24 protein-coding genes and 1 riboswitch (1 of these 25 only partly in view) are annotated in these 45,638 nt (G+C 42.0%); of the genes, 18 read left to right on the top strand and 6 right to left on the bottom strand.

All coding sequences use genetic code 11. From position 1 onward, the window contains the following. Window positions 1-335: 335 nt before the first annotated feature. Both GVJ38_RS05785 and GVJ38_RS05780 read left to right on the top strand, forming a co-directional pair. Window positions 336-1,310, top strand: a complete 975-nt coding sequence (locus GVJ38_RS05785) for a ribose-phosphate diphosphokinase (protein ID WP_159722226.1) — start codon at window positions 336-338, stop codon at window positions 1,308-1,310. A gap of 273 nt (window positions 1,311-1,583) precedes the next feature. Then, the gene (locus GVJ38_RS05780; protein WP_159722225.1) at window positions 1,584-5,024 is read left to right on the top strand and encodes an InlB B-repeat-containing protein; all 3,441 of its coding nucleotides are present in this window, start codon (window positions 1,584-1,586) and stop codon (window positions 5,022-5,024) included. 1,005 nt (window positions 5,025-6,029) lie between these two features. On the opposite strand, the gene ypfJ is transcribed toward GVJ38_RS05780, so the two are convergent. Continuing rightward, window positions 6,030-6,929: a KPN_02809 family neutral zinc metallopeptidase gene (gene ypfJ, locus GVJ38_RS05775; RefSeq protein ID WP_159722224.1), complete on the bottom strand. Its 900-nt coding sequence runs from the start codon at window positions 6,927-6,929 to the stop codon at window positions 6,030-6,032. Window positions 6,930-7,344: 415 nt separating this feature from the next. Here ypfJ and GVJ38_RS05770 point away from each other — a divergent pair, with 415 nt between their 5' ends. Next, window positions 7,345-14,010, top strand: coding sequence for a Cna B-type domain-containing protein (locus GVJ38_RS05770; protein WP_159722223.1), 6,666 nt, complete (start codon window positions 7,345-7,347; stop codon window positions 14,008-14,010). A gap of 465 nt (window positions 14,011-14,475) precedes the next feature. Further along, window positions 14,476-23,343, top strand: coding sequence for a Cna B-type domain-containing protein (locus GVJ38_RS05765; protein ID WP_159722222.1), 8,868 nt, complete (start codon window positions 14,476-14,478; stop codon window positions 23,341-23,343). Window positions 23,344-23,471: 128 nt separating this feature from the next. On the opposite strand, the gene GVJ38_RS05760 is transcribed toward GVJ38_RS05765, so the two are convergent. Continuing rightward, on the bottom strand, window positions 23,472-24,983 hold the full coding sequence (locus GVJ38_RS05760; protein WP_159722221.1) for a helix-turn-helix domain-containing protein: 1,512 nt from the start codon (window positions 24,981-24,983) through the stop codon (window positions 23,472-23,474). A gap of 166 nt (window positions 24,984-25,149) precedes the next feature. Here GVJ38_RS05760 and GVJ38_RS05755 point away from each other — a divergent pair, with 166 nt between their 5' ends. Further along, the gene (locus GVJ38_RS05755; RefSeq protein WP_159722220.1) at window positions 25,150-25,740 is read left to right on the top strand and encodes a TMEM175 family protein; all 591 of its coding nucleotides are present in this window, start codon (window positions 25,150-25,152) and stop codon (window positions 25,738-25,740) included. A gap of 55 nt (window positions 25,741-25,795) precedes the next feature. On the opposite strand, the gene GVJ38_RS05750 is transcribed toward GVJ38_RS05755, so the two are convergent. Next, complete coding sequence (locus GVJ38_RS05750; RefSeq protein ID WP_159722232.1) at window positions 25,796-26,539, bottom strand: amino acid ABC transporter ATP-binding protein; 744 nt, start codon at window positions 26,537-26,539, stop codon at window positions 25,796-25,798. A gap of 8 nt (window positions 26,540-26,547) precedes the next feature. Beyond that, the gene (locus tag GVJ38_RS05745) at window positions 26,548-28,146 is read right to left on the bottom strand and encodes an ABC transporter permease subunit (RefSeq protein ID WP_159722219.1); all 1,599 of its coding nucleotides are present in this window, start codon (window positions 28,144-28,146) and stop codon (window positions 26,548-26,550) included. 109 nt (window positions 28,147-28,255) lie between these two features. Continuing rightward, a riboswitch (Lysine riboswitch) is annotated at window positions 28,256-28,430 on the bottom strand. A gap of 420 nt (window positions 28,431-28,850) precedes the next feature. Between GVJ38_RS05745 and GVJ38_RS05740 the strand changes: the two genes are divergently transcribed. The 9 genes from GVJ38_RS05740 to GVJ38_RS14150 all read left to right on the top strand — a co-directional run bounded on the left by GVJ38_RS05740 (window position 28,851) and on the right by GVJ38_RS14150 (window position 37,088). Then, window positions 28,851-30,887, top strand: coding sequence for a BglG family transcription antiterminator (locus GVJ38_RS05740; RefSeq protein WP_159722218.1), 2,037 nt, complete (start codon window positions 28,851-28,853; stop codon window positions 30,885-30,887). Beyond that, on the top strand, window positions 30,884-31,165 hold the full coding sequence (locus GVJ38_RS05735) for a PTS sugar transporter subunit IIB (protein WP_159722217.1): 282 nt from the start codon (window positions 30,884-30,886) through the stop codon (window positions 31,163-31,165). Before GVJ38_RS05740 ends, GVJ38_RS05735 begins: the two co-directional genes overlap by 4 nt. A gap of 97 nt (window positions 31,166-31,262) precedes the next feature. After that, a complete protein-coding gene (locus GVJ38_RS05730; protein ID WP_159722216.1) occupies window positions 31,263-32,624 on the top strand; it encodes a PTS ascorbate transporter subunit IIC in 1,362 nt (453 codons plus the stop codon). 67 nt (window positions 32,625-32,691) lie between these two features. Continuing rightward, window positions 32,692-33,543, top strand: a complete 852-nt coding sequence (locus GVJ38_RS05725) for a transketolase (protein ID WP_159722215.1) — start codon at window positions 32,692-32,694, stop codon at window positions 33,541-33,543. A gap of 1 nt (window position 33,544) precedes the next feature. Then, entirely contained in the window at window positions 33,545-34,504 is a 960-nt protein-coding gene (locus GVJ38_RS05720) for a transketolase family protein (RefSeq protein ID WP_159722214.1), read from the top strand. 173 nt (window positions 34,505-34,677) lie between these two features. Beyond that, window positions 34,678-35,379, top strand: a complete 702-nt coding sequence (locus GVJ38_RS05715; RefSeq protein WP_159722213.1) for an NAD-dependent protein deacylase — start codon at window positions 34,678-34,680, stop codon at window positions 35,377-35,379. A 24-nt stretch (window positions 35,380-35,403) separates the two neighbouring features. Further along, entirely contained in the window at window positions 35,404-36,243 is an 840-nt protein-coding gene (locus GVJ38_RS05710) for a chorismate mutase (protein ID WP_235032827.1), read from the top strand. A gap of 3 nt (window positions 36,244-36,246) precedes the next feature. Continuing rightward, window positions 36,247-36,756 carry a transcription repressor NadR gene (locus GVJ38_RS05705; RefSeq protein WP_159722212.1) on the top strand — a complete coding sequence of 170 codons (510 nt, stop codon included), beginning with the start codon at window positions 36,247-36,249 and terminating at the stop codon, window positions 36,754-36,756. Window positions 36,757-36,926: 170 nt separating this feature from the next. Further along, window positions 36,927-37,088, top strand: a complete 162-nt coding sequence (locus GVJ38_RS14150; RefSeq protein ID WP_200849461.1) for a hypothetical protein — start codon at window positions 36,927-36,929, stop codon at window positions 37,086-37,088. A 138-nt stretch (window positions 37,089-37,226) separates the two neighbouring features. Here GVJ38_RS14150 and def read toward each other — a convergent pair whose 3' ends face one another. Beyond that, window positions 37,227-37,790, bottom strand: a complete 564-nt coding sequence (gene def, locus GVJ38_RS05700; RefSeq protein WP_159722211.1) for a peptide deformylase — start codon at window positions 37,788-37,790, stop codon at window positions 37,227-37,229. 278 nt (window positions 37,791-38,068) lie between these two features. Here def and rpsO point away from each other — a divergent pair, with 278 nt between their 5' ends. From rpsO to GVJ38_RS05685, 3 genes are all read left to right on the top strand, one after another. Continuing rightward, a complete protein-coding gene (gene rpsO / locus GVJ38_RS05695) occupies window positions 38,069-38,338 on the top strand; it encodes a 30S ribosomal protein S15 (RefSeq protein WP_159722210.1) in 270 nt (89 codons plus the stop codon). 233 nt (window positions 38,339-38,571) lie between these two features. After that, entirely contained in the window at window positions 38,572-40,698 is a 2,127-nt protein-coding gene (gene pnp / locus GVJ38_RS05690) for a polyribonucleotide nucleotidyltransferase (protein WP_159722209.1), read from the top strand. 174 nt (window positions 40,699-40,872) lie between these two features. Beyond that, window positions 40,873-42,870, top strand: a complete 1,998-nt coding sequence (locus tag GVJ38_RS05685; protein ID WP_159722208.1) for a KUP/HAK/KT family potassium transporter — start codon at window positions 40,873-40,875, stop codon at window positions 42,868-42,870. A 134-nt stretch (window positions 42,871-43,004) separates the two neighbouring features. Here the strand turns inward: GVJ38_RS05685 and GVJ38_RS05680 are convergent, their stop codons facing one another. Next, window positions 43,005-44,384: an MATE family efflux transporter gene (locus GVJ38_RS05680; protein WP_159722207.1), complete on the bottom strand. Its 1,380-nt coding sequence runs from the start codon at window positions 44,382-44,384 to the stop codon at window positions 43,005-43,007. A 190-nt stretch (window positions 44,385-44,574) separates the two neighbouring features. On the opposite strand from GVJ38_RS05680, the gene GVJ38_RS05675 reads away from it, so the two are divergent. Then, window positions 44,575-45,638: the 5' portion of a hypothetical protein gene (locus GVJ38_RS05675; RefSeq protein WP_159722206.1), read on the top strand. The gene runs 25 nt beyond the window's last position; 1,064 of the gene's 1,089 nt are visible here — the first part of the coding sequence; the start codon lies at window positions 44,575-44,577; its stop codon lies off the right edge, out of view.

Here is a 45,638-nt window from a genome sequence, read left to right as displayed (position 1 = left end):
CCATCTAACGGATGTTTTGACATCATCGCTCTCATTCCTTTCAATAGCATTGAATTCGTTTTCAATTCTATTATAAAAGAAAAGACTGTAAACATCATCCAAAAAGGGACTTTGTCTACAGTCTGAATCACAGACAGCTGTCTGTGATTTTTTTATGGTCTGCTGAAAAGGGTGCTTGTGCTCTCAGTTTATTTAATCTTCGGCTTTTGCGGATCACAGGCCATTTTTTCACCACTTTTAGTAGAATTACTTGATTTCTCAAAAAGAAATGACTAGTATTTTAATTGAAATAGTATATAATCGTAGCGTATGTAAAAAAGAAAGTGGAGGTTCCCATGTCAAAACATTATTTTGATCCAAGATTGAAGATTTTTGCCTTGAATTCAAATCGTCCGTTAGCGGAAAAAATTGCGAACGCAGTTGGAGTCGAACTGGGAAAAAGTTCTGTTACTCAATTTAGCGATGGCGAGATCCAAGTTAACATTGAAGAAAGTATCCGCGGCTCGCATGTCTATGTTGTACAATCAACGAGTAGCCCAGTCAATGACAACTTGATGGAGCTTCTGATCATGATTGACGCATTGAAGCGAGCAAGTGCAAAAACGATCAATGTGGTGATGCCTTATTACGGCTATGCTCGTCAAGACCGTAAAGCTCGGGCGCGTGAACCGATTACAGCAAAACTAGTTGCGAATATGATTGAAAAAGCAGGAGCGACTCGTCTTTTGACATTAGACTTGCATGCAGCTCAGATCCAAGGCTTCTTTGATATTCCAGTGGATCACTTGATGGGAGCACCATTGATTGCAGATTATTTCTTAGACAAAGGTGTTTACGGTGATGATGTCGTCGTTGTTTCACCAGATCATGGCGGTGTGACGCGGGCGCGTAAATTAGCTGAATTTTTGAAAGCGCCGATTGCGATCATTGACAAACGTCGACCAAAAGCTAACGTAGCGGAAGTGATGAATATCATTGGAAAAGTCGAAGGTAAGACTTGTGTCATTATCGATGATATGATCGATACAGCGGGAACTATCACACTAGCTGCTAATGCGTTAAAAGAAGCTGGCGCAACAAAAGTGTATGCTTCTTGTACGCATCCGGTCTTGTCTGGACCCGCGATGCAACGGATCCAAGATTCAGCGATCGAACATTTAGTTGTAACAGATTCGATTTATTTATCTACTGAGCGCAAGATCGATAAAATCGATGAAGTCAGTGTAGGAGATTTGATGGGAGATGCCATCAAACGGATTCATGAAAATAAACCAGTTAGTCCACTTTTTGAAACGCACAAACATAAATAAAATAGCTCCGACAATGAAATGCGCTAAGAACTATCCGTCTGTTCAGATGGATAGTTTTTTTATTTAGGTATCAAGTGGAGCTAGTGTTTGTTTTAATGTGCGAGTTCGTACCGATCGCTTAGAATTACGACTCACTTTACAAAATCGTCAGCTTTTATAAATATTTTGCAGGTATAAAGTTCAGCAATTTTTTAATTCGTCTATAAATTTAATCGCTTTCACGTTACAATGGATACGTTTGAATATCGCATGTTTTTTTAGGGGGATAAAAAGATGGATAAAAAAGTTCATTACAAGATGCGGAAAAGAAAAAAGCAATGGATCGTGATCGGGATTTCGATCATGAGTGGGGTCGTGTTAGTGTTCCAGACAAATACTAGCTCAGCTTCAGCTGCTGAAACGTCGGCTGATTCAGGAACATTGGTGATGTCAACTGAACCAGCGAGTGCGACCGCGACGTCTACAGAAAAATCATCACTAACAACTGAAGTTAGTGCCGACACGTCAGTTAGCGCTGAGTCACCACAATCAACGGAAGTAACTCAGCCGAACCAAACTGAAGTAGCACAACCCGAGTTAGCAGCAACGGCAGCAAGCAGTGCACCGTCTGAGTCGCCAGCAACACCGGCTACTCAAACTCCAACAGTTCGTGATACTACCGATGTGAAAGAAAATCAAAACATAGCTGTTTCAAATGGGCAAAGCGGATCTGATGTGAAAAATACCGCGCCGACTTCGAGTGATACGTCAACTAACTCAACAAACGCTACTACCGATTCGTCGGTGATTGCTGACTCGTCTGGCACTACGTCAACTCAAGCCCAAAATGAAACGGTTGCAACCACGACGACAACTGAAACAAAAGAAGCTACAACTGAAACGTCAACCACCTTGCCGACTCAACCAGCAACTGGGGCAAGTGAAAGTAAAGCGCCAACTGAGACTGCTGAATCAACGAGTGATCAGGAGCAAGCAGCCACTGCAACTACAGCTGCTGATACACAAAAAACTTCGACTGATCGTAACGAGTCAACGAGTCCAGCGGTCGAGAAAAATACGTCGGCTAGCTCAACTACCGTTACGGAAACGAAAGCTGCTGACGCTAATGCAGCAACTCAACCAACGAAAACTGATTTAGCCTCAACCAGTCCAGTACCTGCAGGCGATTCAACGTCGACTGATCCAGCACCGAAGTGGGATAAACCTTATTTTGATCCAGCTGATTTAGCAAAAATCAAAGATCCTAATTTGCAACTCTTGCTCCGTGATTATTTGGTGCATAATCAATTTCATGTAACGTATGGCTATGATAATGACAACATGCAAGCCACTTTTCAAAATGGCTACACACTAGCAGATCTACAATGGATTTGGATTGATCCGCAATGGCACTTGCCAGAGGGTTTTACGATCCATTCATTAGAAGGATTGGAGAATGCGCAAAATCTTCAATACATTTCACTACCGGGACAAGAAATCTCAAGTATCGAGCCGCTTGCCGAGCTGAGCCACTTAAAAGTAATCGATCTCAGCAATAACCAAGCGACGGGAACGCTACCGAATGCGTGGGGCAATCCCGATTTAGCTTTCGTCAATATTCGGGGCAATAAAATCACCGGTGAGTTTGGTCCGAATTGGCAAAACTTACCGAACTTGTTGGAATTGAACGCGTTGGGTAATGGGCTTTTGAATGGACAACCCATCGGAAATTATCTCACGGGTGAGCTACCAAGCAATTGGCCTAAGATTTATACGTTGAACTTAGCAAATAATGGGTTGACCGGCGATATTCCTGCTAGCTGGGTCAATCAAAAATTTGTTCATTTTGGAGATCAAAAAGGTCTTTTCATTTTAGATCTGTCGAGAAACAAATTGCATAGTGGCTACCAAAATGAAACGACGGGCACCATTTTGCCAAGCGATGATCCTGCAGTCAGTGATGGTATCGCTAGTTCTTCAATTATTGTCAATCAAGATCTAGGAACTGTGACGTGGCAAATTTCTGCGGATCACAAGACTGCTACATTAGATTTGAATTCGTTTTATCATGGCATTTTGCAAAGTGATGGGACTTTTTCACTACCGACCACCGGTGTCAATGAAGCGCCGGATATTTATAAAAAGAATTTTTATTACACTGTGAAGGAGTGGAATGATCCGACATTATTGAATCAGCGTTTAAAATTTGAAAATGGGAAATTTATTTTAGATCTAGTCGGCTTGACGCCTAATCAAAAACTCTCGATGGATGTAACGATCGGCGATGTGCGCGTTCCGTATGACTATGTAGAGTTGAAGTATGGCGACATTACCAAAGCATATAATTTAGGTATTGTGTATCACGGGATCGCAACTTCTGAATTGACGGTGCCAGAACCATTCACGTCCGTCAACGTTCATTTTGTGAGTGCAAAAGACACCGGAAAAGAGCTGAAGCCAGCCGTTACTTTAGGCAATCAACTGGTCGCTTCTACCATCGACTTATCAAAAGCCGGTCTTGATCCGACGATCAACGGCTACACATTAGCCAGCAAATTGAATCCGAATTATGTAGTTAGAGCGGATGGGAATAACATCTACTTACTGTATTTAGCCAATGACTATGCGATCACCTTCGATTCAGCAGGCGGCAGTAAAGTCCCTGATCAAAATTATACGATCGAAACGGGCGCTGATCATTTCACGCATCCTACTAAGGCAGGTTATCAGTTTGTCAATTGGTTAGATGAAAATGGCAATCCAATCACTGCAATCAAAGTAGGTGCCACAGGAGATCGTCATTTGACAGCATCTTGGCAAGCCAATGATTATACGATCACGTTTGATTCAGCGGGTGGGAGTAAAGTCCCCGATGAAACCTATACGATTAAAACCGGTGCCGATCAATTTGCGACCCCAACCAAAGCAGGTTATCAGTTTGTCAATTGGTTAGATGAAAGTGGCAATCCAATCACTGCAATTAAAGTAGGCACCACAGGAGATCGTCATTTGACAGCGACTTGGCAAGCGATCGATTACGTCGTACATTTTGATTCCGCTGGTGGCAGTGAGGTGCCTGATCAAAATTATACGATCGAAACCGGTATCCCTGATTTTACGAAACCTACGAAATCCGGCTTTGATTTTGTCGGTTGGAAAGATTCAACGGGTAAATTGTTCACTAAAATCGCAATTGGCACGACAGGGGATCTCACGTTGACCGCTGATTGGGCGAAACACGAAGGTGGCAAGGATGAGCCTGTTCCACCGGAAAATCCAGATCAGCCAACGCCGGAAAACCCAGTACCCGATCAACCAGTACCGGAAAATCCAGTACCAGGAAATCCTGAACCAGATCAACCGGTGCCAACTCAGCCGATACCGGATCAAGCGGGAACAACAATAACGGAACCGACCACTGCTACATCAGATGGAGCAGCGACTGGTCAAACTGAATCGGCAGCTCAATCATCTACTGATTTTGGCGATCAAAACCTTAGTCTGACTAATTCACAAGTAGCACAACCACTTGTGATGAAAAAAGCGGCAGAAGTAGCCGTTCCAACAGCTCCTAAAGAAACCCAGACTGCCTCGCCTAGCCAATTATCAACAGCACCAACCCATGCTAACTATCCACAAACTGGTGAGCAAACAAATCACTTAAGTTTACTAGGTTGGCTCATCGCTGGCATCGTGGGGACACTGGGCACGAGTTTATTTAAAAAAAGAAATTAATGATTCGGCACGTAGCTGAACTAACGCCTTAGCAAAATTAAAAGCTAAGGCGTTTTTTGTAGTAGTCGACTTCAAATTGCGCAAAAAAATAGTCTGCCGATTACTCGACAGACAAGGGGAGGTAAAAATGAAAAAGTGTTTAGGGTTTGTTGGTTGGTATGTTTATATAATACCGGATAAATGTGAATGAATCGTGAACGAAGTCGTGTAAAAGTTAGAAATTTTTATTGCGAAAAACTAAATTTTGCTTTTGAGTGACAAAATTCAGTTATAAACTTAGGACTTGAATTGTTTTTTACAGTTTAAATAGAGGTAGTTGTTCTTAAAGTCAGTTGTCACACGACCTGTTTTTAGTTAAAGCTGAAGCGATAATCGAAATAAAAAAAGAGCCTGTCAGTGGGTAGCTGACAGGCAAAGGAGTTAAAAAATGAAAAAGTGTTAGGGTTGTTTGTTGGTATGCTTATATAATAGCGATTAATTGTGAATTTTTTATGAATGAACTCTTGAGAAATGGGAAAAATTTTTTTACAACGTTTTAATAAATGGAAAATGGAATTTTGAATCCTCTGGCTAGAGGAGAGGGTGATCATCGAAAACAAAAAAAAGAGTCTGCCAGTGGGTAGCTGACAGACAAAGGAGTTAAAAATGAAAAAGTGTTAGGGTTATTTGTTGGTATGGGTATATAATAGCGCCTAATTGTGAAAACATTGTGAACAAACCATTAGAATAAACGAAAAAACAATCGTTATCATGCAAAAAATCAGAAAAATTGAAACAAACAATCATTTTCCGTCAAGGATCACTTGGCAAGCTGAGCTTAAAACTTTATCGATCGTATTTATTATCGACAAGGCGCGAGACCTAAAAAAATCTGCCGGCAGCACTGCCGACAGAAAAGAAGGAGTAGAAATGAAAAAGTGTTTAGGGTTGTTAGTTGGTATGCTTATATAGTAGTCGCTAGGTTTGAATTATTTGTGACGAAAAACCAGTGAATCTAGGAAAGAATCAATAAGCAAATGCTAAGTCTAGATTTTTTTCGTTGAAGGTATCGCCGTGTTCTAAATCACCATAGCGATAGCCACGTTTGAACCAATTGATCCGCTGCTGAGAAGTTCCGTGAGTGAAACTATCAGGGACCACATAACCTTGATATTCTTTTTGCAACGTATCATCACCGATCGCATTAGCAGCAGTAACTGCTTCATCGATATCGCCAACTTCTAAAATCGGTTTTCCATCGTGGGTCTCACCTTCTAAATACTTTGCAAAACAGCCGGCTAAATAATCGGCCTGTAATTCTAATCGGACACTGTATTTATTGTACTCCGTCTCAGATACGCGTCGCCGAATCTGATCTAACTGTTGTGTGATCCCCAATTCATTTTGAACATGGTGTCCGACTTCGTGAGCGATCACATACGCCATCGCAAAATCACCAGTCGCACCGTAACGATTGGATAATTCATCAGCAAAACTCAAATCTAAGTAGACATTTTGATCAGCGGGACAATAAAATGGTCCGACTTGTGAGGACGCTTGACCACAAGCTGAGTTGACACTGTCATTGAACAAGACGAGTTTTGGATTTTGATAGCGTTCATTCCGCTGTTCAAATTCCCCATTCCAATAATCTTCTAAGTGGGCAAAAACGACTGCCGCAAATTCTTTTTGATCGGTGTATTCTTTAGTAGAAACATTTTCTGTCTCGTAAGCGGCTGGTTGAACACTGCCGCCGCCCATCGTATCGGTAACGCTGCTAAGATCACCACCAGAAATAAAAAAGACGACCAGCGCGATCAAAAACATTCCTAATCCGCCGCCGGTTGCTACTTTACCTACAGATCGGCCACCACCACTGGTACGATCTTCTACATTACCACTTTGCCGACCTCCTCGCCAACGCATAAAATCCCCTCCCTCATTTTCTTTTATTATATCGGAAAGCAAATGAAACACGAAATGAAAGACTAGATCAAAGGCAAAAATTAAGCAAAAAAATTCAAAAAAATACTGTTATGTTACAAAAGAATAACTGAAAGTCAAAAAAACTCTTCCGAATTCTAAAATTTTTTTGCATCGAATGGAAAATAAAACGCCGCTTACAGGAATGAATACAAAAACAAATAACATCAAAAAAACGCTGCCAGTGATAAAAAAATGATGTTATCAAAAAAGAAGATTGTATAAAAAACAAACGATTTTTTCGTGAGTTTAGGTCTGACTAAGTAAAGAGCGTAGTTAGAAAAATCGATTGTTTGCAGAAGTTTTTAGAAAGGAATACGATGTACATGCATATTATAACGATTTAGGGGGAAATTGAATGAGAAGTGTGAGCAAGAATAATTCTCGGCTCATCACTTGGCTGACGGTGGTCGTAACATTGCTACCGTTTGTCCAATATTTTGCGTCGGGTCTGACTGCTGTTGCGGCTAGTACCGAGGCAGCCGAGGAAAATTTATTTGACGGGGATACTGGATCAGGAAAGATCTCGTATCAGAAAGATCCAGACAATAAACAGATCGATTGGAAGATCACTTATCAGAAAAAAGCTAGTGAGCTAGCTCGTCAAATCGGATTTTCATTGAAACAAAACGGTGAGACGATCGTGCCAACGGATGTGGCGAGCCAACCAGCTGATTTATTTCAAGTAAGTGGATCGACGAATTCGATTCCTGCAAATACGATTTTACAAACACAAGCGACTAAAGACGCGCAACAAGCGCAAGTCACATTTAAAACGCCGCTCGTTGAAAAGCTTTCTGTTCAAACGGTGATGAATGAATGGAAAACTGATGGTAGTCAGCAGGATCTTTTGCAAACTGCGTCGCCGGTTACGATCGCAGTCAAAACAGAAGCACCCGCAAAAACGTCAGCTACAACGGAAACTAGTAGCTCACAAAGTGCAACGAAAAGTTCTGTTTCAGCTTCTTCAACTGAAACGAAAGCAACAAGTCAAACAAGTTCAGCTAGTTCGACAATCGTAAAAAATACGGCACCGGTCGTCAAAGCAAATCTTTTGCAAGCGACTGGACGTGATATCACGACATTGCCGGGAGCTGATCAATTAAAAGATTCAAATGAAGGTAAGACGATCTTTGATTCAGCTAACATGTATGTCAACGGCTCAACTACGCCGATGAAAAACGGCGACAAACTAAATTTAAATGATTCACTTTTATTAAAATACAATTGGTCGCTGCCAGAAGCTGTTCGGAAAAATATCAAGGCAGGCGATTTTTATAAATTCAAATTACCCGACAGTTTCAAAGTCCAAGGGGATAAAGAAATCACTGGTGATTTGAAAAATGATCAAGGAACGACATTTGGTCAATTCGATATTCAACCTGATGGCCATGTTACGTTTACGTTTACAGATGCGGTCGCTGGTAATTCAGGGATCACCGGGACATTTAACTTGGCGGGTTCGATCAATCAAGTCGAGATCAATAAGCCGGGCGGGAATACATTTACGATTCCTTTTACTGATTATGATAAGACGGTCACACCAAATATCGTAGTGCCTAATAGTAAAACGTTAGATAAAGTGGTCGCAAGCCAAACGAGTAATGCAGAGCTCAAAAACAATCAAGGTAAAGTCAGTTGGAAATTGACCGTCAATAAAACTGGCGCTACGATGACAGCAGGCGTGTTAAATGATACTCTACCAACTGGCGCGACGCTTGATAAATCGACGATCAAAGTAATGGCGTATGATGTGGATCTTGCCACGGGGAATTTGACTGGTGATGGCAGTGATGTGACAGCAAATGTCAACGCCGATCAAAGTGGTCAAAATGTAAAATTCACTTTTCCTGACAGCGACAAAGCCTATGTTGTTACCTATGATACTGCTGATGATCTCAATCAAAACCTTGCTGCAGACGGCAAAAGTGCAGCCGTGGAAAATGAAGCTGTGCTTTCAACACAAGGTGCCGAAGATGTAGTTGCTAAAGCTACCGCAACATTTGGCTCCGCTAGTGATATCAAAAAGACAGCTGGTACCTATGACGCCACTAAAAAAGTAGCCGCCTGGACGGTCAACTTTACCAAAGCCGGTCTTGATATTCCAAAAGATGCGTTCTTTACAGATACGATGGACAATGGCCAAAGTTTCACGGATGCAGATGGGAATGCTTTATCTTTAACGGAACTGCAACAGCAATTGAATGATCAACTAACAAAAACTGGGAATGCCGGTAAAAATGTCGTCGTGACTAAAAACGACGATGGTAGTTACAAAATGAGTTTCCCACAAGGTATCTCAGATAGTTTTGCTTTTACCTACTATACAAAGGTCGCCGGTAAAAACGGTGTAACGTATAACAATGGCATCAAATGGAACGACAAAGGCAACACAGCTAATCAAGAATTCATTAAACAATCTGGTGTAACTAAAGGATTTGTCGATCAAGATAAAAATGGATTGCCAGATACACCGGGTCAAGCGACTTGGCAAGTTGGCGTCAATGCTGAAAATGCACCGCTCGATCAATGGAAAGTCGTTGACACGATGTCGAATACGACGCTTCAAAACGCAAGCGATGTGAAAGTTTATGAAGTGAAAAAAGGCGCAGCTGATACTAGTCGAACTGAAGTGCCTGCCAGTGATTACACGGTAGAACCAAGTAATGATGACAGTAGTTTTACCGTTACGTACAATCACGCGAGCGATTCTAAATTTATCATTGAATATACGAGCAAGTATGCGGATGATATTGCAAAAAATACCCAAGTCACAAATCATGCAGCTTACACGTATTGGGAAAATGGAAATGATTGGACTAAAGAAGGCAACAGTAGTTTTGTTCCGAATCCTGATACCCAAAAACAATTGGCCGGTAACAAAGGTGGTTCGTATAATTTCACGAACAACACCGTTACTTGGACGATCAATGCTAATACTGGGAAGATCCTGTTTGGTGAAAATGGGATTTTAACCGATCCAATCCCAGCTGATCAAACGTACGATCCAGCAAAGGCGAATGTTAAAATTTTGAATGCGGATGGAACTGCCGCAACTGGATTCACAACGACTTATGTGGCAAAAGCTGAAACGCAAACGATTGCCGGTTACAAAATCGATGGTGGAACAAATGGCGTTCTAGTCGTCACCGGTTTTCCTAAAGCTGAAGCCGATCAGTATCAAGTTCAATTTACGACTAAGATGGCCGATGCTAGTAAGTTACCGACTGGAACGAGAACTAATACCGCGACCCTTGCCGATGACGCAAACAAACCAGTGAACATCAAAGGGCAAGTCAGCTACGCGAAAGCGAATGGTTTTATCAGTAAAGGGAGCAACCGGGATGGGAATCAGATCCATTACACCGTGACCGTCAATCCTAATAACTATCCGATCCACAATGTTGTTGTAACGGATAACAATTGGCAAAATGTCAAAGTCGATCCGAATTCGATCGTTGTCAAAGATCAAACTGGCGCAGTCGTTGATCCGGCTAACTATAAAATCGAAAGTGAAGAACAACAATTTAAACTTTCGTTAGGCAGTATCGATTCAAAATACACGGTGGAGTACACGGGCGCGATTTTATACAACGGTGATCCTAACAGTTCCATCAAAGTTTCTAACGATGTCCAAATCAATGGTGATAACATTCAAACGGATGGCCAACACACTGAAAAACAAGATGTTGTTGTCGTGCCAAGTGCCGGCGGGAATGCGCAAGGTGAGACGCGTAATTTGACGATCACCAAAAAAGATCAAAAAGGGAATGCGTTAAAAGACGCCGAATTTACCTTGTATCGTGGCAAACCAAAAAATGGCAAAATCGTCATCAGTAACGTGCCTACCGATGCAAAAGGTCAAATCAAGTTTTCGAATTTAACTTTTGATACGTATTATTTAGTTGAAACAAAAGCACCAACTGGTTATTACACTAGCGATTCATTAAAAGCTGGTGTTCCTTATGTGATCAATCAAACTACCGATAAAGAAAAAGGGTATCTTGATCCAACTACGAAAGCAACGCCTGTTTTGGTCAATCAACCGACTGGGCAAATCACGTTGACGAAGACTGATCAAACCGATTCAAGCAAAAAATTAGCGAACGCAACTTTTGAATTGGATCAAGATGGTCAAAAAGTAACGCAAGATGCTTCTGGGAATCCGCTTGATACGTTTACGACCGATCAAAAAGGTCAAGTGACGATCAAAAATTTAGTTCCCGGTACGTATCAATTAAAAGAAGTGACAGCACCAGCAGGCTATCAATTAAGCAAGACGACAACAGATGCTACCGTAGTTTCTGACAAGACGACAGCTGTAACGGTTAAAAATACCGCGGATACTACGACGGTTTCAGGTCAAAAGACATGGCAAGATGATAATGATCGTGACGGCGTGCGACCTGATGCAGTGACCGTCCAATTGATGAAACAACTCGATGGACAAACTGAGCCGGTAGCTGTTAGCGGTAAAACGGTCAAAGCCACGAAAGACAATGATTGGCACTACCAATTTACCAATTTGCCAACGACTGAAAATGGTCAAAAGATCACTTATAGTGTGCAAGAAGTCAATGTAACAAAAGATTATGCAGCTCAAGTCGATGGCACAGATATCACCAATATCCATCCCGCTGACAAAATGAATGTCATTGTGAAAAAAGTTTGGGACGATCATGATAATCAAGATGGCAAACGTCCAGCAAGTGTGACGGTCCAATTATATGCGAATGGCCAAAAAGTTGGTGATCCAGTTTCCTTAAAAGCTGATAATCAATGGACGCAAACATGGAAAAATTTAGCGCGAAGTGAAGCAGGCAAAGCGATCGATTATACCGTTAAAGAAAATCCCGTTTCCGATTACACGGCAACAGTGGCAAAAATCAATGATCATACGTATGCTATCACCAACACTCATCAACCCGAAACAACCCAAGTCTCCGGTAAAAAAACTTGGGTAGATAACCACGATCAAGACGGTGTGCGCCCTGAAAAAATCACGATCCACTTGCTAGCAGATGGTAAAAAAATCCAAGACCAAGTCGTCCAAGCGGATGCGCAAGGAAATTGGACTTATCATTTTGATAATTTACCAAAATTAAAAGCCGGGAAAGCGATCGATTATACGGTCTCAGAAGATGCGGTTGCGGGTTATAAAACAGAAGTTGCTGGAGATAACTTGAAAAATACCCATCAACCTGCCACGACGCAAGTCTCAGTCAAAAAAGTTTGGCAAGATCACAACAATCAAGATGGCAAACGGCCAACAACTGTTAGCGTTCAATTATTTGCAGACGGTGCAGCACTAGGTGATCCTGTTACATTAGATGCTAGCAATGCGTGGTCTTATAATTGGAAAGATTTAGCAAAATTTGAAAACAAGACACAAAAAGCAGCCCAACTCGTAAATTATACGGTCAAAGAAGTTTCTCAAGCGGCTGGTTATACGGCAAAAGTCGTAACGGATTCTAGCAACAAAACCGTCGGGATGAATTATGTAATTGAAAATAGCTACACACCTCAAACGACAACTGTCAAAGGAACGAAGACTTGGAATGATCATCACAACCAAGATGGTGTGCGGCCTGCTTCGATCAAAGTTCAACTTTATGCAGACGGGCAAGCTGTTGCTGGTCAAATGCAAACAGTCAAAGCAACAGCTGCGGATCAATGGCACTATGAATTTTCAAACTTGCCGCTTTATAAAGCTGGTAAGAAAATCATTTACACGGTCAAAGAAGCAAGTGCAGTCAAAGGTTATACCGAGCAAGATCATGATTTAGACATCACCAATACTCATACACCTACTGTTACAAAAATGGCTGGTACGAAGACTTGGGATGATAACCATGATCAAGATGGTTTGCGCCCTGCAAAAATTACGGTTCATTTGTTAGCAGATGGGCAAGTAGTCAAAAGTCAAACGGTGACTGCTGCCGATGCTTGGCATTATGATTTTGGTGAATTGCCAAAATTCAAAGCCGGTAAAGCAATTCAATATACGGTTTCAGAAGATACAGTCACAGGATACACAGCTAAATATGCGGGTTTGAATATCAAAAATACCCATCAACTAGCTGTGGTCACAATCAACGGAACGAAAGTTTGGCAAGATCATGACGATCAAAATAAGTTACGCCCTGCATCGATCAAAGTTCAGCTTTATAAAAATGGACAAGCAACTGACCAAGTGACAACAGTCAAAGCTTCCAGCGGGAATGAGTGGCACTACACCTTTACTGATTTACCTAAATTTGAAAAAGGCAAGGCCATCACTTATTCAGCTAAAGAAGCAGGTCAAGTGGCTGGTTACACTGAAAAAGATCAAGGGTTAGTGATCACCAATACATTAGCGACTACTAAGTATGCAGGGACTAAAATTTGGGAAGATCAAAATAATCAAGATAATTTGCGGCCTGCTGAGATCACTGTGGAACTCTTGCAAAATGGTGAGAAGTTCAGTGAACAAAAAATTTCTGCGGCTACCAAATGGACTTATGCTTTTGAGAATTTGCCAAAATTTGATGCGAACGATAATTTATATGCTTATTCAGTCAAAGAAGAAAATGTACCGGCTGGTTATGACACGCTGACGGTCGGAAAGAATATCGTGAACGTTCATGTTCCGAATCTTCCACATACGCCAAATGTACCAAGTAAACCAAATCTCCCGAACGTCCCAACGATTCCGGGTGTTCCGACGATTCCAACAGTGCCAATGATCCCTAATCTTCCTGGATTACCAGAAGATGGGAGCAAGACACCAAATGACGCTACACCTAGCGTGTCGATCCCTGAAATCTCACTGCCAACTTTGAGTGGCACAACGAATGCACCTGGGACTGTCCCAAGTGCTGGGGCAACTAATGCGACGCCCGCGGCTGATAATGAAACGCCAGCGACTTCCAACCAACGTTTTCCAAAAACAAACGATAAACGCAACGCTACTTTAGTGGTGTTCGGGTTGATCCTTGTCGCAGCTGTGCTTTACTTCTGGCGCAAAAATCGGAAGCATGCTTAATAAGAAACAACTGTGTCAGAAGTGCTTGGCTTTAAAATTTAAGTAGCTAAGTTGCCTGTTTAGTAAATCTATAATTTGTACTAAGTAAACAAGCAATTTCTGTTACGCTATTTTATAGAAACTAAGGGAATGGAACCTGATTTAGGTCCCATTCCTTTTTTTGTTAAAAGGTCAGAAATAGTCAAACTATTATTCGCAAAATAATGTTAATCTTTTGTTTTTTTAGAATTATTTTTTATGATATTTGCTTGTTATATAACTTGCTGAAAAATTTTAATAAAAAATAGCACAAGCTTATCACATTGTATTCTAATTAAAATAACTAGTTAAAAATAATATTGAAATAATAATTCGTTATTTCATCGTGCTTTTGTCGTTTAAATACTATTCTTTAAAAGTTGCACATCTGAAATTTTACTAATAAAATTAAAGTGAGATTAGAATAAAATGTTGGAGGGGAGAACAATGAGTACGTATAGGGGGAGGAAAGCTCAAATCATTACATGGTTTACACTGATCGTCATGTTATTGCCGTTTGCTGAGTATTTTGTTACCGGACTGACTGCAATCGCTGAAACGACGAATTCAAAAGAAACCCAGTTATTTGAGCACGCAGATGGTAACGGTAAGCTTTCATACCGTGAAGATCCAGATCAGAAGCATTTGAATTGGGCGATCTCGTATGAAAAAGTAGCAAGTGAGTTAGGTAGGCAAATCGGGTTTGTATTGAGAAATGGCGATGAAGTCATCACACCACAAGAAATTTCTAGTGAACCAGCCGATCTATTTAATATCAGTGAGGCAGCAAACGAAAACGATCCAATGGTGATCCAAACAAAAGCCACTCAAGCTAATGAAAATGTCACGTTGAATTTTAAAACAGAGAAACTGGATCAGCTTTCGATTGTGACAGTTCTAAATGAATTTAAAGCAGATGGAAGTCAAGAGGATCTGTTTGCTGGAATCCCAGCAGTTGATGTAGCAATTCAAAAAACGGAGACACCGGTACCTGAATCAAACAGTCCACCCAGTGAAAATGCCACTAGTCAATCGTCCGCACTAAAAGCAAGTGAGATATCTTCTGCAAATACAGGTGAGAGTAACACATCAAGTGAAAGTCAAACAAGTGAGTCGCAATCTTCTGCTCCAGTTGAAAGTCAAACGAGCGGGACTCGTCAGTCAAGTACGCAAGCAAGTACGAGTTCAGCTAAAGCAGCGCAAGAATCTAAACCGAAAGCTTCTACCGCTAAAGAAGACAGTAATTTAGTCACTCGCGCTTTTAAAGCATTGTTGCAAGGTAATGATCAACAAAACGATGAGACAAAAAAAGCGCCCGTTGAAAATAATAAACAGTCAAAAACAAAGGCTAAAAAAGCGAATGACTCAGACACACGAATCGGACCACAAGCAACTGGAAATGATATTAGAAGTTACGATACAAATGATGTAATGAAAACGAGTCCAGACGGAAAAACGATTATGGACAATGCACAATTTTTCCAAGGCAATCCGCCAGTAGTGGTGACAGACAAATCGAAGATCAAAGTCGATGCTGATAAAGATACAGAATTGTCGTTGAACTACAATTGGTCGATTCCAGAAAATGTTCGGAGTAAAATCCAGCCTGGAGATTATTTTGACTTTGAATTGCCAGGAAAAGTCATGGTCAAACCGGGTTCTCATTTGACAGGGAACTTAACTGATGGAACGACAGTTTTTGGGACGTATGAGATTTCTTCAGACGGGAAAGTTCGATTCATATTTAATGAAAACATCCGTAGTGGCTCGAATGCAAAAGGAACCTTTGGCGTTTCGATGTTAGTCGATAAAGATTCATTCGGGGAGCCCGGAAAGGTTAAATTATCGATTCCGTTTACAGATGAGTCCACAACAGTTACCCCGAGCATCGTGATTCCAAACAATCAGAATTTAACTAAAGAATTCGTTGACGAAGGGACAACGAAAGATGAAGACATCACAAACAATCAAGGTGTCGTTCGTTGGAAGCTAACGGCCAACAAGATGGGCTTCAAAATGACTGATGCGACAATCACCGACACCTTGCCAAAAGGTGTAACCTATAAAGCTAATAGTTATAAAGTCTTAATGTATGCAGTCAAAGAGGATCGAAGTGGTTTTGAGGGTGCGGGAATCGATATTACTAATAGTGTTGCTCCCCCTACTACTGAAACTGATCCGACAACTGGACAACAAAAAGTGATCTTCAAGTTGCCAGATGATAGTAATGGAACAAGTAATAGTAAGTATGCGTATGAAGTTTACTTTGATAGTAATGTTAACTTTAATGAAGATTCGCTTCAACCAAAACCACCTGGTTGGACTCAGGCGCCAACTTCTGAAATTAATAATAATGCGGAATTAAATTCTAATGAAGCACAGAAAATTCCAGCAAGTTCAACTAAAACTTTTACCAGTAAGACGGAAATCGAAAAACAGCAGATCAAAACGAACAATGAAAGCTACAAGCCAGTCAAACCAACGACGGCAAATAATTTTAGCAATGGCGTCTTTACTTGGAAAGTCGATGTCAAAAAACAAGGGTTGGATTTAGTACCGGGTACGGTGATGTCTGATTCCATGAATTATGGACAAGAACTGACCGATGAAAGTGGCGTACCATTAGTGCCTGCTGAAATTCAAGCTTTAGTGGAGCAGGCTTTTCATGAAGGTGGAAAGAATAACGGAAAAAAAGTTGTTGTGACGACCGATACTTCTGGCGATAATAAATATATCTTTACTTTTCCAGACGGCGTTTCTGATTCTTTCACCTTGAACTATCATTCAAATATGAAAGGTCAAGTCGGTATTAAATATGGCAATACCTTTACTTGGAATAATAAAGGTCACTATGAAGGCAATGATACCCAACCAATTGGGAGTAAAGGGATCAAAAATTTCCAAGCAGATCAAGATGGCAATCCAATTGGGTTGGATAAAGGACAAGTAACTTGGGAAATCCAAGTCAACACAAACACTCAACCATTGGATAGTTGGTATGTAAAAGATAAATTGAGTGGTCCAGATAGTCAGTTCAATGGTGCCGATAGTTTCAAAGTTTATGAAGTCGATGACAAAGGAAATGAGCATCTTTTAGATCGGGATACAGGAGATTATGATATAACGGGCAAGGATGGCACCTATACGATTACTTATCCTCGGGCTACATCTAGCAAATTTATTGTGCGGTATACGAGTTCGTATGATAAAGATTCTAATGACCTAGTCAAAAATGACTACGAGTATCACTATATTACAGATGGTAAAGATTGGCATACAACGGGAACAAAAGAATTCCAACCTAAGCCAGTGACTTTAGGAAATATCTCAGGTTCGAAAAAAGGGGAATACTTCTTTGATACCAATGATCAAAAAGACAAAGTGAATTGGACGGTAACGATTAACGATAATAAAACGACGATCGGTCCTAATGGCGTCTTTTACGATCCGATCCCAGCAGGTCAAACGCTAGATACGTCCATTGAACCAGAAGTTTTTGATGAAAGTGGCAATAAAGTCGATGCTGGTGAGAGTTGGAATTTGAATCTGAAAGGTGGACCAGCTTGGAGCTATGTGAAACCGAACGACAACCATTGGTACGGTAAATTTTTGAATATTTCAAAAGGCAGCAACCCCAATGGTACTCTCGTTGTTGGTTCCTTACCACAAGATGATCAAAAATATACGATCAAGTTCACAACAAAACTAGCGAAATCAACTGATCCAAATGATGTCAAAGAAACTGTTACGAATACTGGGCACTATCGTGATGATGCGAATACCCCGATTGAAGTTGAGGCAAAGGCTTCTTTCCAACGAAACAGTCGAACGATCGATAAGTCTCATAAAGTCAATCCAGTAGGTGATGATGGCAAACAAAAAGTCGATTATACAGTGGTTGTTAACCAAGCGAAAAAACGACTGGAAAATGTCATCGTCGAAGATAGCAATTGGCAAAATATTGAGATCGATCATAATACTGTAAAAGTCGTCGCTAGTACAGGAAAAGTTCTAACTAAAGGTCAAGATTATACGATCGATAAAACTGGTCAGCAAATGTTTATTCGTTTCAATGGTGTAATCAATGATAGTTACACGGTTACTTATTCTGGCGATGTGATTTGGAATGGTATCGTAGGCCAATCGATTAATGTCAGTAACTCAGCTAAAGTCACAGGTGACGGGATCGAAGAAAAAACGGAGCCGAGTACCTCAGGGTGGAAAGCAAAGATACCTGACTCAGTTGCGACCGTTACCGTAGAAAATGGCAGTTTAAAAATTATTAAAGTCGATAGTAAAGATCCGACGAAAAAACTAGCCAATGCTACATTTGATTTAGTCAAAGCCGAGACTGATAAAACAGGTCAAGTCAAATACGATCAAAACGATAAAGCCGAGATTGCCGAAACGACTTGGAAAGATGTAGTGACAAATGATCAAGGTGAAGCTGAATTTACTGGTTTAGTGACGGGTTCTTATTTCTTAGTTGAAACGAGTTCGCCAGATACTTACTACATCAGTGATGCGTTAAAAGAGCATCGAAATGATAGTGGGCAAATCGATCCAGGTAGATTGATCGAGATCAATGTTGAGGATAAAGATCAAAAAAATCTTACTTATACGATCGAAAATCCGACACTACCGATCGCAGGTGAAAAAATATGGTTCGATGATGATGATCAAAATCGCCCGACTGAGATCACCGTTCACTTGATGCGAGATGATCAAAAAGATCCTGTCCAAACCCAAACTGTTACAGCAGGTAGTGATGGTAAATGGAAGTATGAATTTACCGGGATTCCGAAATTTGATAGTAATGGGAACGAAATTAAGTATAGTGTGCAAGAAGATTCAGTGAAGGGTTACCATACGTATTATGATGGTACGAATATCATCAATACGGTCTTAACGAAGCTGGAAGGAATGAAAAAATGGTCGGATGGACAGAATAATAGTGGTACGCGTCCGACTGAAATCACTGTAGCCTTAAATAAGCGCAGCATTGTAAATGGGAAAGAAAGAATCCAACCAATCGTTGATGAAAACAACAAACCAATGACAAAAGTTGTTATTGGTGACGCTAAAGTTGATAATTGGAATTATGAGTTTACAGATGTTCCGAAATATGGAAAAGATGGGAAGCCAATCGATTATGTCGTGACCGATAAAGTCACCGGATATAATTCGCGTTCAGAAACGGTCAATGGAAAAGTCCAAGTCGAAAACTTCAATCCACCAGCAATGGTTAAATTAACAGGTGAGAAGAAGTGGCATGATACAGATGATACAAAACGACCTCAAAATATTTACATTCAAGTAATGAAAAAAGTTTATGGTTCTAACCAATGGGTCAAAGCGACTGTTTTAGGTGATGAATCAAGTAACTTTGCTGAAAAGGTGCTTGCACCACAAGAAGTTAAAGCAAGTAATGGTTGGAAATATGAAGTAAATAACTTGTCTAAATACGAGAATGGGCAGTTGATCGAGTATTCTATAAAAGAAGTTGACAAAGATGGACAACCGCTCAACTTGAAAAATTATCTCTCAACAGTGGGTACTACGACATCTGATGGCCCAGATGCCCCTGACGAGTATACGGTAGATGTCACAAATACTGAAACAGTTGAGTTTAAGGGTGAAAAGATTTGGGAAGATAGGAATAACCAAGATGGAATCCGACCAGCTTCCATTGAAGTCCAATTGATGCAAAAAGAAAAAGGAGCAGCTGGTGATCCGCAAAAAGTTGGTCAGCCTCAAAAAGTTCAAGCTGATGATAGTGGTAAATGGAATTACAGCTTCAAGGACTTGCCTAAGTTTAATGAGCAAGGAAAAGAAATTGTGTACAGTGTCGTCGAAGTTGAGATACCGGCTGGTTATGAAGCACCAGATTATTCTAAAACCCCTGACATTGTTAACACGTATACGCCAGAAACGATTAAATTATCAGGTAAGAAGATCTGGAATGATGGGGATAACCAAGACGGAAAACGGCCCGACAAGATCGCTGTTCAATTAATGGCTCGTACTCCAGATCAAACGGAAGAGCAAGCTAAAGAAGTGGCTAAAGTTGAAAATGTAACTGAGCCGGATTGGATGTATGATTTCAAAGATCAGCCGAAATTCAAAGATGGTAAGCCACTCATTTATACGGTCAAGGAAGAAAAAATCCCTGATGGTTACACGGTAAAATCAGAAATGGCTCAAGGTTCAGACAGTACGGAGCTTAATTTGACGAATAGTCGTGTGCCAGAAGTAACGCGACTTAGCGGACAGAAGGTTTGGAAAGATAACGATGCGAAGACGCGTCCAGATATGATCAAAGTTCAGTTGATGAAATCAATTGATCAAGGTGACCCGGAACCAGTAAATGGTGTAATCGAAGAAGTTCGGGTAAACCCTAGTGGCAAGTGGAACTATACTTTTAGCGATTTGCCAAAATATGAAAAAGGTAAAACAATCACTTACAGCGTCAAAGAAGTTGATGTGCCAGCAGGTTACAAGTCGGAAGTCTCAAAAGATGGAAAGACGCTCACTAACACGCTTGTCACAGAATTACGAGGAACGAAGACGTGGAATGATAACAATGATAGCAGTCGTCCTTCAAGTATCACCGTGCAACTTTTGGCAAATGGAAATGAGGTTACTGGAAAAACTACTAAAGCAGAAGCTAGTAATGGCTGGAGCTATGAATTCAAAGACTTAGAGCGCTTCGATGACCAAGGCGAAGAGATCACCTACAGTGTTAAAGAACTTGATGTCCCAGCTGGTTACAAATCAGAAGTCGATGGTAAAGGCAACTTGACTAACACATTGACGACAGGGTTTTCGGGTAAGAAAATTTGGAACGACAATGATGATGCCAACCGTCCAAATTCTGTCACGATCCAATTGATGAAAAAAGTTGATGATGATCACGGGCACGAAACGTTAGAACCGGTCAAAGATAAAAATGGTAAAGCCATCACACGTGAACTTACAACTAAATCGTGGACGTATGAGTTTACCAATTTAGCGAAATTTGATGGTGACCAAGAGATCCAATACGCAGTCAAAGAAGTCGATGTTCCAGCCGGCTACGTAGCAAAAGTTGCTGGGAATAACATTATCAATACGAAAGTAGTCGAAGTTCCGGTTAAAAAAGTGTGGGATGATAGCGATAACCAAGATGGAAAACGACCGAAGTCAGTGAAATTCCAACTGTTGCAAAAGATTGCAGGAGAACCAGCTGCTACGCCGATCACTGGCAAAGAAATCGAATTAAATGCACAGTCAGCTGACAAAGATAATGCCAATGTATGGTCACATAAATTTACAGATTTACCGAAATATACCGCGGATGGCAAAGAAATCACTTACAGCGTTCAAGAAGTCGATGTGGCAGCCGGTTATGAATCTGACGTCTCAAAAGATGGAAAGACGATCACCAATCGCTACACACCGGAAGTCACAGAATTTTCTGGCGAGAAGTTGTGGGACGATAAGAGTAATCCAAGCGGTACGCGACCAACGAAGATCACAGTTCGGTTGATGAACGGGAAGCAAAAAGTTACTGAGCAAACTGTGACAGCAGGTACCGATGGCAAATGGACCTACAAATTTGAAAACTTACCGAAGTACGAAAATGGGAAAGTGATCAATTACGAAGTCCAAGAAGAACCGGTGAAAGGGTATAGTACGAAGATCGATAAAGGAACGATCACCAATACGAACCCACCAGAAACGGTTGAAGTTGCTGGCGTGAAAGAATGGCAAGATGAAAAAGATCGCGACGGCAAACGTCCAACTGCGATCCACGTTCAGCTAATGAAAAAAGTTTATGGTGAAGATGATTTCCAAAAGGCGACCGACTTAGATCAAAAAGGGATCGCACCGGTAGAAGTATCAGCTGCAAAAGGTTGGAGCTTTGAATTCAAAAACTTACCGAAATACGAAAACGGAAAAGCCATTGAGTACAGTGTGCAAGAAACAGATGTAGTAAAAGGTTACAAAGCCTCAGTGGACAACAAAAATATGAAGCACATTGTTTTGACTAACACCTATCAACCAGAGACTGTGGAGTTTGTAGGTGAAAAAGTTTGGAACGACAACAATAATCAAAGTAGTAAACGACCAAATGAAATTACGGTACGTTTGATGAATGGTACCCAAGAAGTGGCTCACCAAGTTGTAAAAGCAACGGAAGGAAACCGTTGGACGTACAAATTTGAAAACTTGCCGAAGTATCAAAATGGAAAAGTCATCCATTATGAAATCCAAGAAGATGCGGTGCCTGGTTATTCAACGAGAATCGAGGGAACGACGATCACGAATACGTCTCCACCGGAAACGACTAAAGTCACCGGGAAAAAATCATGGGATGACGACAATGATCAAGCGAAAAAACGACCGGATGCGATCAAAGTCCAAGTGATGAAGCAAGTTGCTGGCGAAGCAGAATTGCAAAAAGCAACGGACCTCGATGGAAATCCAATTGACGCGCTGGACGTTTCGAATGATACCAACTGGAGCTATGAGCTAAGTGATCTGCCAAAATATGAAAAAGGCAAAGCTGTGGTGTATATTGTACAAGAAGTCGACGTTCCGGCTGGCTATCGTTCTGAAATTTCCGGTTGGGATCTGAAAAATAGTTACCAACCAGACGATGATACCGAGACGACGAAAATCTCTGGGAAAAAATATTGGAACGATCAATGTGATCAAGATAATCTCAGACCGACAAATATCACCGTTTCCTTGTTGCAAAATGGAGAAGTCTTACAAGAAATGACAGTCAATGCGCAGACGAATTGGGAATATATCTTTGACGATCTGCCAAAAGTCGATTCAACTGGCAAAGCTTACTCTTATACGGTAGCCGAGAAAAATGTTCCAGCTGGTTATACGGCAAGCGTTTGTGGGTATGATATCACCAATACACATGAGCCGGAAGAGCCTAAGACGCCAGACGATGACGATCCAAAAACGCCGAATACACCAAGTACACCAGATACACCGAACTTTAATTGGCCGAATATTAACTATCCGAACATTCCGAGTTACTCAGGTTACACGGTTCCGTCATTAGGTAGTGTGAGTGTACCGGAAAGAAGTTTGTATAGCAGTCCCGGCGTCTCGATTCCAAGTGTTGCGACAAGAACGAGCAGTCCAACTGGTAGTAGTTATGCGAAACCGCAAGTAACACCACTGAATACAGCAAGTGGAAAAAATTATCCGCAGATGAATGATAAGAAAAATATCTTTGCAGTCATCATCGGTTTGCTGATTGTATTTATTACAGGTCGTTTGTGGTATCGACGCAAAAAAGTAACGGAGTAATTAGAGATAGGAGCTGGGATGATACCAGCTCCTATTTTGATGTTAAAAAAACTGTCGACAGCTTCCTTAGTGGGAGCTGTCGACAGTCAGACACGGGATGACCGGAGTTAGTTATGTGACACCGCTTTTTATTGTTGTTCAGGTTTGACTTGGTTTTTCAATTCGTACATTTGGCGCAATTTTAAATACAGCGGGATCAGTTCGTGCTCGCTGTAAGCATGATCCAACAAGTAGATCGGCAACTCCGGTTTTTGTTTTTTCAACAAGAGTGAGGAGCTGATGATCAAATCGTAATCATCCTTCAAAGATGTATCATAAGGTTCGGCTTTAATAAAGCGCAGATCATCCAAGAAACGATACAACTCATTGACAAACATTGCGTTGTGTTCCATTGCTACGCCGATTTTCAGATCTTTTGAATACGGGAACTGGTTGAAATATGGCAATAGCAAATGTTTGAACGACTTTGCCAATAAGACATAGATGGAACGGATATAATGAAATGATGGATTCTCACTGGAAGTCTCCATAAATTTTGTGATATTTTGCTCTAAAATAAACTCGCCTTGCGTCATATGATGATTTGGTGGTACGACTAAGCTCAAAATATTTGGGAAAGGCTGACGGAAAATGAAATACGCAAACGTGATGTTCAACATATTTCCCACTAATAGTGGATCATCCATCAAAGCTGGGTTGTCTGGGAACAACGTTTTTTTAGCAAAACGCCGGAATTCGCCCACCAGTTCATTGACTGGATTTGCTCGGATCGCAAAGTCGTGGAGCGTTTGCTTCAAGCACGCATCGTCACGAATCGTGTAAAATGGTGCATAATGAGCTAAGAGATAGATGAAGCTGCTCTCACCTTTTAATTGACGAGTCGTCAACGGTATGTCTAAAATCTTGCTAAGAGAAGTAAAATCATAATAAGGATTATCCTTCATCAAGAAATTATAACGAGGATCGTATTTAGTAAAATGATTTTTGCGAATTCGAGCTAAAACGACTCCAGCAAATAAACGTAACTCTTGTGTACCGAAAAATGTCCGAGAAAGCGGGAAATAGCTTTTGTAGTGATCAACTAAAGCATCGACTTTTTCACGGTCGATATTCAGAGGATAATCGATCCCGCGAGTGCCTAGCCACACGATGTTGAACAATGCGATACGAATCGTTCGTTCATCACCGGACATCCCAGCTTCAGTGTAAGTGAAGCGCAAGTTAAACTTTTTCAAATGCTTCTTCAATGTATCGATTTTCCGCGAAACGGTTGAACGGCTAACAAAATATTTCTCACAAAAATGATCGATGGTCGGATTTTCTTCATTTAAAAAATAAAGAACGAATTGGAACGGTACGGCTTGTTGCAATAAATAGTAACGGTATTCATCGATCGTGCTGGTGATATTTTCGAGGTTGATCTTACCGGCGCGCATCATAAATGAAACGTGTTCGGCATTGATCTCGGTCAGTTCTTGATCGATCTCCGTTAGTTCAATGACACTTTGTTGATAATTTAAATCTAAATCGTCTGATAATTGACTGATCGCTATGATTTGTTTGTTTGATCGGACCAAATATTTGAAAATATTAAAACGCAAAAGAAGTGATGAATCAAACATAAGCTCTTCATAAAGCATCCAATCATACCTCCTTTTAAGTTGTTGGATTTCTCGTTAAATACTCAATAAAATAAGCAGAAAATTGAGTATTCCTCTAGTTTATTGTACTGTATTTACGAAAAACTGTCAGTTAAAACCTCTAGGAATTATGAAATAACAAAATTTTGAAAGCTGGTGAGCAGAAATGACAAAATCTCGTTTGGAAGCATTTACGGATGGTGTGGTGGCGATCGTCTTGACGGTCTTGATTTTAGATATCCAAATTCCCAATAGTCCCACACTTGCTTCGATCTATAATATTTTAAATACTCTCCTGGCTTACACGATCAGTTTCATTTTTGTCGCAGTGATCTGGGTCAATCATCATCGGGTCATGCAAATGGCGGAAAAAATAAATTACGGAGTGATCTGGGCGAATATCTTTTGGCTTTTTTGGTTGACGTTGTGTCCGGCTGTCACCAGTTGGGTCGGTCGTAATCCCACCAGCTTTTGGCCCGAAATTTTTTATGTTTTAGTTTATACGATGTGGAGTTTTTCGTTTGGCATCTTATCAAAAAAAGTGGTTGCTGCCAATGAGCCCACGAGTCACGTCGCCAAAGTTTTGAGTCGTGACCGTCGGAGTGGGATTTCAATGGTGATCAATCTCGTGACCTTGGCGGGCGTTTTTATTTATCCGCCACTCGGGATGCTGGGACGATTTTTAGTCTCAGGTATTTGGATCATGTCGTATCGTAAAGCAGATTATTGGTATCACCGAATCTTTACTTCTAAATAGAAAAAGATCGCTCGCCTTACTACGAAAAATTTCGTAGTAAAGCAAAGCGATTTTTTTATGGTTCCGGATGTAACACTCGGTGCAAGAATTCTTTGGTTCGAGCTTCTTTAGGATGAATGAAGATATCGTCTGCGGTTCCTTCTTCGGCGATCAAACCTTTGTCCATGAAGATGACGCGATCGGAAACTTCTTTGGCAAAGGCCATCTCGTGGGTCACGATGACCATCGTCAAGCCGGAATTGGCTAGCTCTTTCATGATGCCTAAAACATCCCCGACCATCTCAGGATCAAGAGCTGAAGTCGGTTCATCAAACAACATGACTTCTGGGTCCATTGAAAGTGCACGCGCGATGGCTACCCGTTGTTTTTGACCACCAGACAGCTGGGCCGGTTTGGCATCGATGAAACGATCCATCCCAACTTTTTTCAAATTTTCTAACGCGGTTGCACGCGCTGTTTTTTCATCGCGTTTTAAAACCGTCAATTGACCGGTCATACAATTTTGTAAGACGTTCAAGTTGTTGAAAAGATTGAAGCTTTGGAACACCATGCCAAGATGGGTTCGATATTTTGGTAAGTCATAACCAGGCGCTAAAACATTTTCGCCGTTGTATAAAATTTTTCCATCAGTCGGTGTTTCGAGTAAATTGATGCAACGTAAGAAAGTTGATTTACCGGAACCGGACGCACCGATAATGGTAACCACTTCGCCTTTGTTGACGTTCATGGAAATATCTTTTAAGACGAGGTTATCGCCAAAACTTTTTTTCAAATGTTCGATTTGGATGATACTCATGATGGACCTCCTTATTTATCTGCTTCGATGGCGACGTCTTCTTCATCTAGACGCACATAGGCATCTGGACCATCCATTTTCTTTTCAACGATTCGTAAGATCCGAGTCGCAGTGAAAGTCAAGATGAAGTAGATCACACAGATGATGAAATACGTTTGGAAAAACAAGTAGTTCGTCCCAGCGGCTGATTTCCCTTGGAAGAACAACTCAGATACCGAAATGATACTCAACACGGATGTATCTTTGATGTTGATGACAAATTCATTCCCGGTCGCCGGTAAAATATTCCGCATGACTTGTGGTAAAACGACTTTGCGCATCGTTTGACTATGAGTCATCCCGATCGCGTGAGCTGCTTCAAATTGGCCATCATCAACGGCATAGATCCCGCCGCGGACGATTTCAGACATGTATGCACCGGTGTTGATGGAGACGATCACTAAAGCGGCGATCGTTCGATTCAGATCGATCCCGAAAGCCATCGCGACACCGTAATAAATGACAGCGGATTGAACGATCATTGGAGTCCCACGGAAAATTTCGATGTAGGCGTTCAAGAGCCAGCCGATCACTTTTTGGAAGCCGCGTTTACCACTGGTAGCAGCTTGTGGCAAAGTACGGAAGACACCAACGAGCAAACCGATCAAAGTCCCGACAGTCGTCCCGACGATCGCTAACAGTAAAGTCATGCCAGTCCCGCGTAGGAACATCGAGCCATTTTGTTTCAAGATCTTCACGAAGACATTTTCTTTTTTGCCGGAAGTCGTTTTTGTTTCATCAGACGCCGGTTGATCTTTGACAGCTTGATCCATGATTTTGTTTCGTTCTTTTTGAGGGATCGTACTTAAGATCTGGTTGACTTGAGCGATGTCAGGATCGCCTTTGCGCATCCCGACAGAGACTTGGACGTCTTCGGGATTTGTTTTAAATCCGTTGTCGCCTTTGAACTGGATCATTTTTAATTCTGGATTGACACTTTGCGCCGTGACTCCTTCTGGCCGTTCACTGACGTAGCCATCGATCGTCCCTGATTCAAGTGCGACCCGCATTGCAGGGAAATTATCCATCGCTTCTTGTTTTTTCACGCCAGGGATTTGTTTGATCACGCTGTAATGGAATGTACTCAATTGCGCGGTGATCTTTGCGCCTGAAAAATCTTTGAGTGATGTCGCTTTGCCGTATTTACTATCCTTTTTCGTGACGATGACGAGTTGCGATTCATAATATGGATCAGAAAAGTCAACTTCTTTGCGGCGTTCAGCAGTCGGGGACATGCCGGCGATGATTGCGTCGATCTTACCGGATTGTAAGGCAGGTAGCAGGCCATCCCATTCGGTTTTGACAATCACGAGCTTGCGGCCCATCTTATCGGCGATTTTTTTTGCCATTTGGACATCATAACCACCAGCGTACGCTTGGTCGCCTTGGATGGGGACTGCACCGTGGCGGTCATTTTTTTGTGTCCAGTTGAATGGCGCATAACCGGCTTCCATTCCGACCCGAAGTTCACCGGCCGGCGTTTTGTCATCAGCATGGGCGAGTATGGGGATTCCTAAAAAGACTAGACAAACGAGCAACATTGCGATAACTGAAAAATTTCTTCTATTCATGATTTCTCCCTTTCTTTTACGAGATTGGGCAGATGTATGTAGTGGGAAGTAAATAAAAAAGCCGCTGATAAACTCTAGCCGCTTGTAAGTATAAGAAGACAACCCCTCACAAAAACATAGCGCAACTTAGCATCACTGCTAAGACAGTCCGCAAGTTATTGGCTTGCGTCCCAACATCCGAAAGTAAGAGAACTTTCGAACATTTCGGCGAGGCTTCCTAGTCCTGGTTCATCGTGTCTCTTCACTTCCCAGGGTTAATAAGTCCCGCGACCTCTACCTCATTGATGAGGCATCTCGTATTCAGTTATTATGCGTTCAGTTTACGGGCTGCTTTTGAAAATGTCAAATAAAAAAACAGAAAAAGAATAAATTTTTCTTTTCAAAGGTGGGTCGAATGTAAGAAAATAAGAGTAGCTGTGAGGGATTGCTAATCTTTTTAGCTGGAATGACAAAGTAAGAACGCGCAGCTAAAAAACGTGTAGGGAAGAAATTTTATTTTTGAGAACAGACATTAAAAAATGCTGAGAACGAATGATTGAAAGCCGAATAAATTATCCGACTGTCTCATGGAATAAAAAAACTTTATTCGATATTTTTAACAAATTCGGTACAATCTAAAAAGTTTTTCTCCGCCAAATTGTACCTAAAAGTAGATTAGAAACAACCGCTTACAACTTATAATAGAATTAGGAGGTGGAAAGAAGATGCATTACAAGCTCAGTTATCTTCTGTCCAACTATTCCGATCGTTACGTAACGATTTCCCAAGCTGCGGAAATAACCGGTTTGTCTTTAGCAGAGACAGAAAAGCAGCTGAACAAATTAACTGAATTATTGGCAGTTACACCAAAGAAAAAAGCGGGGCGCTGGTTCATCCCGAAAGTTTCTGCTGATACGTGGGCCTATTTGAGTGTTGGCAATAAGTTAGCCGCACCCAACTATACCGAAGACGAGCGCCGAGCGTTAATTTATTTATTGAGTTTTTCCGAGTTTGAAGAGTTATCCGTTTTTCACTTTCAAGATTTTTTGGCTGTCTCAAAAGGTACGATTTTAGCCGACATCAAAAAATTGCGGCAACAGTTAAGTCGTTGTGATCTGCGCTTTGACTATTCACGCAAGACCGGTTTTGTGATCGCAGGGCCAGAAGAAGTGATTCGACGAGAAGCTCAAAATTTTGCCGCTCGCTTGTTGCAAACGACCAACGGCAAGATCGGACTTTTCAATTGGTTGGATCAGCAAGAGTTGACTTTTTACGCCCAAGTGCGGGACGCGATCGTAGCGGCAACCAAAGCAAGTAACTTAGTGATCGTTCCGAGTCGGATCGATGAGATTACGTTCTTTTTAGGCTTTGCATATTTACGCGTAACGACGCATCCAGTCACAAAAAATCCTCAACAAGCCTTGCTGGAGTCGTTGACGGCGTATGAAGTCACGCAACGTTTGGCGAAAACTTTATTTTCTCAAGCATTGAATGCAGCTGAAAAAGCTTATTGGACTTCGGTCTTGATGACAGTCTATCAAGGGGAGATTCAAGATATCAAATTGGATTTTCTGTTGAGTTGTTCGAGTGAGGTCATTCATCGCATGGAAAACTTAGCTGCGATCCAGTTCACGAATTTCAAAGAGCTTTTGATGAATTTGTTTTATCATCTCGTGCCAGCGTATTTTCGGATCAGTAATGGTTTTTATTTGCCCAATGTTTTGATCGACAGTATTCGCTCTGAGTACCGTGAGATCTTTGAGTTTACGAAAGAAGCGTTGTTACCGTTAGAAAAACTGGTACAGCGTAAATTGCCAGAAGAAGAGATCGGCTTTTTCACGATTTTATTTGGCGGTGAGATCTCCAGTCAAAAAATGGCTCAAAGAACTGCCGAAGTCAAAGCCTTGATCGTCTGTCCAAACGGGATCAGTTCATCGTTAATCTTACAGTCAGAATTGAAAAAAATGTTTCCGACGATCACATTTAATGAAGCAAACTCAGTCGACCAGATCCAAAGTATCTCCGAAGACAGTTATGATGTGATCTTTTCAACGGTTGGATTAGAAAGCAAAAAGCCCTTGTACGTCGTGAAACCTTTGATGAGTCCATTAGAAAAAAATCGGCTGATCAATCGAGTGCAAGAAGAATTATTGATTCCCGGTTTTTCGTTGCCAAGTGCAAATGAGATCGTGGATGCACTCTTGCCTTATGTTCAATTGAAAGAAGGTGTTACGCAAGAGAAGCTTTACAAAGTGCTCAACAAAAAAATGAATCGTTCTATTGAAAGAAAGGAGGACAATCGACCGATGCTTACGGAATTACTTACGCCCGATATGATCCAATTGACGGATGAAAAAATGAACTGGGAAGACGCGATCCGTTTTGCCGCTAAACCGATGCTGGATAAAAAAATCATCGAGCCTCGTTACGCGGAAGCGATGATCGACAAAGTCAAACAGTTTGGTCCGTTCATCCATATTGGAAAAGGGATCGCCTTGCCTCATGCTCGACCAGAAGATGGGGTCAATCAGATTGGCATGTCGCTATTAAAAGTCAAAGAACCAGTTTTATTGATGGATGATGAAAAACATCCGATCCAAATCTTTGTTTGTTTAGCCGCTGTCGATAATGAAGCGCATTTACGAGCGTTGGCTAGCTTGACGCGAGTATTGTCAAATAGTCAAAAATTAGATCAACTGTTAAACGCGGAAACAAAAGAAGAGATCCTAACTATTTTAACTGAAGGAGAGAATGAAGAATGAAATTCGCAGCAGTATGTGGCTCAGGCCTAGGTTCAAGTTTTATGGTGGAAATGAATATCAAAAGTATTTTGAAAAAATTAGGTGTCGATGGCGTTGAAGTCACTCACTTTGATATGGGGAGTGCCACACCAGATAGCGCCGATGTTTTCTTTGTCGCAAGTGATTTAGCGGATAGCGCCGAACACTTAGGTAATGTGGTCGTTTTAGATAGTATCATCGACATGGATGAATTAGAACAAAAGGTTGAAAAAGTCGTTGAAGAAAAAGGCCTGAAATAATCGGGCCCTTTTCTCCACGTTTTTTATAGTGTGAATGGCAGTCATTCACTTTGCCCTTATTTATAAATAAAAAACTAAATTATTAGGAGGTTCTATCATGAATGGTGCGTTAAAGGTAATCATCGACATAGCGAGTACGCCCGCGATTTTAGTTGCCCTTATTGCGATCTTAGGTTTATTGCTACAAAAGAAAAATGTTGGAGATATCGTTCGCGGCGGGATCAAAACGTTTGTCGGTTTTATCGTCTTAACTTCAGGAGCTGGAGTTGTCAGTGACTCTCTAGCACCGTTTGGAGAAATGTTCAAGCACGCGTTTCACGTATCTGGTGTGGTGCCCAACAATGAAGCGATCGTTGCGATTGCGTTAAAACAATTCGGGACAGCCACGGCTTTGATTATGTTAGCGGGGATGGCATTCAATATCGTCTTTGCTCGGATCACGAAGTTTAAATATATTTATTTGACGGGTCATGCAATGCTTTACATGGCGTGTTTGATCTCTGTAATCTTGACGACGACTAAAATGAGTACGCCGATGATGGTCTTGTTTGGTGGGATCGCATTAGGCTTGTCAAATACGATCTTCCCAGCGATCTTGCAGCCGTTTACGACGCAAGTCACGAAAAATGATACGGTTGCGCTCGGTCATACCGGAAACTTTGGGTATGCGTTCAGTGCGTTGATCGGAAAATATGTCGGCAATAAAGAAAAATCAACTGAAGATATCAACTTCCCGAAAGGTTTATCTTTCTTACGGGACTCAACAGTCAGTATCACCATCACGATGACGATCGTTTATATCATCGTAGCGATCTTTGCCGGTGGCGAGTATGTGACTTCTAAATTAAGTAACGGCACAAACCACATCATCTTTGCGCTGCAACAAGCCGGTGCATTTGCCGCTGGTGTGTTCATCATCTTAGCCGGTGTTCGGTTGATCTTAGCTGAGATCATCCCAGCCTTTAAAGGAATCTCAGAAAAATTGGTACCAAATGCAAAACCAGCTTTGGATTGTCCAATCGTTTTCCCTTATGCACCAAATGCTGTTTTGATCGGCTTCTTCTCAAGTTTTGTTGGCGGGATCGTCAGCTTGTTCATCATGGCTGCAACCGGTTCAGTCATCATCATCCCTGGTGTAGTGCCGCATTTCTTCTGTGGTGCAACAGCCGGTGTTTATGGGAATGCGACCGGTGGTTTCCGCGGTGCAGTGATCGGTTCGTTCTTGCAAGGGATCTTGATCAGTTTCATGCCGATCTTCTTGATGCCGGTGTTAGGTAACTTAGGTTTCCAAGGTTCAACTTTCTCAGATACCGATTACGGTGTTGTGGGGATCTTGATGGGGAACATGGCCAAAGTCGGCGGTCAATTAGCTGTCATCATTTGTATTTTAGCCGTACTAGCTGTTTTGATCTTACTAACAGTTTTAGGCAAAAACAAAAACAAACCAGCTGCTGAATAATTGAATCATCATTCATCCCGCAGTGAGTTGCTAGCGGGATGAAATTTATTTTAGAAGGAGAGTTAACATGGAGAAAGAATTGCTCGCATCGCTTGAAAAATTAGCTGCTGAGATCCGCTTAGACAGTATCGAGGCGATTCGGAAAGTTGGTTCCGGTCATATCGGCGGTTCCCTTTCGATTGCTGATCTGCTCGCTGTTTTATATGGGAAACAAATGAAAGTCGATCCCAAAAATCCGCAATGGGAAGATCGGGATCGGTTAGTTTTATCAAAAGGTCATGCTGGCCCCGCCTTATATGCGGCTTTAGCAAATGTTGGTTTCTTTGATCGTGAAATGCTGGGGACTTTGAATGAAGGCGGCACGAAATTACCATCTCATCCTGACCGAACGAAAACACCAGGTGTCGATGCGACTACAGGTTCATTAGGTCAAGGTACTTCGGTTGCAGCGGGGATCGCAACTGGTTTGAAAATGCAGCAAAAAGACAATGTGGTCTATTTGATCGTAGGTGACGGTGAATTGAATGAAGGGCAATGTTGGGAAGCCTTCCAATACATCGCGCATTTTAAATTGAACAACTGCATCGTGATCATCGATGAAAACAAGAAACAATTAGATGGTACGACGGAAGAAATTTTGAACCCATTTGATATTGAAGCAAAGATGAAAGCATTTGGATTCAACACACGGAAAGTCAAAGGGGACGATTTAGCAAAAATCGATCAAGCCATTGACGAGTGTAAAGCGGTCAAAGACGAAGCGGTCTGCATCGTATTAGATACGATCAAAGGTCAAGGCGTAAAATATTTTGAAGAAATGGAAGCGAACCACTCTGTCAAGTTCAACAACGACGAAGTGCAACAAGCGACTGATCAAGCCTTAGCCGATCTAAAAAAAATCATTGAGGAGCGGAGCTAATATGTTCACATTAACTGAAAATCACGAAACCGGTAAAGAACTAAGAGCGGTTGTTGTCGATGCTCTGAAAGATCTGATGCAAACGGATTCGAAAGTTGTCGCTTTAGATGCTGACCTTGGTGGTGCTAGTAAATGGACAGACATTGCCAAAACCAATCCTGATCGGTTCATCAATGTCGGGATCGCAGAAGCGAATATGGTAGGCGTTGCAGCCGGCTTGAGTTTAACTGGCTTCACTCCGTTCATCCACACATTTGGTCCTTTTGCGACGCGTCGAGTGTTAGATCAAGTGTATTTGTCTGGCGCTTATGCTAAAAATACGATCAATATTTTTGGTTCTGATCCAGGTTTTGCAGCTGGACACAACGGTGGGACGCATACGACGTGGGAAGATGTCGCTTTGTTGCGTTCGATCCCTGATGTCGTGATCTGTGATGCAGCCGATGAAGTGCAGATGGATTGGATCATCAAAGAGTTCAGTAAGTCAGCCGGGGTACATTATGTCCGGGGAAATCGAAAAGGCGTCAAACATGTTTATGAAAAAGGCTCAACTTTTGAATTAGGCAAAGGAAACTTATTGAAGACTGGGGAAGATTATTTATTAGTAGCAGCCGGTCAGTTAGTTTCTGAAACGCTTGAGTTAGCTGATCAACTAGCCGCAAATGGCGTGACGACGGACGTGATCGATATGTTCACCATCAAACCGTTGGATAAAGAATTATTGTTAGAGCGCTTGGCAGGTAAAAAAGGTGTGATCACGATCGAAAATCATTCCATCACTGGTGGCTTGGGTAGTGCAGTGGCCGAAGTGTTAGCTGACAATGGCCTAGCCGTTCCACTAAAACGCATTGGAGTCAATGAACGTTTCGGTCAGGTCGGAACACCAGAATTTTTACAAGCTGAATTTGGTTTGACGACTGATAAAATGTTGGAACAAATCAACCAGTTCATCAATCAATAGCTAGCAAGTTGTTGGATCAAAAATAAAGTGTAGCTGGCGATTTGGTAAAAAGAAGTAAGACGTTCCTCAGTCTTGCTTCTTTTTTGCATTAAGCTAGAAGTGTGTAGGCTCAGTCATGGACTCTTTTTTTCTTTCTGATGCAAATTGAGTATAATAGAAACGAGGTGATCAAAATGGAAAAAATTTCAGCCGAAAAAGCTGCTGCAAAGATCCAACAAGCCAAACGTATCACTTTTTTGACGGGCGCGGGGGTTTCCACACCGTCAGGAGTTCCAGATTATCGTTCGCTTCATGGGATTTATCAGGGACTAGAAACTCCGGAATATTTATTGAGTCATACGTGTATGGAGCAAGAGCCGGAAAAGTTTTATAATTTTGTCAAACATATTTATCATCCAGCTGCTAAGCCGAATATCATTCATGAAAAAATGGCGGCGCTGGAAAAGACAAAGACGGTTTGGGTTGTCTCGCAAAATATCGATGGTCTGCATCAGGCAGCTGGTAGTCAGCATTTAGTTAATTTTCATGGCTCGCTGTATGATTGCTATTGTCGTAAATGCGGGAAAAATGTGGACTGGCATGACTATTTGAAAAGTGATCGCCACGAAAATTGTGGGGGCCAAATTCGCCCGCGGATCGTTTTGTACGAAGAAGGGTTTGCCGATGACGTGTTGTTGCAAGCCCAACGTGCAATGGGGGAAGCCGAACTGGTCGTCATCGTCGGGACCAGTTTTCAAGTTCATCCGTTTTGTGATTTGATCTATTACAAGCAAAAAAATGCGGAAGTTTTAGCTATCAATCAAACAGAGATCGCAGTGCCAGGACCTTATCAATTCGTCCAAGCGAATGGTACGGAAGTCTTTGAACAAGTTTAATGAAGAAATAAAGGAGGAAGGGCCGTGGCAAAATCTGAAAAAGAAAAAATGATCGCCGGCGAATTATATTTTTCTCGTGATCCAGAATTAGTGGCGGATCGTTTGGCCGCGCGGCAAGCTGTCGCACAGATCAACCAAGCGCACGAACCGGCAGTGCGAGAGCAATTAGTGAAAAAATTTTTAGGACAGACGGGCCAGCAAGTTTACGTTGAACCAACGTTTATCGCAGATTACGGCTACAATGTGACAGTAGGTGAAAATTTCTACGCGAACTTTGGTAATACATTTTTAGATACTTGTCCGATTACGATCGGTGATCATTGTATGTTTGGTCCAAATGTCCAATTGTATACCGCGACACATCCCCTTGAGCCAGTCAAACGCAATAGTGGATTAGAATTTGGAAAACCGATCGTAATCGGGAACAATGTCTGGTTAGGTGGCTCAGTCGTACTCACGCCAGGCGTCACATTAGGCGACAATGTCGTGGTAGCTGCTGGAGCAGTCGTGACGAAATCATTTGGCAGTAATGTCGTGCTGGGAGGAAATCCAGCTCGCGTCATCAAACAAATCGAAACGCAAAAGCCAGCCGACGCTTTAACGGCTGCCCGCGAAAAAATCGATCAGCTAGATCAAGAATTGGTCGCGTTGTTAGAAAAACGTTTGGAGGCTGTTTCGGAAGTGGCAGATTTCAAAGCACTAAATAAAACGGCTGTCTTAGATGAAAGTCGGGAACAAGCTGTGTTAGCTAGTGTCGCACAAGCCGTGAAAGATCCTGCTTATGAAGCGACGATTTTAGCAACGTTTGAAGCGATCATGGAACAGTCGCGGGCATTCCAAAAACAACGAATAAGTGAGGAATAAACAATGGAAGGAACAAAACGCAGAACGGCGATCTTAAGTGCCTTGGCCAATACGGAAAAACCAATCAGCGCCAGCCGTTTCGCTAAAGAATTGGGTGTCAGCCGGCAGATCATTGTGGGAGATGTCGCGTTGTTGCGCGCAAGTGGCGAAGCGATCATTGCAACGGCACGAGGTTATTTGTTAGAACAACCCGCTGATAAAATGATCAGTAAGATCGCCGTGCAACACAATAAAGCACAAACAGAAGAAGAACTTTTGTTGGTCGTGGAAAACGGTGGTGAAGTGATCGATGTCGTCGTGGAACATCCTTTGTATGGGGAATTAGTTGGCGGATTACACCTTAAAACGAAATCCGATGTTGCGCGTTTCATGAAAGACTATCAAAAGGCACAGACGAGTCTGCTATCGGAATTGACCAACGGGATTCACTTACACACGATCGCCTATGAGACCCCGGAAGATTTAGCAAAGATCAAAGCTGCATTATCAAAACACCATATTTTATATCAATAAAGGCACAGTAGCTGTGTCTTTTTTTGTGCTCGTCAGCAAGTAGTTTAGTGTCAGCTCAATGGATTGGTCAAAAGAGCGAACTTTTCTGGAGAAAGCCGGTCTTGAGAATTCTTTCTGTTATAGTACAATGAGTTTGAGAAGGTAGGACGTTTTAAGAAAGGATGAGAACGTTGAACTTTTATATCGTGGTCGTAAAAAATAAATGCGGAACGACTGAACAAAAAGAATTTGAGAAGTATCGCGAAGCCTTATGTTTTGCCACTAACTACGATGTTGTCGCTCAAAGTAAAATCGTCAAAGACAAATGTGTCGTCAATGAATTCAAAGGCTAAGCCAATCAATTGGGGCAGAATTTTTTCTGTTATGCCATTTAATTGAAAATCGGGAGTAGGACAATGACTATGTCTTGCTCCCGCTTTTTGTTCAAAAAAACGATCCAAAAGTCGTTTGGACTTTCGAATCGTTTTAACTTATTCGATCACTAAGACACCATCTTTTAAGTGTAATGGATTAGCTTGATCAATGTGATCATAAAACATAATACCGTTCAAGTGATCGATCTCGTGTTGCACGACGATCGCTTCGTAATTTTTCAATCGGAGCTTATGTTTTTCACCGGCCAAATCATAATACGTAACGGTGATACGAGCAGCGCGGACCACATACCCTGGAACTTCACGGTCGACGGAAAGGCAACCTTCGCCTTCGCCTAAACAAGCCTCTTGTACTGAATGACTCAAAATTTTTGGATTGACCATGACAGTGCTTAAGCTTGGTTCAGTTTTTTCGGGATCAAGACTTGGAACGTGTACAGCAATGATCCGTTTTGAGATATCTAATTGGGGAGCGGCTAAACCAACTCCACCACGTAAATGTAATTCTTTGGCTTTTTCAGGGTCTTGACTGTTTTTTAAAAATTCGATCATTTGATGACCTAATTCGATTTCTTCTTCCGTCAAAGGAAACGCAACTTCTTTGGCGACTGCGCGCAACGTTGGATTGCCTTCACGGATAATATCATCCATGGTGATCATTTCTAATGACTCCTCTCACACTCGGGACTAGACGCCCATTTCATCATCATAGTCTATCATAAACTAAAAAGTTTACAAAATTCTTGTTTTAACGACGATATTTCTTAAAAATTTCCTATAAAATACAACTGCTAGGAAAAAAGCCGAAGCAAACTTGCTTTTTTAAGCCGAATCAAGTAAAGTAATAACGTGCGCAGGCGCACCACCTATCACTTGGTTAGGCGATTCACCAACGCTTTACTCAGTCGTAGGGAGAACGAAAGAAAGAGGTGAAAAACATGGCATTAACACAAGAACGCAAAAATGAAATTATCAAAGATTTCGCTCGTCATGAAGGAGATACTGGTTCACCAGAAGTACAGATCGCTGTATTAACGGAAGAAATCAATCAACTGAATGAACACGCACGCGTCCACAAAAAAGACCACCATTCATACCGTGGTTTGATGAAAAAAGTTGGTCATCGTCGTAACTTGTTAGCTTACTTACGTAAAACTGACGTTCAACGTTACCGCGAATTGATCCAACGTCTAGGACTACGTCGTTAATCAAAATGAAAGTGAGGTTCCTAGGAATCTCACTTTTTTACTAGTTCTACTTAGCGGCTGTATCGCTTACGTAGAACTGGCCTGGGAAAACGCAGTGAGAGAAGTTTCATTTAAAATAATTTAGCCTTTGACTAGGTGGACATCACCCTACTAACCAAATGCAAGCATTTCAAAAGTGGAGTGTTTTCATTTGTTTAGTAGCGTTGTACCTGTTGAAGGGAAAAGGAGAAAGTATGTCAGAAAAAAGAATTTTTAAAACAAGCTGGGGCGGTCGTCCCTTACAAATCGAAGTCGGTCAATTAGCAAAACAAGCCAATGGTGCTGTTTTAGTTCGCTATGGTGATACGGTGGTCTTAAGTGCCGCGGTTGCCTCAAAAGAAGCGAAAGATACTGACTTTTTCCCATTGACGATCAACTATGAAGAAAAAATGTACGCAGTCGGTAAAATCCCTGGCGGCTTTATCAAACGGGAAGGTCGTCCTTCAACTGAAGCGACATTGACAGCTCGTTTGATCGACCGTCCGATCCGTCCGATGTTTGCGGAAGGTTTCCGAAATGAAGTTCAAGTGACTAACATCGTGATGAGCGTTGAACAAGATTGCTCACCGGCAATGGCTGCAATGTTAGGGTCATCATTAGCGTTATCGATTTCTGATGTACCGTTTGACGGACCGATCGCAGGAGTCGAAGTTGGACGAGTAAATGGCGACTACGTTTTGAATCCAACCGTTGAACAACATGAAAACTCAGATATCGAATTGACGGTAGCCGGGACAAAACAAGCCATCAACATGGTTGAATCTGGTGCGAAAGAAGCGTCAGAAGATGATATGTTAGGTGCGTTACTATTCGGCTTTGATGCGATCAAAGAATTGGTGGCTTTCCAAGAAGATATCGTAGCGGCAGTCGGCAAAGAAAAAATGGACATCACATTACTTAAAGTCGATGAAAAGTTGAAAAATGAAATTTACGATGCCTACTATCCAACGATGAAGACAGCTGTCATGACCGAAGAAAAATTAGCACGGGAAGATGAGATCGAAAAAGTCAAAGAAACAGTCAAAGAAGTCTACGCTGAAAAATTTGCGGACATGGAGACAGAAGATCTAGTTCAAGTAACAAAAGAAGTCAAACAGATTGCAGAAGATTTGGAAAAAGATGTCGTGCGAGAATTGATCACGATCGATAAAATTCGTCCTGATGGCCGGAAAGTCGATGAGATCCGGCAATTGGATGCCGAGGTTGGCGTTTTACCACGCGTTCATGGTTCAGGTCTATTCACTCGGGGACAAACGCAAGCATTGTCCGCTTGTACGTTAGCGCCATTAGGTGAACATCAAATCATCGATGGCTTAGGTTCCGTAGAAAGCAAACGATTCATCCACCATTATAATTTCCCTCAATTTTCAGTTGGTTCAACGGGACGAGCAGGTTCACCTGGTCGCCGAGAAATCGGACACGGGGCGTTAGGTGAACGAGCATTGTCACAAATTATCCCAAGTGAAGAAGAATTTCCTTACACGATCCGGTTAGTAGCCGAAGTGTTGGAATCAAACGGTTCTTCTTCACAAGCAAGTATTTGTGCCGGGACATTAGCTTTGATGGATGCTGGTGTGCCGATCAAAGCACCGGTTGCCGGGATCGCGATGGGGCTTGTCTCAGATGGTGAAAACTATACGATCTTAACCGACATCCAAGGGTTGGAAGATCATTTAGGCGATATGGACTTTAAAGTGGCTGGGACTCATGAAGGGATCACCGCGCTACAAATGGATATCAAGATTCAAGGGATCACGGAACAAATTTTACGTGAAGCATTAGCGCAAGCGAAAAAAGCGCGGATGGAGATCTTAGACGTCTTGACGAATACGATCGCTGAACCACGGAAAGAATTAAGCCCTTATGCACCGAAGATCGAAATGATCCAAATCGATCCTGATAAGATCAAAACGGTCATCGGTAAAGGCGGCGACACGATCAATGGTATCATTGAAGAAACAGGTGTGAAGATCGACATCGACCAAGACGGCAATGTCAGCATCGCGTCATCAGATGCAGCGATGATCCAAAAAGCGATTGAGATCATTAAAGAGTTGACTAAAGAAGTCAAAGTTGGCGAAACTTATTTAGGTAAAGTCGTTCGGATCGAAAAATTCGGCGCCTTTGTCAACTTGATCAAAGGAAAAGATGCGTTAGTCCACATCTCACAATTAGCCAATGAACGGGTCAATAAAGTAGAAGACGTGGTCAAACTTGGCGATGAAGTTTTAGTCAAAGTCACAGAGATCGATCGGCAAGGCCGCGTAAATGCTTCACGAAAAGCTTTACTAAAAGAAGACGAGCAAGCTGAAAAAAAATAAGCAGATCCTTTTCAAAAAGGTAAAGACTTTAGGGGAGTAGCGACATAGCGACGGCTATGCTTTTAGATCAACAACAAGTGCCTGCACTGGTCTAAAAGAGCAATTTGCAAGACCTAAGCAATAGCTGTCTATTGTTTAGGTCTTTTTTATTTTAATAAGGAGCGTGGAGAAAAAATGGAAGTAAAGAAAAACCACCACGTCCAGCGATTGTCAGCCGCAGGTTTGTTGATCGCGATGGGTGTGGTTTATGGGGATATCGGGACGAGCCCACTGTATGTAATGAAGGCGATCTTGCTCGAAAATGGCGGATTGAAGACGGTGACCAATGATTTTGTCATCGGTGTCGTCTCGTTAGTTTTTTGGACAGTGATGTTGTTGACGACCATCAAATATGTGATCATCGCACTAAATGCGGATAACCACGGCGAGGGTGGGATCTTCTCGCTGTATACTTTGGTTCGAAAAGGTGGCAAGTATTTGATCATCCCGGCGATGATCGGCGGGGCTGCACTGCTAGCTGATGGCGTGTTGACACCAGCGGTCACTGTGACCACAGCGATCGAAGGGTTGCGAGGTATCCCAGATTTTTATCAAGAATTTGGGAATGATCAAAATGTGATCGTGGTCATCACACTGCTGATCTTATTGTTTTTATTTTTGATTCAGCGTTTCGGGACGGATTTTGTCGGCCATGCGTTTGGACCGATCATGCTCTTATGGTTCACCTTTTTAGGAGTGATGGGGCTGATCAATTTGCCGTATGATCTGTCGGTCATTAAAGCGTTGAATCCTTATTATGCCGTTCACTTATTATTCAATCCAGATAATAAAATGGGCGTCTTCATCTTAGGCAGTATTTTCCTGGCAACGACCGGGGCCGAGGCGTTGTATTCGGATATGGGACACGTCGGCAAGAAAAATATCCGGTTTAGTTGGCCGTATGTCTTTTTATGTTTGATGTTGAACTACGCAGGCCAAGCAGCCTGGATCTTACATGCAAAAGGCGATGCAACGATCGAAGCGATTGATAATTTAAATCCGTTCTTTCAAATTTTACCAAAAGGCTGGATGGTGATCGGCGTTATCTTTGCGACGGTGGCAGCGATCATCGCGTCACAAGCCTTGATCTCAGGATCATTCACTTTAGTCTCAGAAGCGATCAAATTAAAATTATTACCGCGGATGCACATCGTTTATCCTGGTAGTAGTATCGGTCAGATGTATATCCCAGCTGTCAATTTGATCTTATGGGCGGCTTGCTCGTTGATCGTCGTAACATTCCGCACCTCTAGTCATATGGAAGCGGCGTACGGCCTATCCATTACCGTGACGATGCTCATGACGACGTATTTGCTTTATCATTACATGGTCCAGCAAAAAGTTTCTCGCATTTTGAGTAGCTTGATGATCACGTTTTTTGGTTTACTGGAAACGTTCTTTTTCATCTCTAGTGTGACCAAGTTTTTCCATGGTGGCTTTGTCGCAGTCGGGATGGCGCTTTTGATTTTAGGCTTGATGTTCATTTGGTATCGTAGCAATCAGATTCAAGTCAATGCTAGTCAAGAAGTTGATTTTAAAGACTACATCGCGCAATTAAAAGAGTTGCATGATGATACGCGGATTCCGTATTACCAAACGAACGTTGTCTTTTTAGTTCCAAGTTTGGAAGGCGATCAGATCGCGCAACAATACATTTATTCCATTTTAGATAAACGGGTCAAGCGAGCAAAAGCCTATTGGTTCGTGAATGTGGAAGTAACCGATGAACCGTATACTGAAGAATTTTCGGTTGATATGATGGGGACAGATTTTATCGTCAAAGTAAAATTATATCTTGGTTTTCGCATCTCACAAGACGTCAATGTTTACTTGCGTCAAATCATTCACGATTTAATGAAACAAGGGCGCTTACCAAAACAACCGCAACATTATTCATTGACACCCGGGCGCCAAGTCGGTGATTTCCAATTTATTATGATCCGTGAAGAGTTGTCGAATGTCACGGAAATCGATAAGTGGGATCGCCAAATTATGCAAGCTCGCTTAGGGATCAAACGCCACACAGTAACACCCGAGCGATGGTTCGGTTTGGAATACAGCGATGTGATCTATGAAACAGTTCCATTAATCGTAGGACCAACCCGCAAAACATGGCTCAAAGAACGCCGCTAAACTCGGTTGTAAACAAGTTGGTCAGTAGAGTTTGACAGTTTAAGTGAAAATAAAAACGCGAACGATTCACAGTTGATTTCCAACTGCGTCGTTCGCGCTTTTTGTAGTTCAAATTTTTCTGAGCTAGAACTTGTTTACTGTTGGGCGGGGCATTGTTCGCTCGTCAGCTCGGCTTGTTGGGCTTGATCTAATTTACGCAAGTGTTGCATGGCTTTGAGGTATGAAAACAGCAAAACTGCAACCGACCCGATCCAAGCTAGCGGAGAAGCAAATGCTGCACCGGGATAGCCGAAGTAATGGGTCAAAATAATGGCCGCAAACGATCGCATGACGAGCTCCATGATGCCGGCGATCGTGGGCACTTTCGCTTGGCCGAGGCCTTGCAATGTGTAACGCAAGATAAATAAAATCGCTAAGATCCAATAAAGTGAGCCATTGATATTAAAATAGATCTGAGCCAATTGAAACACTTTGACTTCGCTTTTATCGACGAACCAATTGACAAAAATATGACCGTACGTAATGATCGCAAAACCAGCGATGAGACTGAAGCCACCGCTCATGAGCAAACATTGCTTCACGCCTTGTAAGATGCGGTGGTATTTTTTCGCACCAAAGTTTTGGGCGGTAAAAGTCGCCATCGTGATCCCAAAGGACATCATCGGTAAAGTAGCGAATTGATCGATCCGGCCAGCAGTTGCTTGGGCGGCGACGACATCAGTCCCTAAACTATTCAAGGCCGATTGTAAAATCACCGCACCGATAGCTATGATGGATGATTGGAAGCCCATCGGTAGTGCCGCGTTTAAATGAATCCGAAATTCTTCTTTATCCCAGCTGAAATGTTGACGTCTGACTTGTAGCAATGGAATCTTACGTTTGATATACCAGACACACATCAAACTAGCTGAAACTTGCGCGATCACGGTGGCGTAACCAGCACCTTCTACGCCCATGTGGAATTTGATGATGAACAATAAATCTAAAACGACATTGATCACGACGGCAAAGGCTAAGAAAAATAGCGGCGTGCGAGAATCACCGAGAGCACGCACCATATTAGATAATAAATTGAAGCTCATCGAAGCGAAGATCCCAGCTAAAATCACGGAGATAAACGCTTGGGCTTGGTCAATGATCGCGTCAGGCGTTTGCATCAAAACAAGTAGCGGACGTAAAAAAGTTAAACTCAGCACGGTCAAGACCGCGGTCACACCGAGACTGATGATGATCGAAGTCGCAAAACTTTTTCGCACACCAATCTGATCACGCGCACCAAATCGTTGAGCAGTGATAATGGATAGCCCCGCGGTCAAACCTTGGGCAAAGCCGATGATCAAAAAATTGACACTTCCCGTCGCACCGACTGCAGCAAGTGCATCTTTGCCTAATGTCTGTCCAACGATGATCATGTCTACCATACTATAGAACTGTTGAAAAATATTCCCCACTAATAATGGGATCGTGAAAAAGAAAATCAATTTGGCTGGGTTGCCGCGAGTTAATTCTTTCATATGCATCCTCCTTTGATGATAAAAAACCGTAAAAATTCTAGCGTGATTTCGCACTAAAATAAAATCCATTGAGAAACAAACTTATTAGATAGTACCTAGAAGCCAGTTAGTTAGCAAGTTAAAAAAAGCAATTTTCCTTTTTCTTTGTAATTTAGCTAGATTTAGGTAAGATAAAAGCGAGGAGAGCGTGATGAAGAAAAAAATTTGTTTAGTTAGTAGCTTAGCCGTCGTGATCGGAGCGCTTATTTTGATTTGGCAGCATACTCAAAAGACGGTGCCAAACAAAGCGGTGATCACGACTAAGATCGAGACGATGGATCAAAGGCAACAGAAAAAAATTTTGACGCAGTATCCGCAAGTTACCGAAGCGCTCGAAAAAGTTCCGACGATCGAGCAGCTGACACCGGTCCCGGGATTGAAGCAGACGGTGACTTTTGCGGTGGCGACTCAGCAATCTGCAATTTGTGACGCAATGACGCCGCAAGGGTTAGCCGTTTCAGGGGACAAAATTTTTATTTCAGCTTATTGTCACGATCACCAACATAATTCAGTCATTTATGTGATGGATCGGATCAAAAAACAAATGATCGCTACGATCCCCGTCGTAGGTACCCCACATTTAGGGGGTATCATGTACGAGCAAAAACATAATAATTTGTGGTTAGCGACTGAAAACGGTGCCCACGCTTCGATTTCAGCGATCTCGGCAAAAACGATCAATCGTTGGGGCAATCAACCACCAAAAGCTCCGGTGACATATGATAAAGTCTTGGACCTGCCCAACATTCCGCGAGCATCGTTACTTTCGTATTTGGATCCATTTTTAGTTGTGGGATATTTTGATAAGCAAGCCGGGGGTGAACTGGCACTGTATCCATTTGATCGAAAAGGGAATTTGACCTCTTTAATAGAAGAAAAAAATTCGGTGGAAGGGTTGCAGCCTAAAAATCAATTAGTGACCGATGATACAGGAACGATCGTGAAAAAAACACAAGGTATCGCGTATTATCAGCACTATATGTTTCTCGCTCAATCTTATGGCAATCATGCTTCGGAAGTTTATGTGATCGATCTAGAGCATGCTCCCGCTGGTTTTACGGCAGCTTCAGCATTTAAAAAAATCAAATTTCCGCCGTACTTAGAACAGATCACCGTTGAAGGCGATCGATTCTACGCTATTTTTGAAAGTGGCGCCAAAGCGTATCGCGCAAAAACAGCGCAACGCGTGGATCATGTGTTGGAACTCGATACCAA

This window comes from Enterococcus sp. CSURQ0835, assembly GCF_902706605.1.
Lineage (GTDB): Bacteria > Bacillota > Bacilli > Lactobacillales > Enterococcaceae > Enterococcus_A.
This window is presented reverse-complemented; position numbering and strand designations above follow the sequence as displayed.

What these genes read in the sequence shown, in the direction of transcription:
- GVJ38_RS05780 (WP_159722225.1), top strand. Translation starts at nt 1,584, where the DNA reads ATGGATAAAAAAGTTCATTACAAGATGCGGAAAAGAAAAAAGCAATGG.
- GVJ38_RS05725 (WP_159722215.1), top strand. Translation starts at nt 32,692, where the DNA reads ATGGAGAAAGAATTGCTCGCATCGCTTGAAAAATTAGCTGCTGAGATC.
- GVJ38_RS05745 (WP_159722219.1), bottom strand. Translation starts at nt 28,146, where the DNA reads ATGAATAGAAGAAATTTTTCAGTTATCGCAATGTTGCTCGTTTGTCTA.
- GVJ38_RS05770 (WP_159722223.1), top strand. Translation starts at nt 7,345, where the DNA reads ATGAGAAGTGTGAGCAAGAATAATTCTCGGCTCATCACTTGGCTGACG.
- pnp (WP_159722209.1), top strand. Translation starts at nt 38,572, where the DNA reads ATGTCAGAAAAAAGAATTTTTAAAACAAGCTGGGGCGGTCGTCCCTTA.
- GVJ38_RS05735 (WP_159722217.1), top strand. Translation starts at nt 30,884, where the DNA reads ATGAAATTCGCAGCAGTATGTGGCTCAGGCCTAGGTTCAAGTTTTATG.
- GVJ38_RS05755 (WP_159722220.1), top strand. Translation starts at nt 25,150, where the DNA reads ATGACAAAATCTCGTTTGGAAGCATTTACGGATGGTGTGGTGGCGATC.
- ypfJ (WP_159722224.1), bottom strand. Translation starts at nt 6,929, where the DNA reads ATGCGTTGGCGAGGAGGTCGGCAAAGTGGTAATGTAGAAGATCGTACC.
- GVJ38_RS05680 (WP_159722207.1), bottom strand. Translation starts at nt 44,384, where the DNA reads ATGAAAGAATTAACTCGCGGCAACCCAGCCAAATTGATTTTCTTTTTC.
- GVJ38_RS05715 (WP_159722213.1), top strand. Translation starts at nt 34,678, where the DNA reads ATGGAAAAAATTTCAGCCGAAAAAGCTGCTGCAAAGATCCAACAAGCC.
- GVJ38_RS05685 (WP_159722208.1), top strand. Translation starts at nt 40,873, where the DNA reads ATGGAAGTAAAGAAAAACCACCACGTCCAGCGATTGTCAGCCGCAGGT.
- GVJ38_RS05765 (WP_159722222.1), top strand. Translation starts at nt 14,476, where the DNA reads ATGAGTACGTATAGGGGGAGGAAAGCTCAAATCATTACATGGTTTACA.
- GVJ38_RS05720 (WP_159722214.1), top strand. Translation starts at nt 33,545, where the DNA reads ATGTTCACATTAACTGAAAATCACGAAACCGGTAAAGAACTAAGAGCG.
- GVJ38_RS05705 (WP_159722212.1), top strand. Translation starts at nt 36,247, where the DNA reads ATGGAAGGAACAAAACGCAGAACGGCGATCTTAAGTGCCTTGGCCAAT.
- def (WP_159722211.1), bottom strand. Translation starts at nt 37,790, where the DNA reads ATGATCACCATGGATGATATTATCCGTGAAGGCAATCCAACGTTGCGC.
- rpsO (WP_159722210.1), top strand. Translation starts at nt 38,069, where the DNA reads ATGGCATTAACACAAGAACGCAAAAATGAAATTATCAAAGATTTCGCT.
- GVJ38_RS05740 (WP_159722218.1), top strand. Translation starts at nt 28,851, where the DNA reads ATGCATTACAAGCTCAGTTATCTTCTGTCCAACTATTCCGATCGTTAC.
- GVJ38_RS05760 (WP_159722221.1), bottom strand. Translation starts at nt 24,983, where the DNA reads ATGCTTTATGAAGAGCTTATGTTTGATTCATCACTTCTTTTGCGTTTT.
- GVJ38_RS05785 (WP_159722226.1), top strand. Translation starts at nt 336, where the DNA reads ATGTCAAAACATTATTTTGATCCAAGATTGAAGATTTTTGCCTTGAAT.
- GVJ38_RS05730 (WP_159722216.1), top strand. Translation starts at nt 31,263, where the DNA reads ATGAATGGTGCGTTAAAGGTAATCATCGACATAGCGAGTACGCCCGCG.